The organism is Flammeovirga sp. AWQ4_249 (assembly GCF_056161045.1).
Window position 1 is genome coordinate 1 of record NZ_JBSWYJ010000024.1, and the last position, 57,671, is coordinate 57,671.

48 protein-coding genes and 3 tRNA genes (1 of these 51 running past the window's edge) are annotated in these 57,671 nt (G+C 31.6%); 33 read left to right on the forward strand and 18 right to left on the reverse strand.

What is annotated here, in order from left to right; all coding sequences use genetic code 11:
• Window positions 1-2: 2 nt before the first annotated feature.
• The 4 genes from ACXAHM_RS16950 to ACXAHM_RS16965 all read left to right on the forward strand — a co-directional run bounded on the left by ACXAHM_RS16950 (window position 3) and on the right by ACXAHM_RS16965 (window position 3,079).
• Window positions 3-76 (forward strand) — tRNA-Met (locus tag ACXAHM_RS16950).
• A gap of 37 nt (window positions 77-113) precedes the next feature.
• A tRNA-Met gene (locus ACXAHM_RS16955) sits at window positions 114-187 on the forward strand.
• A 37-nt stretch (window positions 188-224) separates the two neighbouring features.
• Window positions 225-298 (forward strand) — tRNA-Met (locus ACXAHM_RS16960).
• A 135-nt stretch (window positions 299-433) separates the two neighbouring features.
• Window positions 434-3,079, forward strand: a complete 2,646-nt coding sequence (locus ACXAHM_RS16965) for a carboxypeptidase-like regulatory domain-containing protein (RefSeq protein ID WP_474962133.1) — start codon at window positions 434-436, stop codon at window positions 3,077-3,079.
• Between the two features lie 58 nt (window positions 3,080-3,137).
• Here the strand turns inward: ACXAHM_RS16965 and ACXAHM_RS16970 are convergent, their stop codons facing one another.
• The 3 genes from ACXAHM_RS16970 to ACXAHM_RS16980 form a co-directional block, all read right to left on the reverse strand.
• Entirely contained in the window at window positions 3,138-5,810 is a 2,673-nt protein-coding gene (locus ACXAHM_RS16970) for a SpoIIE family protein phosphatase (protein ID WP_474962135.1), read from the reverse strand.
• A gap of 103 nt (window positions 5,811-5,913) precedes the next feature.
• Window positions 5,914-6,978 (reverse strand): ABC transporter ATP-binding protein, encoded by a 1,065-nt coding sequence (locus tag ACXAHM_RS16975; protein ID WP_474962138.1) that lies wholly within the window; start codon window positions 6,976-6,978, stop codon window positions 5,914-5,916.
• Complete coding sequence (locus tag ACXAHM_RS16980; RefSeq protein WP_474962140.1) at window positions 6,978-8,003, reverse strand: FecCD family ABC transporter permease; 1,026 nt, start codon at window positions 8,001-8,003, stop codon at window positions 6,978-6,980. Before ACXAHM_RS16980 ends, ACXAHM_RS16975 begins: the two co-directional genes overlap by 1 nt.
• An 89-nt stretch (window positions 8,004-8,092) precedes the next feature.
• Here ACXAHM_RS16980 and ACXAHM_RS16985 point away from each other — a divergent pair, with 89 nt between their 5' ends.
• The 4 genes from ACXAHM_RS16985 to purB all read left to right on the forward strand — a co-directional run bounded on the left by ACXAHM_RS16985 (window position 8,093) and on the right by purB (window position 13,168).
• Window positions 8,093-8,737, forward strand: a complete 645-nt coding sequence (locus tag ACXAHM_RS16985) for an HAD hydrolase-like protein (RefSeq protein WP_474962142.1) — start codon at window positions 8,093-8,095, stop codon at window positions 8,735-8,737.
• Window positions 8,738-8,809: 72 nt separating this feature from the next.
• Entirely contained in the window at window positions 8,810-11,254 is a 2,445-nt protein-coding gene (locus tag ACXAHM_RS16990) for a penicillin acylase family protein (RefSeq protein WP_474962144.1), read from the forward strand.
• Window positions 11,251-11,643, forward strand: a complete 393-nt coding sequence (locus ACXAHM_RS16995) for a hypothetical protein (RefSeq protein WP_474962146.1) — start codon at window positions 11,251-11,253, stop codon at window positions 11,641-11,643. The genes ACXAHM_RS16990 and ACXAHM_RS16995 overlap by 4 nt, the downstream gene beginning before the upstream one ends.
• A 181-nt stretch (window positions 11,644-11,824) precedes the next feature.
• The gene (gene purB / locus ACXAHM_RS17000; protein ID WP_474962148.1) at window positions 11,825-13,168 is read left to right on the forward strand and encodes an adenylosuccinate lyase; all 1,344 of its coding nucleotides are present in this window, start codon (window positions 11,825-11,827) and stop codon (window positions 13,166-13,168) included.
• 56 nt (window positions 13,169-13,224) lie between these two features.
• Here purB and ACXAHM_RS17005 read toward each other — a convergent pair whose 3' ends face one another.
• Both ACXAHM_RS17005 and ACXAHM_RS17010 read right to left on the reverse strand, forming a co-directional pair.
• A complete protein-coding gene (locus ACXAHM_RS17005) occupies window positions 13,225-16,650 on the reverse strand; it encodes a two-component regulator propeller domain-containing protein (protein WP_474962150.1) in 3,426 nt (1,141 codons plus the stop codon).
• A 187-nt stretch (window positions 16,651-16,837) separates the two neighbouring features.
• A complete protein-coding gene (locus ACXAHM_RS17010; RefSeq protein ID WP_474962153.1) occupies window positions 16,838-18,682 on the reverse strand; it encodes a DUF349 domain-containing protein in 1,845 nt (614 codons plus the stop codon).
• Window positions 18,683-18,953: 271 nt separating this feature from the next.
• Between ACXAHM_RS17010 and ACXAHM_RS17015 the strand changes: the two genes are divergently transcribed.
• Window positions 18,954-20,174 carry an NADH-quinone oxidoreductase subunit D gene (locus ACXAHM_RS17015; protein ID WP_474962155.1) on the forward strand — a complete coding sequence of 407 codons (1,221 nt, stop codon included), beginning with the start codon at window positions 18,954-18,956 and terminating at the stop codon, window positions 20,172-20,174.
• 26 nt (window positions 20,175-20,200) lie between these two features.
• Window positions 20,201-21,469: a glycosyltransferase family 4 protein gene (locus tag ACXAHM_RS17020; RefSeq protein ID WP_474962157.1), complete on the forward strand. Its 1,269-nt coding sequence runs from the start codon at window positions 20,201-20,203 to the stop codon at window positions 21,467-21,469.
• Between the two features lie 2 nt (window positions 21,470-21,471).
• Here the strand turns inward: ACXAHM_RS17020 and ACXAHM_RS17025 are convergent, their stop codons facing one another.
• Window positions 21,472-22,212 carry an NAD-binding protein gene (locus ACXAHM_RS17025; RefSeq protein ID WP_474962159.1) on the reverse strand — a complete coding sequence of 247 codons (741 nt, stop codon included), beginning with the start codon at window positions 22,210-22,212 and terminating at the stop codon, window positions 21,472-21,474.
• A gap of 1 nt (window position 22,213) precedes the next feature.
• A complete protein-coding gene (locus tag ACXAHM_RS17030) occupies window positions 22,214-24,019 on the reverse strand; it encodes a TrkH family potassium uptake protein (RefSeq protein WP_474962162.1) in 1,806 nt (601 codons plus the stop codon).
• A 127-nt stretch (window positions 24,020-24,146) separates the two neighbouring features.
• On the opposite strand from ACXAHM_RS17030, the gene ACXAHM_RS17035 reads away from it, so the two are divergent.
• On the forward strand, window positions 24,147-24,365 hold the full coding sequence (locus tag ACXAHM_RS17035; RefSeq protein ID WP_474962164.1) for a hypothetical protein: 219 nt from the start codon (window positions 24,147-24,149) through the stop codon (window positions 24,363-24,365).
• 2 nt (window positions 24,366-24,367) lie between these two features.
• On the opposite strand, the gene hemH is transcribed toward ACXAHM_RS17035, so the two are convergent.
• The 4 genes from hemH to ychF form a co-directional block, all read right to left on the reverse strand.
• On the reverse strand, window positions 24,368-25,414 hold the full coding sequence (gene hemH, locus ACXAHM_RS17040) for a ferrochelatase (protein ID WP_474962166.1): 1,047 nt from the start codon (window positions 25,412-25,414) through the stop codon (window positions 24,368-24,370).
• Between the two features lie 135 nt (window positions 25,415-25,549).
• On the reverse strand, window positions 25,550-26,755 hold the full coding sequence (locus ACXAHM_RS17045) for an ATP-binding protein (protein WP_474962168.1): 1,206 nt from the start codon (window positions 26,753-26,755) through the stop codon (window positions 25,550-25,552).
• Window positions 26,756-26,844: 89 nt separating this feature from the next.
• Window positions 26,845-27,561 (reverse strand): glycoside hydrolase family 25 protein, encoded by a 717-nt coding sequence (locus tag ACXAHM_RS17050; protein ID WP_474962170.1) that lies wholly within the window; start codon window positions 27,559-27,561, stop codon window positions 26,845-26,847.
• Window positions 27,562-27,673: 112 nt separating this feature from the next.
• A complete protein-coding gene (ychF, locus tag ACXAHM_RS17055) occupies window positions 27,674-28,774 on the reverse strand; it encodes a redox-regulated ATPase YchF (RefSeq protein ID WP_474962172.1) in 1,101 nt (366 codons plus the stop codon).
• Window positions 28,775-28,891: 117 nt separating this feature from the next.
• On the opposite strand from ychF, the gene ACXAHM_RS17060 reads away from it, so the two are divergent.
• Both ACXAHM_RS17060 and ACXAHM_RS17065 read left to right on the forward strand, forming a co-directional pair.
• Window positions 28,892-29,677 (forward strand): O-methyltransferase, encoded by a 786-nt coding sequence (locus ACXAHM_RS17060; RefSeq protein ID WP_474962175.1) that lies wholly within the window; start codon window positions 28,892-28,894, stop codon window positions 29,675-29,677.
• Window positions 29,670-30,062, forward strand: coding sequence for a phosphoribosyl-AMP cyclohydrolase (locus ACXAHM_RS17065; RefSeq protein ID WP_474962178.1), 393 nt, complete (start codon window positions 29,670-29,672; stop codon window positions 30,060-30,062). Before ACXAHM_RS17060 ends, ACXAHM_RS17065 begins: the two co-directional genes overlap by 8 nt.
• Here the strand turns inward: ACXAHM_RS17065 and ACXAHM_RS17070 are convergent, their stop codons facing one another.
• The gene (locus ACXAHM_RS17070) at window positions 30,063-30,779 is read right to left on the reverse strand and encodes an outer membrane beta-barrel protein (protein ID WP_474962181.1); all 717 of its coding nucleotides are present in this window, start codon (window positions 30,777-30,779) and stop codon (window positions 30,063-30,065) included.
• Window positions 30,780-31,233: 454 nt separating this feature from the next.
• Here ACXAHM_RS17070 and ACXAHM_RS17075 point away from each other — a divergent pair, with 454 nt between their 5' ends.
• The 15 genes from ACXAHM_RS17075 (at window position 31,234) to ACXAHM_RS17145 (ending at window position 45,609) form a co-directional block, all read left to right on the forward strand.
• Window positions 31,234-31,839, forward strand: coding sequence for a hypothetical protein (locus ACXAHM_RS17075; protein WP_474962184.1), 606 nt, complete (start codon window positions 31,234-31,236; stop codon window positions 31,837-31,839).
• Window positions 31,820-32,170 (forward strand): MGMT family protein, encoded by a 351-nt coding sequence (locus ACXAHM_RS17080; RefSeq protein WP_474962186.1) that lies wholly within the window; start codon window positions 31,820-31,822, stop codon window positions 32,168-32,170. The genes ACXAHM_RS17075 and ACXAHM_RS17080 overlap by 20 nt, the downstream gene beginning before the upstream one ends.
• A 129-nt stretch (window positions 32,171-32,299) precedes the next feature.
• The gene (locus tag ACXAHM_RS17085; protein ID WP_474962189.1) at window positions 32,300-32,884 is read left to right on the forward strand and encodes a TetR/AcrR family transcriptional regulator; all 585 of its coding nucleotides are present in this window, start codon (window positions 32,300-32,302) and stop codon (window positions 32,882-32,884) included.
• Window positions 32,885-32,887: 3 nt separating this feature from the next.
• Entirely contained in the window at window positions 32,888-34,162 is a 1,275-nt protein-coding gene (locus ACXAHM_RS17090; RefSeq protein WP_474962193.1) for a TolC family protein, read from the forward strand.
• 17 nt (window positions 34,163-34,179) lie between these two features.
• Complete coding sequence (locus tag ACXAHM_RS17095; protein ID WP_474962196.1) at window positions 34,180-35,106, forward strand: HlyD family secretion protein; 927 nt, start codon at window positions 34,180-34,182, stop codon at window positions 35,104-35,106.
• A gap of 7 nt (window positions 35,107-35,113) precedes the next feature.
• On the forward strand, window positions 35,114-36,031 hold the full coding sequence (locus ACXAHM_RS17100; protein WP_474962198.1) for an ABC transporter ATP-binding protein: 918 nt from the start codon (window positions 35,114-35,116) through the stop codon (window positions 36,029-36,031).
• Window position 36,032: 1 nt separating this feature from the next.
• The gene (locus ACXAHM_RS17105) at window positions 36,033-36,779 is read left to right on the forward strand and encodes an ABC transporter ATP-binding protein (RefSeq protein ID WP_474962203.1); all 747 of its coding nucleotides are present in this window, start codon (window positions 36,033-36,035) and stop codon (window positions 36,777-36,779) included.
• A gap of 2 nt (window positions 36,780-36,781) precedes the next feature.
• On the forward strand, window positions 36,782-37,900 hold the full coding sequence (locus ACXAHM_RS17110) for an ABC transporter permease (RefSeq protein WP_474962205.1): 1,119 nt from the start codon (window positions 36,782-36,784) through the stop codon (window positions 37,898-37,900).
• Between the two features lie 50 nt (window positions 37,901-37,950).
• A complete protein-coding gene (locus ACXAHM_RS17115) occupies window positions 37,951-39,075 on the forward strand; it encodes an ABC transporter permease (protein ID WP_474962207.1) in 1,125 nt (374 codons plus the stop codon).
• 6 nt (window positions 39,076-39,081) lie between these two features.
• Window positions 39,082-40,656 carry a DUF8201 family protein gene (locus ACXAHM_RS17120; protein WP_474962211.1) on the forward strand — a complete coding sequence of 525 codons (1,575 nt, stop codon included), beginning with the start codon at window positions 39,082-39,084 and terminating at the stop codon, window positions 40,654-40,656.
• A 26-nt stretch (window positions 40,657-40,682) separates the two neighbouring features.
• Window positions 40,683-41,207: a DUF7935 family protein gene (locus ACXAHM_RS17125; protein WP_474962213.1), complete on the forward strand. Its 525-nt coding sequence runs from the start codon at window positions 40,683-40,685 to the stop codon at window positions 41,205-41,207.
• Window positions 41,208-42,216: 1,009 nt separating this feature from the next.
• On the forward strand, window positions 42,217-42,843 hold the full coding sequence (locus ACXAHM_RS17130) for a sigma-70 family RNA polymerase sigma factor (protein WP_474962216.1): 627 nt from the start codon (window positions 42,217-42,219) through the stop codon (window positions 42,841-42,843).
• A gap of 350 nt (window positions 42,844-43,193) precedes the next feature.
• A complete protein-coding gene (gene gap, locus ACXAHM_RS17135; protein ID WP_474962294.1) occupies window positions 43,194-44,189 on the forward strand; it encodes a type I glyceraldehyde-3-phosphate dehydrogenase in 996 nt (331 codons plus the stop codon).
• Window positions 44,190-44,291: 102 nt separating this feature from the next.
• Window positions 44,292-44,963, forward strand: coding sequence for a M15 family metallopeptidase (locus ACXAHM_RS17140; RefSeq protein ID WP_474962218.1), 672 nt, complete (start codon window positions 44,292-44,294; stop codon window positions 44,961-44,963).
• Window positions 44,964-44,997: 34 nt separating this feature from the next.
• Complete coding sequence (locus ACXAHM_RS17145) at window positions 44,998-45,609, forward strand: PH domain-containing protein (protein WP_474962221.1); 612 nt, start codon at window positions 44,998-45,000, stop codon at window positions 45,607-45,609.
• A gap of 43 nt (window positions 45,610-45,652) precedes the next feature.
• Here ACXAHM_RS17145 and ACXAHM_RS17150 read toward each other — a convergent pair whose 3' ends face one another.
• The 3 genes from ACXAHM_RS17150 to ACXAHM_RS17160 form a co-directional block, all read right to left on the reverse strand.
• Window positions 45,653-46,774 (reverse strand): GNAT family N-acetyltransferase, encoded by a 1,122-nt coding sequence (locus ACXAHM_RS17150; RefSeq protein WP_474962223.1) that lies wholly within the window; start codon window positions 46,772-46,774, stop codon window positions 45,653-45,655.
• A gap of 211 nt (window positions 46,775-46,985) precedes the next feature.
• The gene (locus tag ACXAHM_RS17155) at window positions 46,986-49,112 is read right to left on the reverse strand and encodes a carboxy terminal-processing peptidase (RefSeq protein ID WP_474962225.1); all 2,127 of its coding nucleotides are present in this window, start codon (window positions 49,110-49,112) and stop codon (window positions 46,986-46,988) included.
• Between the two features lie 59 nt (window positions 49,113-49,171).
• Window positions 49,172-49,627: a thioredoxin family protein gene (locus ACXAHM_RS17160; protein WP_474962227.1), complete on the reverse strand. Its 456-nt coding sequence runs from the start codon at window positions 49,625-49,627 to the stop codon at window positions 49,172-49,174.
• A gap of 136 nt (window positions 49,628-49,763) precedes the next feature.
• Between ACXAHM_RS17160 and ACXAHM_RS17165 the strand changes: the two genes are divergently transcribed.
• Entirely contained in the window at window positions 49,764-50,690 is a 927-nt protein-coding gene (locus tag ACXAHM_RS17165; protein WP_474962230.1) for a DUF3078 domain-containing protein, read from the forward strand.
• Window positions 50,691-50,941: 251 nt separating this feature from the next.
• Here ACXAHM_RS17165 and ACXAHM_RS17170 read toward each other — a convergent pair whose 3' ends face one another.
• The gene (locus ACXAHM_RS17170) at window positions 50,942-51,871 is read right to left on the reverse strand and encodes a hypothetical protein (RefSeq protein ID WP_474962232.1); all 930 of its coding nucleotides are present in this window, start codon (window positions 51,869-51,871) and stop codon (window positions 50,942-50,944) included.
• A gap of 418 nt (window positions 51,872-52,289) precedes the next feature.
• Between ACXAHM_RS17170 and ACXAHM_RS17175 the strand changes: the two genes are divergently transcribed.
• Window positions 52,290-52,637: a 4Fe-4S dicluster domain-containing protein gene (locus ACXAHM_RS17175; RefSeq protein ID WP_474962234.1), complete on the forward strand. Its 348-nt coding sequence runs from the start codon at window positions 52,290-52,292 to the stop codon at window positions 52,635-52,637.
• Between the two features lie 53 nt (window positions 52,638-52,690).
• Here the strand turns inward: ACXAHM_RS17175 and ACXAHM_RS17180 are convergent, their stop codons facing one another.
• Window positions 52,691-53,209 (reverse strand): gamma carbonic anhydrase family protein, encoded by a 519-nt coding sequence (locus ACXAHM_RS17180; protein ID WP_474962236.1) that lies wholly within the window; start codon window positions 53,207-53,209, stop codon window positions 52,691-52,693.
• A gap of 172 nt (window positions 53,210-53,381) precedes the next feature.
• Here ACXAHM_RS17180 and trpS point away from each other — a divergent pair, with 172 nt between their 5' ends.
• Window positions 53,382-54,350, forward strand: coding sequence for a tryptophan--tRNA ligase (trpS, locus tag ACXAHM_RS17185; protein ID WP_474962238.1), 969 nt, complete (start codon window positions 53,382-53,384; stop codon window positions 54,348-54,350).
• 18 nt (window positions 54,351-54,368) lie between these two features.
• Window positions 54,369-55,499 carry a DNA polymerase III subunit beta gene (gene dnaN, locus ACXAHM_RS17190; RefSeq protein ID WP_474962240.1) on the forward strand — a complete coding sequence of 377 codons (1,131 nt, stop codon included), beginning with the start codon at window positions 54,369-54,371 and terminating at the stop codon, window positions 55,497-55,499.
• Window positions 55,500-55,572: 73 nt separating this feature from the next.
• Here dnaN and mtaB read toward each other — a convergent pair whose 3' ends face one another.
• Window positions 55,573-56,892: a tRNA (N(6)-L-threonylcarbamoyladenosine(37)-C(2))-methylthiotransferase MtaB gene (gene mtaB / locus ACXAHM_RS17195; RefSeq protein WP_474962297.1), complete on the reverse strand. Its 1,320-nt coding sequence runs from the start codon at window positions 56,890-56,892 to the stop codon at window positions 55,573-55,575.
• Window positions 56,893-57,114: 222 nt separating this feature from the next.
• On the opposite strand from mtaB, the gene ACXAHM_RS17200 reads away from it, so the two are divergent.
• A protein-coding gene (locus ACXAHM_RS17200; RefSeq protein WP_474962243.1) for a M61 family metallopeptidase crosses the window boundary here: on the forward strand, window positions 57,115-57,671 show its start. Its footprint extends 1,279 nt past the window's final position; the window shows 557 of its 1,836 coding nt (coding positions 1-557); the start codon lies at window positions 57,115-57,117; its stop codon lies beyond the right edge, outside the window.

Sequence of the window (57,671 nt, forward strand, 5' to 3'; positions counted from 1 at the left end):
CTGGCGAGGTAGCTCAGTTGGTTAGAGCGTCGGATTCATAACCCGGAGGTCACGAGTTCAACTCTCGTTCTCGCTACAAACAAACCCGTAAGCATTGTCCGCTTACAAACTCTGGCGAGGTAGCTCAGTTGGTTAGAGCGTCGGATTCATAACCCGGAGGTCACGAGTTCAACTCTCGTTCTCGCTACAAACAAACCCGTAAGCATTGTCCGCTTACAAACTCTGGCGAGGTAGCTCAGTTGGTTAGAGCGTCGGATTCATAACCCGGAGGTCACGAGTTCAACTCTCGTTCTCGCTACTAAAATTAAGCTCAAGATGAAAGTCTTGGGCTTTTTTGTTTCCATGCTATTTTATTAATAACACCTTTTATTAACTTTGTCATACTAGGTGCACTATCTAAGCAACTATTACTTACTTCAAAAACTAAATGAAAATGAAAAAAATCAATCTATCACTTCTATTACTATTGGTATGTTTTTTAAGTCATGCCCAAAACTCACTTAAAGGGCATTTACGCAACGCTGAGACAAAAGAAGTCATCCCCTACGCTAACATTGTGATTAAAGGGAAAACTATTGGAGGAACTACAAATACTGAGGGTTATTTCAGCATCCCAATCTCCTCTTCTCACTTATCAGATACTGTAGCAATTTCTTCCATTGGCTATTCCAAACTTGAAGTTCCTATTAAACAGCTTTCAAAGTTTCTTAATAACAAGTTGGAGTTACTGCCTGCTGTGGAAGAGTTGGATATGTTAACCATTAAATCCAAAATGCCTACTCTTAAAGAAATCGTTAAGGAAAGTGTCAAAAGCTTCAAAAATAATTTTAGAAAAAAACAATACCTTGGTGAGTTCTATTATGCTGAAGCAAAATATACCAATAATGAATTTCAAGGAGGAATGGAATCTACTGGTGAAATTTATTTTGATAGCTATGATCAAATAAAAGCTAAAGAAGCACACTATCGGGCAAGGCATATTTTAATGTTCGATCAAATCAAACGCAACAAGGATTATGACTGGAATTATATAAATTGGAACTATAAACCAGAGAAAAGTGAACTAAAATGGATCAATAAAGATTATGGTGGTTTTAACTATTATGAAAGGAACCTTCAACAAATCAATTTTATGGAAAATGGAAACATCTTTCATTATCAACAAGCATTTATCAAAAATGGGCCTCTAGTTAACCCTTCTAATTATACTTTCGATCTTCATGAAATGTTAGTTAGAGATGACCAATTAGTATATGTATTAAAGTTTACTGATAATGATTCTAAAGGTGGAGAAGGCTTCTTATACCTAACAGAAAATTATGATCTACTAAAAGTAAGTTCTTCCAATTTTAGACCACTTAGAGATTATCCTAACTTAACTCATTTCCAAAAGCCAAGTTTTACACATCGTTTAACTTCCAAAGGTGAAATCACATTTACAAAGGTTGGCAATCAAATCTATACAGATCATATTGATTTTGAAATGATATATAAAGATACAATTGATCAAGTGAAATTTGTAGGAAAATTAGATGTTCCAAACTTTAGTACAGTAGCTTGTTTTGAACTTAGAAATGCAACTATGTTCAGATGGACAGATCGCTTACCAATTGTTAGATTTGAAGAAACACCAAATATTATATACAATGGTGCGTATTGGAATGCTCAAACTTTATATGTTAATCAATTCTCAAAATTGATTGATACTAAAGCATTAATGTCTCAAACAATTTATGATAAAGTAGAAGAAATTAGATCAAAATATGAACACTATGGTAATAAAAAGATAAGAGAAGAAAATTTTACAACAGAAATGAGAAAACAGCAGTTTGATAAACTTACTTTTGATTACTACACCACTAGAAATCTTCTTCATAGAAGTGCTTATGATGATCTAATCATAGAAGACGATAGAGGGAATAAAAATGTATTGAAAGAGGAATTCAATGCTATGACTAAACTATCTAATTTTGATCCTACGAAAGTAACAGAATCTATCATTGACAGCTTAAAATATAACTATTCGTTCTTTTCGACTCTTGATTTAGTCATCTATGAATATAATGATAAAATACATGAGTTACCTTTTGAGGAAGTTAAAAAGCTTCAAATGGAGTATACACAAAATATGATTGACACCTTAATGGTACATAAACCAAAGTTGTCTAATGAATATGCTAAATCAATGAAAGGCAATATTATTGGCTTATGGTTAAGTTTGAATACAATATATGCTGAAGCCTATCCTGATTCTATTAAAATACATGAGCCAAACTACCTACTAAATGCACTTGTTACTTTTGATTTAGATGACCCTGAAATGAATAACAGCGACTTAGATTATTTGGTGGCTGAACATATCGATACACAATTAAACTTCATAGAAGATGAAAATAGACTTTTCTTAAATGACTCTCCTTTTGGCACTAAAGGAAATACAATAGAACGTTTTCAAGAAATAACGCATCAATATGTAAAAAATGATGCATTAAGAGAAAGAGTAAACCATAAATACCTCACAGAATTCTTCTATTATAATGATAGTGTTCAAAATGAGACATTTAAACAGGCTGTTGCTTCTTTTAACGAAAAATACCCCAATTCTGATTATCAAAATGATTTAGAAAAATTAGTTGCTCATCGTAAAGGCTTTGATAAAAAACAGAAAATTAAATTAATAAAAGGTATTGATCAGAATCTCAGCCCTAAAGAGATTGACTTATCAGAAGGTATACATATTATAGATATTTGGGCTTCGTGGTGTGGACCATGTGTTGTTTCTATTAAAAATAAATACCCAAAAGTAATTCAAAAATACGCTAAGGATAATATTCAATTTCATTTTATCTCAATAGACCAAGGAAATAATAAATGGCTTGAATCCATCAAAAAGTTTGCTCCAGATTTTACCGATCTTCATATCAAAATTGAAGATGAAAAGATCAATACTTTTAAACGTGAAAATGCGGTTCAAGGAATACCACTTGTATTGATCATTAAAGATGGAAAACTGATAAAAAGAATGACAGGCTTTCAAGAAAATGTTTTAAAAATAGAGCTTGATAAGCTAAAACAATAAATGAAAAAAGGCAATCTCAATCAAATGAGATTACCTTTTTTATACTTAATAAAATCAATTAAACTCTTACACCAACCACTGTAATATCATCTCTTTGATCCACTCCTCCTACTTGATGTTGATCCAGTATTTCTTCTAAAGCTTCTTCTTGATCTGACATACTCATAGTTGCATTTGAGGCAATTATATCCTTCAATTTTAATGAGCCAATCTTCTCCCTATTTGCATTATTCTGATCTACATAACCATCTGTTGTTAAGTAAATAGTATCACCTTTTTGTAGAGATAACTTATGATCCGTGAAGATCTTATTTTTTCTACTAGAATAACCAATAGATTTGATATCTCCTTGTACAACCTCTAATTCTGCTTTATTTTGGTTAAATACATAAATTGGACGTTTGGCACCTGAGAACTGAACATCAATGGCATTTTCTTTCTCTTCAATTGCAATTAATGCAACATCCATCCCGTCATCATTCATTGAATTTTCTTGTTGCAATGACTCTCTTACACCTTCATTTAATGCATTTAAAATGGCTACTGTATCTGTAATACCTTTTACATTAACAATATCGTTCAATAAAGTATTACCGATCATCGACATAAAAGCTCCAGGAACTCCATGACCTGTACAATCGACCACAGCCATAAATTTCATTACTTTCCCATCAACTTCCTTACGCTTAAACCAATAAAAATCTCCTGACACAATCTCTTTTGAACGATATAAGATAAAGTGTTCATCAAAGTTTTCTTTTAAGACAGTTTCTGAAGGAAGGATAGCACTTTGAATTGTTTTTGCATAACGCATACTATCTGTAATACTCTTATTCTTCTCATGAAGCTCCTTGTAAGAAATATGATTAGAAACAGCAATTGAAGCATATGACGCTAATGCCTTTAAGTTAGAGATATTAATCTCTTTGTATTGATCTTTCTCACGTGTTTGCATAGTGATGACACCAAGTACATTTGTCTCAACTATCAATGGCATATAAATGATTGATTGGTTTGTCACCTCAATATTTTTATTCCCTTGAGGAACATACAATAAACTTTCCTCATCATAATTATTGATGATCAATTCTACTTCATTGTTGAAACACCAAGCTGCTAGACTGTATCCATCATTAATACTTACAGAATAATAATTTTCTAATCCAGCATCAGATACTTGATTTTTGAAGTCTAACCTCTTTTCATATTTATTATATACTCCAATACCAAAAGTTGTAGCAGGTACTAGTTCTGAAACACTTTCTTGTAATTCATGCATATGTTTCTCAAAATCAAGTGTAGCGGTAAACTTTTGACCGATATCTTTTACAGAGAGCATTTCTTCGTGCGATTTCACAACTTCATTATTTGCATTTTCAAGTCTCTCTGTAATTTCTCTAAGATCGTCTCTTTGTTCTTTAAGTTTTTGAGAGTTTTTATAGAACACAAAAATCAATATTAAAGAGATTGCAGCAACAACAAAATATAGCATTCTTTCTGTCTCCACTTCCTCTTTTTCTTCCTCAATCTGCGTAATTGTTGTTTCTTGATTCGTAATTTGGTTACGCATACGTTCTAGCATTTGAGAAGTTTTGTACTGCGCCTCTTCATAGCGTAACTCGTTATTAATCAACTCTTCCGTAAGTCTCTCTAGATACGTCTCTAAAGATTTTTTACTTTTTTTACTTGCATCTTTTTCTAACTTTTCAGTGATTTTCTGGATCTCTTTTCTGATGTTAGAACCATTTTCTTGAAGTAATTGCTTTTCCGCTTCTAGAGAATTAAAAACAGCTTGAAAATTCTCAGAATATTCCATGTTTGTTTCGCTTTTTACAGCATTTTCATCTTCACTAGATATATAAACAAACATATAATTATCTTCATAATCATATTTCGTTTTAATAATTGAATAATCATCAATCTGGAAGTTTGTTTCACTTAAAGAATCTGCATAAACTTCAAATTCACCATTTTTATCAGTGATAAATGTTTTTTCATTAATTTTTACATTTAATGAATCAGCTGGCGATATATCTTCTTCATAAACGACTACAACTAAAATAGGATCAATAAAAATTTCTTCTTCTTCAATTTTATCTTCCTTTTCAGCTTCATTTTTTGTCGATACAGAAAGTTTAGGTGTATTCGTTTTTGCAACTACTTCTTTTACTTCTTTTTGTTTTCCTGGTAGCGTTAAAGTGACTTTATTTAACTGAGGGTTATAATATGTGTTTTTCTTATCTACTGGATCTCCATCTACAAGAAATATAGTAGCGTTTCTCACCTTATAATTACGGTCAATTTTCAGCTGGAAGTTACCTTTTTTGTCTGTTTTAACCGCTTGAAATTTTTGACCACTTATTTTTACAAATTTATCGACTAATGGTTGCTTTCCCTCGTAAACTACGCCATCAATATATACAGGTGCAAAACTCAATAAGACTTTAATAGAATTAGCTCCTTCTAAAGCCCATGTTTGCATCTTGAAACCTCTTTTGATGACATTCAAGTTTCTTATTTTACTTGAATTAGAAGTTGAAAATGTAAATTGTCCATCCGAGTTTGTTGTTGCTACTTGTTGTCCATCTAAATAGACGATTGCATTATAAACAGGCTGTTGGTCTTCATCTATTACTTGACCTTTTACTACTTTTTCTTGAGCAAACAAAGTAATGGCTGTAGTTAAAAGTAATAGAAGAGTAGTTATGTAAATTTTGTGTATATGCTTCATCGAGTCTGAGCAGGATTATAAAAAAATTTGACTTACTGTCAACTGTAATTATAATCAAATATAAACGAAAAGGGAACAATTCTACAACAAAAGAGAAATATAATTATTGAATGTTGGAATATAACTTTACTAACTCGTCAAAAAGGTTAATTTCATCCACATTAAGTGTAATTTCTTTATCATTATGAATTACACGCCATTGCAACTGATTTACTTCTTTTTTCCAAACTAATTTAATGTAAAAAGCACCATTTTCTCTTTTTAATGCTCCTTCTGAAACCAGCTTTTTTTCTTCCCAAAACACTCTTAATGGTAAATCTGTTTCACCTTGATAGTCCTCTGTTGAATCATCCAATTCTATTGAAAAAGAAAACATTTTTTGGTTTGGGCAAAAATTAAATACTCCAGTAGATGGATTAAAGGCTATATTTTTAGATGAGAATACTTTATTTATAATGTTATCAGAAACTATTTCTGCTGGTGTGCCTTGAGAAATCAAATCATCATGTAAAATCCATAATCGATCTGCCATCTGAAGAGACATTTCAATTTCATGGGTAGATAGCAAAATCACTTTCTTTCGAAGCCTCGCAATTTTTTTAAGCAATTGAAAAACTTCAATTCTATTAATTAAATCTAAATGAGCAGAAGGTTCATCTAAAAAAATGATTGCCGTATCTTGAGCTATTGCCCTTGCAATCATTACTTTTTGCCTTTCACCATCGCTTAAAGTAGTTACTATTCTATCCTTTATATGCTCTGCCCCAACATCTAATAGTGCTTGATAGGCGATTTGATGATCTTTTTCTTTCATCTTTCCCCACCAATTTAGGTAAGGATATCTACCCATCAGCACCGTTTCTATGACCGTTAATTTACCTACAATATTGTTATTAGAATAAACAAAACTCAACCATAAAGATTTTTCAGATATCGACATTTCTAGTATATCTTGATCACTTATATACACCTCGCCTTTTAATGGTCTAATATCTGCTGATAAAGTTTTCAGTAAAGTAGATTTCCCTACTCCATTTTTTCCTATTAAAACACAAAAGTCACCTTCCAATAAGGACAGTTGATTGTAATTGCCTATTACTTTCTCGTTGCCTTCTTTTTCTAGATAGCCAGTAACTAAATTGTTAGTTCTTAATACTTCTTTTCTCATTATTTCCTCCCTTTTAGCATGGCAAGTATGACAATTGGTGCACCTATTAAAGAAGTAATTGAATTAATAGGAATAACGACTCCTGAATTGCTCCAATGAGAAATAGTATCACATATTAGCATTCCTACAGCACCAATTACAGCACTGTAAGGTAATAATCGAAAATGATCAGAAGATTTTGCTACTACTCTTGCAATATGAGGTGCAGCAATGCCTACAAAACCTATGGGTCCACAAAATCCAGTAACAGCTCCACTTAAAATACTAGCTGACAGAATACTAACCAGTCTATATTTTTGAATTGAAAGTCCCATACTTTTTGCATAATTCTCTCCTAATAACATCAAGTTCATCGATCTACAGAGTGTTAAGGAGATAACAAAACCTACAATTACAAAGGCAATTAAGATAAATATTTGTTCATAAACGATACCACCTAAACTACCGAATGTCCATAATATATATTCTTGAAGTTGATCAGGGTGACTAAAATATTGTGCAATTCCTACTAATGAAGATGTCAAAGCAGCCAGCATAATTCCAACGATCAATAATGCTACATTATCATTTACCTTGTGAGCAACAAAAAGTATAATTAGCATTACTAGTGCTGCTCCTGAAGAAGAGGCAATGACCGTCAACCAAATTCCATAACTTTCTAGATACGATAAACTATTAATTCCCAATCCAATCCCAGAAGAAAGGGATACCAAAGCCACTCCTAATGATGCTCCAGAATTGATCCCTAAAACAGAAGGCCCTGCCATTGGATTCCTAAATAATGCTTGCATCAAGAGTCCACTTACCGACAAAGCAATACCCACTAATACTGCTACCAATGCCTTTGGAATTCGAATCAACCATAATATTGTAGATATGCTGTCTGATTCATTATTTTGGAAGATACTCGTAAATATATTTTTAATTGAAATATGTGTAGATCCCACACTGATATCCAATACAAAAAGAGGAAATATCAATAACAGAAGGCCATACAACTTTAAATCAATACTTTTATTACCCATGAAAATATTCTGTACTATAATTTATTATTCGCAATATGGTCACATTAAATGATTTTTATATTAATTTAAATCATTCTTTTTTTATGAATATGATTGGACAAAAAATCTTACTTTTTGATTTCGATGGCACTCTTGTAGATAGTTTGAGTATTGTCGAGAAAATAATTACTAAAATCTCGTCTAGATATCAGCTTGACCTGACGGAAACTAATTTGAATGTATATAGAAGTTTAACAGCTTCTGAGATCATTAAGAAAATAAAATTAAAACCGTGGCTACTCCCCTTTTTTGTTTTAGAAATTAAAATAAGAATGTATTTCAAACGTACGGAATTAAAACTTTTCCCTAACGTCAAAAAGGAAGTGATAGAATTATGGAAAGAAGGTTATGAATTACAGATTTTAAGTTCGAACTCAAAAACTACTATCCAAGACTTTCTTAAAAGGAATAATATTGAAAGGTATTTTTCTAAAGTACATTCATCCTCTAAACTATTTTCTAAAAACGTAAAAATTAATCAGATTAAGCAAAATTCGACAAATGAAATTCTATATATAGGTGATGAAGTAAGAGATGTTAAGGCTTGTAATAAAGCTGAAATTCCTATTCTTGTTGTTAGTTGGGGTTATAATGCAAAAGTTATATTAGAAAAAACAAATTGTATTTCTGTTGTTGATCATCCTGAAGATTTAAAAAATAGAATAGACTCATATTTTTTTCATAAGAAAGAATAAACTTCTTGTTTGAATGATCATAGGGATTATGTAATTTTAAGCTCATTTTTTATATAATACTAATACTAAGCTATGAGATCCTCAATCGCAGGCATTATTTCAGCTTTTACTTTTTTTTGTGTAGTAGCCCTTGACTCTAAAATAAATAATATACCTCCTTTAGGTCGTTTTTTAGATCCCTTTCAAGGTTTTTGGCAAAATGAAGTTAAAAATGAAAAGCTTCCAGAAGTCATACAACTTGAAGAAATGATTTCTGAAGGCACTATTTTTTATGATTCTTTGCTTATCCCTCATATTTATGCAGAAAACGAGCATGACCTTTACTATTTACAAGGGTATATAACAGCTAGACATCGTCTTTGGCAAATGGATTTTCAAGCGATGGCCGCAGCAGGTAGATTGTCAGAAGTATTTGGTGATTTAACGATTCAGTACGATCGAAATATGAGAAGACAAGGTCTTCAATTTGGTGCTGAAGCTTTCATTAAAAGTCTAAAGACTGACAAAAAGATGATCTCTATATTAAATGCTTATACCAACGGTGTAAATGCTTATATAGATCAATTGAATTATGCTGACTACCCCGTTGAATATAAGTTTTTTAAATACAAGCCAGAGCATTGGACCCCACTAAAAACGGCTTTAATTTTTAAATTTATTCAATACTCTTTAAGTGGACCTGACAATGATTTTGAAAATACCAATGCATTACAACTTTTAGGGAAGAAAAATTTCGATATTCTTTTCCCTGAAATATTACCTTTTCAAGAGCCTATAGCTAACAACGATTCGGTATGGAGATCTTGGAATGTAACACCAATTAAACCTCCTAAAAATTATTCAATATTAAGTGGACTAAGAAAACATGCCGTTGAAAAAGAAGACCCTGATAATGGGAGTAACAACTGGGCTGTTAGTGGTTTAAAAACAAAAAGTGGCAATCCTATCTTATGTAATGATCCTCATTTAAACCTAACAATGCCATCAATATGGTTTTCGATACAATTGACACATCCAAAAGGAAACACAATGGGTATGTCAATCCCTGGAGTACCATGTATTGTCGTTGGTTTTAATGAAAAAATCGCATGGGGTGTTACTAGTGCAAGAAGAGATGATAGAGATTGGTATAAAATATTATTCCAAGATAAATCAAGAACTCATTATTTGATTGATAATTATTGGTCCAAAGCCGACCTAAGAGTTGAGGAAATAAAAATTCGTGATAAAGATCCTATTATGGATACGGTAAGATATTCTAGATGGGGTCCTATCGTGTATGATAAAACGTTTGGTGATGCCAAACAAGAAGCAGGATATGCATTACGTTGGAAAGGGCATGATGCAAGTAGAGAATTAAGGTCAATTTATATGATCAATCACTCTAAAGATTATGAGGATTTTACAAACGCAATTCAATATTTTCATGGTCCCGCTTTGAACTTTGCATTTATAGCAAGTGATAATACTATCGCCATGAATATCCAAGGAAATTTCCCAAATCGATGGAAAGAACAAGGTAAATTTGTCATGGATGGTACTCGATTAGATACAAAATGGCAAGGGTTTATACCTTTTGAGCATAATATTAAAATTGTAAATCCATCCTCAGGGTATGTAAGTTCTGCCAATGAACATCCTGCTGGAAAAGAGTATCCATATTATCATTATGGTCAGTATTATGAATACTACAGAAATAGAAGAATTCATGATTTATTGGACAGTGCGAAAGACCTAACTGTAGGTGATCTGTCAGAAATGATGAATGACAATTATAGTTTATTTGCCGAAGAAAATTTAGAATTCATGCTCAATGAACTGAATATAAAACAATTTTCTGATACTAATAAAGCTATTGTAGACAGTTTAAAAACATGGGATTTCTTTTATTCTCCAGAAAATGTCTCATCAATCTATTTTGAAGAATGGGCTAAGGAAGTTCAAAGTATTGTTTGGGATGAATTTCATAATCACCCTTCAAAAGAATACGCTATTCCCACTAGGGCAAATACATTTTATCTTCTAAAAAACAGACCTGATCTTCCTTATTTTGATGAATTAGAGACTGTAGAAAGAGAATCTATAAGTGAAATTATTACAGAAGCATTCATAAATTCTGTATTGAAAGTAGATAAATGGAAAAAAAGCCATGCTGATGAAAAATTAAATTGGGCAAACTATAAAAATACAATGTTTCAGCACCTTGGTAGATTACCAGGATTTAGTGTTGAAAATGTTCAAAATGGTGGTTATAGAGGTATTGTCAATGCTACAAAAGAAAAACATGGACCTAGTTTCAGACTTTTGGTGGAAATGACTCCTAATGGACCACTCGCCTATCAAGTAATTCCGGGCGGACAATCAGGAAATGCAGGAAGTCCATTTTATGACAACATGGTTAAAGCATATGAAAAAGGTCAATTATATAAAGTTGAATTCTTCCATAAAGGGGATTATTTGAATACTTCTTTTGAAGAAAAATTACTTAAATCGGAAAGAATAAATAAAAAGCAATGAATAGAAATTATATAATATATGGTGCAACAGTTGCTTTGTGTGCTAGTCTACTTCAATTGATCTTTCCTTGGTGGATCATGACGATTCCATGTTTTGCATTAGGAGTTGCGAAGCAAAAGCAAAATTTCTTACTCATTTTCCTTACAGGATTTATTAGTATTGCTTTGCTGTGGGGTGCCTATGCTGCATTTATTCAATTGTATACAGGTTCTGAATTGAGCTATAGAATTGCCACAATGTTCAAACTACCTTCCAATGATTTTGTTGGAATAATAGGAGCATTAATTGGTGGTTTTGTTGGAGGATTATCTGCTTTATGTGGTGCATTAATTAAATGGGCCTCAAAAGATCTGAAACCTGTTGTGAAAGAAAATAATGAGGATTATTAATTCATACCTCCTCCCAAAAAGAAAAAGAGCTTAGAAATAACTTATTATTTTAAGCTCTTTTTTTTGCATAATAAATAGTTAAAAATATTCGTCAATGTTTTTCAATTTAAAGTTTTGATTCATTTATCATCATCTTATATTTGCCACTTGAAATGTTTTTTACAAAATTCCAATAACTAAAATGGAGCTAAATGAACTAAGTGCAGTATCTCCTATTGATGGCAGATACAGAAGTAAAACCTCAGCTTTATCAAATTATTTTTCGGAACATGCTTTGATAAGATATAGAGTTTGGGTAGAAATTGAATATTTCATTGCTTTATGCGAGTCACCACTTCCACAACTTGAAGATTTTGACAAATCTTTATATGCTCCAATTAGAAAAATCTACCAAGAATTTTCTCTTGAAGACGCTCAAAAAGTAAAGGAGTTTGAAAAAGTTACAAATCATGATGTAAAATCTGTAGAGTACTTTATCAAGGAAAAATTTGATGCATTAGGAATCAATGAACACAAAGAATTTGTTCACTTTGGTCTTACTTCACAAGATGTAAACAATACAGCTATTCCTTTGTCATTAAAAAAGGCAAACGAAGAAGTTGTTATTCCAATGCTTGAAGAAGTGATTTCTATGATTGATGTTCTAGCTAATGAATGGGAAAAACAACCTATTCTAGCCCTAACACATGGTCAGCCTGCTTCACCTTCTCGTTTAGGAAAAGAATTTAAAGTATTTAGCTATAGAGCTAAAAAACAATTAAACGCTTTAAAAGAAGTTCCTTATTCAGCAAAATTTGGTGGTGCTACAGGTAATTTTAATGCTCATCACGTTGCCTATCCATCAATCGATTGGGTTGCTTTTGGTAATGATTTTGTCAATGAACAATTAGGTTTAGATCGTTCTCAATTCACTACACAAATTGAGAATTATGATAACTTAGCGGCACTATTTGATGCTTTCAAGAGAATCAATACAATATTAATTGACTTATCGAGAGATGTTTGGCAGTATGTTTCTATGCGTTATTTCAAACAAAAGATTAATAAAAATGAAGTAGGTTCTTCTGCTATGCCTCATAAAGTTAATCCAATTGATTTTGAAAATGCTGAAGGTAACTTGGGTATTGCATCTGCAATTTTAGAGCACCTTGCTGCAAAATTACCGATTTCAAGATTACAAAGAGATCTTACTGATTCTACAGTATTAAGAAACATTGGTGTTCCTTTAGGACATATCCTAATTGCACTTCAATCTTTACAAAAGGGATTGAATAAATTAGAATTAAATGCTGATCAATTACAAGCTGATTTAGAAGATAACTGGGCTGTAGTTGCAGAAGCTATTCAAACGATTCTAAGAAGAGAAGGTATTCCTAATCCATATGAAATGCTTAAGGATCTTACTAGAAAAAATGAGAAAATTACAGCGGAAAGTATTGCTACTTTCATTGCTGAACTAGAAGTTTCTGAAGCTATTAAAGATGAATTAAAAGTAATTACTCCTTATAATTACACAGGTATGTAATTCTTTTCATATACATATAAAAAGGCGATCTAATAAGTGCTAGATCGCCTTTCTTGTTAAGAAATTATTGCCATAATTGTGATATCATCTCGCTGCTCTTCTTCTTCTTGGTGAAGTGATAGAAGACGTTCTAATTGTTCTTTTTGAACATCTAAAGACAATCGACCAATACCCTTTAAAACACTTTCAAACATTGTTTTACCAATCTTCTTACGTTGTTGGTTATTTTGATCCATGTAACCATCTGTAGTAAGGTAGATGACAGTGTCTTTTTTAAGAATTAAGCTATTATTTTCAAAAGACCTATTTTTTCTTTGTGGACCACCAATGGCCTTTTTACTACCATTGACATGATTGAGACCTAATACTTTATCAAAATAATATAGTGGTCTTTTTGCACCGGCAAATACTACTTCATTATTTTCATCATCAATTGGTGTTATTTTACACAAACAGATATCCATTCCATCTGTATTATTTGACGTTTCCTGTTTAAGTGCCTTTTGAACTCTTTGATTGATTCTTTCCAAAATGTCTTTGGGGTCATCAATTTTTAATTCATTAATTATATAATTAAATGAGGCATTACCAATCATACTCATAAAAGCACCTGGAACTCCATGACCTGTACAATCTACAACAGCTACAAAAGTGCTTTTCTCATTTTGTCCAACCCAATAAAAATCTCCGGCAACAATATCTTTTGGCTTATAGATTAAAAAGAAATCTGTAAACACCTTGGATAAATAATTATCACCAGGTAATACTGCACTTTGAATAGTTTGAGCATAACGCACACTATTTGTGATATGATTGTGCTGCTCTTTTAATTTTACATTTTGATTTTGCAGTTGTAAATTCTTCTCCTCGATATAACTTCTTTGTGCTAAGATTTCTTCTTGTTGTTGAATAAGTTCCTCATTTTGAGTTGTAATTTCTCTTTTTTGCTCTTGTAAAGCATCATTTTGTTCAGAAATTGCTTTCTGTTGTTCATGTAGCTCTTCATTTTGAGCTACGACCTCTTCAGTTCTTTCTTGAACTATAAATTCTAATTTCCTTTGTTCCTTTTTTAATTGGAAAGTTCTATACTTATAATAACTGATAAAAAGTCCAATGATGGTGAAAGTAAATAATAACCTAAACCAAATTGTTTTCCACCACGGAGGCAGCACTTTAATTTCTATACTATCTCCTACTTCATTCCATACATTATGATTATTTGATCCAATTACTTGAAAAGTATATGTCCCAGGATCAAGGTTTGTATAAGTAGCAGTTCTTCTACTTCCATCTCTCCAAGTTTTATCGAAACCTTCTAATCTATATTTATACTTATTTTTATCAGTATGATAGTAGTTTAACGCTGCAAAATCTATTGAAAAAACAGACTGTTTATAGTTTAATGTCAATTGATTTGTTTCTTCAATTACTTCAGTTAGTGGAGATGATTGATCCTCAAGACTTACTTCCTCATTGAATAACATAAATTTTGTAAACACCACTGGCGGAACCGTATTATTCTGTTTTGCATTTTTGGGATTGAATAATGTTACTCCTGAACTATTTCCAAAAATTATCTCTCCAGTTTGTAATTTTAATGCTGCACCCTTATTAAAAACACCTTCTTGAGAGAGATCTGAACTCATATAATTAATAAAAATCTCATTTTCTGGATCAAACCTAGCTATATTATTTTTGGCGGATATCCATAGATATCCATCATTATCTTCTGTAATGGAATTGACTTCATTATTTGCCAAACCTTGATCAATTCCATATGTTTTAAAAGTGCCTTTTTTCACATCAAATTTTGAAAGACCATTCGATGTACCAACCCAAATTCCTCCATCTTTTGCTTCAAAAACATGAGTACTAACTGTTCCCTGAAGAGATGTAGGATTTGTATCATCTGGAAGTAAAATCTGGATTTTCTTTGTATTTAAATCATATACGTAAAGGCCATAATATGTTGAAAAATATAAATGTTGTGTACTACTTTCAAAGAAGTTAAACGAACTATTGATGGACTCTTTTTTACCTAATGGTAAGATACTTTTAGAGACTTCTTCTGTTGCTGGATCAAACATAAAAACACCTATGTCATGAGCAACAATCCAAAAATTGCCTTTAGAATCTTCATAGCCTTTCCATATATTATTATTAGGTAGAGATTTTGCTTTATTTGGGTTGTGTTTAAATTTTTTAAAAGTCTCTTTATTTGGGTCAAAATAATTTAATCCCCCTCCCCATGTACCTAACCAAAAGTTACCTTCTGTTGTCTTAGTAATACTTAATATTGCATTTGAACCAATAGAATTTTCATCATCAGAGTTATGCTGAAAAACTTTTATTGTTTTCGTTTTTTTGTTGAATACATTCAAACCACCGCCATCAGTACCAAGATAAATATTCTCTTCATCTTCATTCATACTGATAACATTATTATGACTTATAATTTCCAAACCTCCTCTATTATTTGAAATCAAGTTGAATGCATTCGTTTTAGAATTCCAATAATTCAGTCCCTTACGAAATCCTCCTAACCAAAGGTTATTTGAATTATCCTTATAAAATCGAAGAATGTGATCTTCTGAAATACTTTTTGTATCATTTACTTTATTTTGAATAAAATCAAAATGATTTGTATTGGTGTTTAAAACAACCACACCATGATCTGCTGTACCAATCCACAGTTTATCATTCACCTCAATAATATCCCAAACCACTTTTGTAGGAATATTAATATGCTTGAATTGATTTAGGTTTTCATTGAATTCATATAAACCTCCTCCTTCAGTTCCAATACGAATTACACCATTTTTATCTTGATGAATAGCTTCAATATTATTATTTACAGTACTATTATTTTCATCAAAATATTTTTGGATTACACCTTTTTGGTTTGTTAAATACAATCCATTTGATTTTGTGCCAATCCAAAAGTCTCCATTTTTACTTATGAGAAATTTATTTATACTTTTTCCAGAGACATTTTTTAATATCTTCTGTTCTTGCGTATCGAATAGAAATAAACCATTTTGACAACCTACCCACATCTGATGATTCTCAATGGGCTTTAAAACTTTTACACCTACAAACTCAGGCATAAATATTCTAATAAAATTGTCTTGTTCTCTGTTATAGAGATTTAAACCACCTGCATCTCCAACCCACATATTATCATATTGGTCTTCCACGATACAATGAATGTAATCGGAAATAATAGTACTAGAATCTTTAGTAGCGTTTTTATAAACTCTAAAGTTATACCCATCATAACGATTAAGACCCATCACAGTCCCAAACCACATAAAGCCTTTCCTATCTTGATAAATTGAGTTGACGGTTACATGTGATAAACCATCTTGAATACTAAGTCTATCAAATTTATAAGCAGTATTTTCAGGAAATTGAGCAAATCCATTGATAGAAAAAATTAATAGCAAGGTAGTTATGATCTTCGTTAGTTTTAAAGATTTCATAGCCAATTAGAATTTAAATAAATCAGTTAATAGAAAGAAAGAGTTGTTGTACACTTAATACATTAAAGTGTTTTAGCTACACGTAATATAGAGTTAATACTTTGAATAAACCAATTATTCCAAAATAAAATACAAAAAAAGGGAAGCTTGACGAGCAAACTTCCCTTAATATAGATATAAAACTTAATTAAGCATCTAAGCTTCTGATCACTTTTAATTGATCTTTTAACTTATTCACCTCAACTTTAGCTTCATCGATTTTCACATTATATTCTTCTAATAACTTACTAGCAGTCTTAGAGTTAGAGAAGAATGCTAAGTTATTTTGCCAAAGAGCAATATCGTCTTCAAGGTTTTTGATTCTTGTTCTAATATTTTGTTCTTGGTTTCTGAAGCGATTTCCACCACCTGGTAAATGGTTGAATACAGATGCTAAAGCTTGTAATTTACCTTTTTCATCTAAATCTTCTGACATACCAACATACTCTTCAACTACTGCTACAAATTTGTCAACAATAGCATCTTTTTCTTTTCTTGGAACGAATCCAATTGCGAAAAATGCTTCAGCTTTTTCATCAAGAACTTTTTGATCGAAAGTCGCTTTATCTGCAACTAATTTTGAAATTTCTAAGCAGATTTCTTCTTTCTTCTTTAAGTTCTCTAAGAATTCTTTTGACTCTTCTTGACGCTTATTTCTTTTTCTTTCGAAGAAGGCATCACAAGCAGCTTTAAATTCAGCGTAGATAGAGTCTCTGAATTTTTCGGGAACTGGACCAATACCCTTCCACTCTTTTTGTAAGCCGATCAAAGCATCAGAAGTGGCATTCCAATCAGAAGATTCTTTTAATTCTTCTGCTTTTGCTACTAACGCTTTTTTCTTTTCTAAGTTAACTCCTCTTTGCTCTTCTAACACTTCAAAGAATTTATTCTTATTTGTGAAGAATTGCTTGAAGTTTGCCCAGAATTGTTTATTAATACCGTTCGCTACTTCTCTTGGAACTGGACCAACAGCTTCCCATTCTTTTTGAACTTCAAGAAGTTTTTTAGTTTCATCATTCCAAGCTTTGATACGGTCTGTGTCAAAAGTAGAGAATGGTTCAACTTTTAAACATAAAGCTTGTTTCAACTTCATATTCTCTTCTAAAACCTTCTTAAACTCTTCTGCATGCTTTCTTTTAGCATCGTAGATTTTATCTGAGATTTCTTTGAAAGCATTCCAAATATTGTCTTTCTCTTCTTTTGGAACTGGACCAATATTTCTAAATTCTTCATGTAGTAAATTCAATGAAGTAACTGCTTCATTAACATTTTCTACTTCTAGTAATTTACCAGCTCTTTCGATAAGACCTAATTTTGCTTTTAGGTTTTTCTTTCTATCAAGTTCTTTTAATTCAAACTCAATGCTCATTTGATCATAGAATCTGTCTAAAAGAGCTCCATACGTTTTGTATATCTCTTCAGCGAATTGTTGAGGAACCGCACCAATTGTTTTCCATTGTGCCTGTAATTCCTTCACTTTAGTCATTACACCTTTGTCATCAGTTGTTTCAATCAACTCTTTTACTTGGGCAATGATTGCACGCTTTTTCTTTAGGTTGTCATCTCTCATTTTTTGCATTTGCTCAAAATGCTGACGACGATCTGTTCTAATTCTGTTAAATGCTTCAAAAAATGCTTTTGCATCAGTATCAGCGTATTCAAAACCTTCTACATCACCATTTGTAGCTTTGAATTGCTCACGTGCTTCATTTTCTTCCTCTCTTCTGATCGGATCAAAAGAATCTTTGATTTTTTTGGCAATTCTTTCGGCCTTCACTACATCTGAATTTCCAACAAGATTTTGGATCTCTTTTAATAATTCTGATTTCGAATGATTAGAGAAATCTACATCTTCTTGTAATTCTTCTTCTACTGACTGAGATGATTCATCGTCTCCGAAATCAGCTACATCTTCTAATTGAGAAGTTGTGTTTTCGACAACAGCTGCCTCTTGGATTTCGTTTGTCTGCGTTTCTTCTTGTGGAGTACCCATCTTAAAAAGCGGTTAAAAGTGCATCAATATATACTACTGACCATTCAAAAAATTAAAATTCCAGAATGGACCATTTGCGATTATCTCTTATCAAACGAAGAGATAATTTTCATGGACAAAAATAAACATTTTTGGGGTTTATTATAACTATTCCTACAAATAGATCTTTTTTTTCTCTTTTATTAGACAATTAAATAAAAGCCTTTGCTTTTTTTCTTGAATTTTTAAAATGAATCCATCAATTTTGATTTTCTGAGGAACAAACACTTTTATGGAAAAAAGACAAATTCAATATCAGTTCGAGGAAGATCATTTGATCAATTCATCAAAAAACGTTTTTGACCCTTCCAAACTAAAAATGGAAGAAATGGTGATCAACCTTGGTCCTCACCACCCTTCTACACATGGAGTATTACGACTTGAAGTATTAACCGATGGTGAATACGTAGTGGATTTGGTCCCTCACCTAGGATATTTACATCGTTGTTTTGAAAAGCATGCCGAAAATTTAAATTTTCAGCAAATCATTCCTTACGTTGATCGTATGGATTATATGGCTGCGATGAATTCTGAACATGCTTTTGCAATGGGTGTTGAGAAAATGTTAGGTATTGAAGAGAAAATCCCAAAAAGAGTGGAATATATCAGGGTTTTAATTGCTGAATTAAATCGCCTTGCCTCACACTTTATTGCAATAGGTACTTATGGTCTAGATATTGGTGCTACAACTCCATTCTTATGGATGATGAGAGACAGAGAGCATATTCTTCGTTTATTAGAATGGGTTTCTGGCGCTCGAATGTTGTATAATTATATATGGATTGGTGGACTCTATTATGATCTACCTTTAGGTTTTGAAGAAAGATGTGCTGAATTCATTCAATATTTCGAACCAAAACTTCAAGAATTAAAGGAGTTAGTAATTGATAATAAGATTTTTATTGAAAGAACAGCTAATGTAGGTGTTTTACCTTTAGATGTTGCTATTAATTACGGAACATCTGGTCCTGTTTTACGAGGTTCGGGTCTAGCTCATGATTTAAGAAGAGTAGATGGTTATTCTGTTTACCCCGAATTAGATTTTGATATCCCTGTTGGTCAAGGTACTATGGGTACTGTTGGTGATTGTTGGGATAGAACATATGTTCGCGTGTTAGAATGTTGGGAATCATTGAAGATCATGAAACAATGTGTTACTCAACTTACTACTACTTATAAAAGAGATCGTACATTTGACCCTCAAGAATTAGTTCCTAAAAAATGTAGACCAAAGGCAATGGACTTTTACAGTAGAGCTGAAAATCCAAAAGGTGAATTAGGTTTCTTTTTTAGAACAAACGGTAAATCAGATATACCTGAAAGGTTAAAAGCAAGAGCTTGTTCCTTCTGTAATCTTTCTGTTTTGCCAGAAATATCAAGAGGTGTGTTATTATCAGACTTGATTGCAATAATTGGCTCAATTGATGTAGTAATGGGAGAAGTGGACCGTTAATTTATAAGGTTCAAGGTTGAAAGAATATGATATTACATTCAGGGAAGTATAAAAATATTGAGGAATATATAAGTAATAATACAGATTTAAATATTTGTATCATTACACACTGTTACCCGCCAGATTTTGGTGCGGCACCTCATCAATACGCCCATATGGCTGAAAGTTTTGCGAAAAAAGGCCATAATGTGACTGTTCTAACTTCACATCCTTATTATCCAACAGGGAAATTATCACCAAGAAATTATTTTAGACTTCGTGAAAAGAAGCAATTAAATGGCGTTGATGTCATCAGACATTGGTTAATTCCTTCTCAAAAGAATAGTATTTTCTTTCGTTTACTTAGCATGACTACTATGCTAATAAGCATGTTATTCTCGGTAAGAACATTACGAAAGAAAAAAACTGATATCGTTATTGTACAAACTCCTCCTATTACTTTGCCTCTTCTAGGTATTTACCTTAAAAAGGTGCAAAAAATAAAACTTGTACTTAATGTTTCTGATTTATGGCCTCAAGCAATGGTTGATCTTGGAAGTATAAAGAAGAACTCATTCGCTTATAATTTTCTACATAAATTAGAAAAGTTCTATTACAACAAGGCTGACTATATTATTACTCAATCATTAGAGACTAAAGATTATATAGAAGATCTAGGCCACACTAATACTTTTCTTTACAGAATTGGTGCTGATACAGAGGTGTTTTCATTAAAAAAATCATCAAGAGATAATGGACCTCTACGTATAGTTTACACGGGTGTTTTAGGCATGGCTCATGGTATATATGAATTAATCAAAACTATTCCATTTCATGAATTAAATGCTGAATTACATATTTATGGTGATGGAATTGAAGCAAACAAAATAGCTAATTATATACATGTAAACGATTTATCAGCCGTTACTTTACACCCAAAAGTTGATTATGCTGATATTCCAGCAATTGTTCAACAATATGATGTTGCATTAATTTCACAAAAAAATTATGTAATGGGTACATTACCCGCTAAACTGTATGAAAGTATGAGTTTAGGTATGCCTGTTTTGTTTAATGGACAAGGTGAAGGTGAAATGTTGGTTGAAAGGCACCTTTGTGGTTTAACATCTAGGCCAGAACACCCAGAACAGCTAATTTCTAATATAAGTACATTACAGAAACTTTCTGTAAATGAACTGAATGCATTTTCTAATAATGCCCGTAAAGCTGCAGTCAACCTTTATGACAGAGACAAACAATTTAATCGTTTTTATGAAACCATGAAGAAGATTACACTAAGCTTAATCAAGGCCTAGGTCTACTTATCTACTAAATCTGTTACTTGTTTCAATCTTTCTTTAGCTCCTGCAAGAACAAGAGTATGGCTTTCATTTAATGTAATATCTCTAAAATCTTGAATAAACACTTTTTCTTTCTTTTCTTCTCCTCCTATTGATGATGTTGGATGTGAATTTTCCTTCAAGCAAATAACAGAAACATGGTATTGGTCTCTAAATCTTAATTTTCGAACACTTTTACCATAAAAGACAGAGGGAACATCCATTTCGATGATAAATACCCCTGGAGCAACTTCATCCATGGCTTTTACCTTTTTATTCATTAGTTCCAATGCAAATCGTTTCCCTTCCTGTTTTTCAGGGAAAATGACTCTAGAAATACCCATTTTGCCAAGTACTTTCGCATGCATATCTCTTGTTGCTCTAGCATAAATCTCTTCTACTCCAATCTCTTTTAAAGCTTCAATTGTCAATAATTTAGTTTCAAAGTTTTTACCATGAGAAAGAATTACTGTATCAGATTTTTTAATATGCTTTTTTAAAGCTAAAGGATTCGTAGTATCAGTCTCATAAAGGTATTCAAACCCCATTTCTCTTAACCTTTTAAGTGTAATGAAACTATCTTTAGATTCTCTAACAGACTCAAAATCATTATGCAAAATAATAAGAACGTCTTCTTTACTATTTCTTAATGTACGAGCGACTTCTATACCGAACGCCCCCATACCAATTAAAACAAATCTTTTATCTACTTTTTTCATATTAACCTACTAAAATAGAGCTCTCAGGATATCTATATTTAAAGTTGTCATGGTTTTCACCTAATAAAGATATTAAAGTGAATAACCCTATTTTACCTGCAAACATTATAAATGATATAATTACTTTTCCCACTTCAGTCAAATCTGCTGTGATTCCTCTTGATAAACCTGCAGTACCTAAAGCTGAGAAAAATTCAAAGAATAAATCTTCTGTTTCTATATTAGGTTCTACGATTGCCAATACAAAAAGTCCAAAGAAAGAAAGTAATATTGACATCATAAATACGATCACTGCTCTTCTAATGGTCGATTCTTGTATTGTATTCCAACCAATATGCACATGATTGTGACCTGTTATCTGTGCCCAAAGGTATTTAATTAAAATATATACTGTGGTAACTTTTATACCTCCAGCCGTAGAGTTTGGTGCTCCACCGATATACATTAATAAAATCATCATCATTACACTTGCTACAGATAAATCTCCAATTTCAACAACAGAGAACCCTGCTGTTCTACAGGTCACACTTGTGAATAGAGTTTGGAACAGTGAATCTGAAAAGCTTTGTTGAGCCCAACGATCAAAATCAGTAATATATAAACCAATTGTTCCAAAAATTATCAGGAATAAAGTAACTCTTAAAGATATTCTAGTTTGTAAACAGAATACTTTTTTATACTTCTCTTTTCTTTTTATGATCTCATTGTAAGTTTTAAAACCTATACCTCCAACAATGATCAATATCATGACAATTGAACCCGAAAACCAATCCGTTGCAAAATCTGCACCTTGAAGTCCTTCTGGGAAATTTGAAAACCCTGCATTACAGAAAGCTGAAACTGAATGAAAAATAGAAACAAAAATTCTATCTCCAGTTGAAAGCCCTAAGTCACCCCAAGCAAGATATAATAATAATGCTCCTATAAATTCAATCGTAAATGTGATGTAAAAGATTTTTTTGAGGATATCCGAAGAGGAAGCAATGTTATCTGCTTCTACCATATCTTGTATGATAAATTCTTCTCTAATTTTCACTCCTTTTTGTATGGTTAATGCGATAAACGTAGTTAGTGAAACAATCCCAAGACCTCCGATTTGGAACAAGAACATTAATATCAATTGTCCTTTAAAAGTAAAAACTTCACTTACATTAAAGGGTGCTAAACCTGTTACACATACAGCTGAGGTTGAAGTAAATATTGCATCTATCCATGTAATAGGCCTTGTTGTAGATTCAGGAAGCATCAGTAAACCTGCTCCAGTTAGTATGATAAACAAAAGTGATCCCACAATCATGGAAGTACTATTTGCAGTAAAGAAAAGCCAATAGGATCGATTATTAGCTAATGAAACAAGGCTTGCAACAATCATTGTAACCTGTACTACTATGATATAAACAGGCCAACCCCAATGATCTCCCTCTTTTCTGTAATGTTCCATTAAAAAGACTCTTACAAAGAGTATGGATATTATTATAAATAAGAAGAAAAGATCTACGGCATTTTCTTTATTTAAAATCTTCTTATCTCTAAATACTCCTAGTTTTATAATTATTACAACTGCAAAACTTGTTGCAATCCACCTATCATATTTAACAAGTTCAATTAATTCGATCTTACTCAAATTAAATCCTTGCGTATAAATAAGCGCTAATAAAGCAAGTATTCCCAAAATCAATTCAAATTGAGGAATACGTCTTTCTAACCAACGTTGAAGCTTACCTAACCATTCTTTCCTATCTTTTACTACATCTTGGTAAAGCGTCAAAAGGAGTTTTAGCCATTTTATCTTTTGCTTATCAGGCATTTAATTGGTCTTCTTAAAACTTTTTAACTGTCTATTCACTAAATATAATTGTCATAATTAAACAGAGTTCAATAATCCCCGTATAAACTCAAGATTAACTAGAAAAAATTATAAAAGAAATTTTATTATGACACAATTAGTGGTTTCTGTAAAGGACAATAAAAACGCATCAATTATCAAAGAGTTGCTTAAGGATTTATCTTTTGTTGAAAAAATTGAAGAAATAGACTCGGACGATGCAACGCTGACATCTGAAGAGAAATTAGAGAATGTAAAAAAACATATCCTCATGCTCAAGGAAGAACACAAGGATATGTCTGTAAAAGTTGATTGGACAGAAGAATAATTTTACTCTAATTCAGGAACATGAGCTTCATTACCTTTCACAAGATCTTCTAAGCATTTAATCCACATAGGATGATCATTTAGGCTTTCTACTAATTGCCAATGTTCACCACCATTTTCTTCAAAGATCTCTTTGTATTCTTCACCTACTTCAACAGTTGTCTCTAAACAATCGGCAACAAATGCTGGTGAGAAAGCAAGAACTCTTTTCTTCCCTTTTTTCGTTAGATTAATAATTGTATCTTCTGTATATGGCTGAATCCATGGGTCTTTTCCTAATCTAGATTGGAAACAAACACTATACATATTGTCAGCTAAGCCTAATTCTTTTGCGATTAGATCTGCAGTCTCAAAACAAGCAGAACGATAACAGAATGTATTTCTACTATATGCCTTTCTGTTACAAGTACCTCCTTCTCCACGAAGCTTACAACAAGTTTTTACATCTGCTTTGATAATTTGTCTTTCTGGTAAACCATGGAAAGAAAAAATAACATGATCAAAGTTTTCAGACCTCAAGTATTTATTACCGATATCTGCAAAAGTTTTGATATATAAAGGATGTCTATGATAATGTTGTACATAACTAACATCTGGAATCACTTGCCATTTCTTTGTCAATTCCATTACTTTTTGTGCCACAGATCCAGTAGTTGCGGATGCATATTGTGGGAATAACGGAACGACTACTATTTCGGATACATCATGCTTTCTCAATTCAATCAAAGCACTTTCAATAGAAGGACTTTGATATCTCATTCCTAATGCTACATGATAGCCTTCACCTAGTCTTTCCTGAAGAAGTTTTTGACATTCTAATCCATAATACAATAAAGGAGAGCCATTTTCTGTCCATACTTTTTTGTATTCTGCTGCTGATTTGGGAGCTCTAAATGGTGCAATAATAAGGTTAACCAATGGCCATCTTTTATAAAATGGAATATCAATCACCCTTTCATCCATTAAAAATTCACGTAGATATTTTCTAACATCACCTGTATTTGGGCTATCAGGGGTACCCAAATTAACTAGTAAGACTCCTTTCTTCATTTTATTATTTATTAAAAAGCACTTAAAATAAGTGTTTCTGAAGTTTCATTCAAAAAAATGAATCTTTACCAAAACTAAAATTTCAGTAAAGATTCGATAGATATTATAGTTAAATAACTTTAGGGTAAAATTGTTTTAAGCTTTTTCAACTTTATCAAAAGTTACAATAAAATCTGCTCCTTCACCAAAGACTGATTCACACTTTACTTGACCGTTCATATCTTCAACCATTTTTTTAACGATTGACAGACCTAAGCCAGTACTATGTTCTCCACCTGTTGGTCTAGCTGATAATTTTTGGAATCGACCAAAAAGTTTTTTCATATCATTTTCATTTAAGCCCGGCCCTTCATCTTTTATATGTAAATGAAGTTTACCATCTTCTTCTTTGATAAAAATTGATATTTTTTTATTTACAGGACTAAATTTAATAGCGTTTGAAACTAAATTTTGAAGAATTTGTCCAAAATATGTAGCATCAATATTAGCGTGATAATCTTCTCCTGCATTGACTTCTAAAGTTATGTTTTTCTTTTGTGCAGTCAATTCAAATCTCTCAATTCCCTCTTTTACTAATTGGGAAATATTGAGAGAAGTTATCGATAAGTTAGATGTTTTTGATTCTAAAGCATTTAAGTCAAGTATCTGAGTAATCAGTTCTTCTTGTTTCTTGATAGAATCCTGAATCATTTTGATATATTCTTTTTGCTCTTCTGTAAAAGTTTCCATATCAAATTTCATCAACTCGATAAGACCATCAATTTGGCTTAAAGGACTTTTCAAATCATGAGCAACAATACCAATTAGATGATTCTTTTCACCATCCAATTCCAAAAGTTCTTCGTTCTGAACTTGTAATGCTTTCGTTCTATTTTTTACTTTTTCTTCAAGTTTTTCATTTGCTTCTTGAAGTGAACTGAATAAACTACGGTTTTCAACTTTAAGATTGTATGCTTCAATTGCATTATCAATCGTTACCATTAGTTCATCTCTGTTCCATGGTTTAGTGATATATCGATATACTTCACCTTTACTAATGGCATTAATAATATCTTGAACATCGCTATATCCTGTTAAGACAATACGCATAATGTCTGGATATTGCTCTCTTACTTTTTCGAAGAGTTCAACACCTGTCATTTTGGGCATTCTCTGATCAGAAATAACGACACTGACATTTTCGTGTTCTTCTTTCAAGATATCCAAAGCTTCATCACCACTATTGGCGATAAGTACTTTATAGACTTTTCTAAATCCTGCTCTAAAAGAAACTAAGTTTTGTTGTTCATCATCTACATAGAGTACTGTAGGTTTACTCTTACCTGCTTGAACATTATCCATATATATAGGTTCTATCTTATCTCAACTTTCGAAATATAAAATTACGAAGTAAATAGATGTAAATCGAATAATTTATACATTTTTTACATCTAAACCCCGACTTTTGGCAATGATTGAGGAATATTAATTTTCAATTCTTCAACTTTAAATTTCCCTGGAATACACATTCTTTTCAATTCATCAATACTACCATGAAAAACATTTAAATCTACATCCCCTTGTATTCCTTTTGAACTTCCGCTATCCGTATATTGCCAAATACTCCATTTTTTTGATTTATGTTTAATTTTGGGCTCAAAAACACGACCATATGCAGCAATCCAAACAGGGTATTTTTCAAAGACCTTTCGATCTAAAAAAACATCGTGATAAAAAGAATAATTAGTATAGAGAATAGGTCTAATATTGTATCTTTTTTCAATTAGATTTAACCAAATACTTACTCTTTCTCTAAGAATAGGAATGGAAACCCCATCATAAGTTTCCACATCTAAAACGGGTGGTAAATCCCCAGGCAATAATTTTACATTTTTAACAAACCAATCAGCTTGAGCATAAGGATCAACATCTGCCCGAAAAAAATGATATGCAGATTTAATTATCTCTACATTATGTGCAGCCTTCCAGTTTTCATCAAAGTTGGCATCTTTGATTCTATTACCTTCTGTCGCTTTTATGAAAACAAATGAAAATCCGTCTTTTGTTACTTTTTGAAAATCAACTTTTTCTTGATAATAAGAAATATCCAAACCATGTACAGTATAACCAACTCTTTTTCTTGCATTAAGAAAAAAATAAAGAGTCAAAAGAAAACATGATATGATAGTAATTAGAATAAATTTGCTTTTCACGGGACAAAAAAATAATCCCATTGCCTTTTTAAAATAAGCAATGGGATTGAATAGTATATATCTTAAATTATACGTTGAATCTGAAGTGCATTACATCACCATCTTCTACAACATACTCTTTTCCCTCCACTTGAAGTTTACCAGCCTCTTTACAAGCTAATTCTGATTTGTATTCAACATAATCAGCATAATGGATAACTTCCGCTCTAATAAAACCTTTTTCAAAGTCAGTATGAATTACACCTGCTGCTTGTGGTGCTTTCCATCCTTCACGAATTGTCCAAGCTCTTACTTCTTTTTCACCTGCTGTAAAGTAAGTAATCAAATTTAATAAAGCATAAGAAGCTCTAATCAAACGATCAAGACCAGATTCAGTTAAGCCATACTCATCTAAGAACATTGCTTTTTCATCATCATCATCTAAACCAGCAATTTGTTCTTCAATTGCAGCACAGACCTTGATTAACTGAGCGTTTTCTTTCTCTGCAATTGCTTTCATGTTATTCACAAGATCATTGTCTTTATGAATTCCATCTTCATCTACATTTGCCAGATATATTACAGGCTTTGCTGTCAATAACATTAAGTCTGCTACTACTTCCCATTCTTCCTCTGTAGCATCAATAGAACGAGCATTTTCACCACTTTCTAAATGCGCTTGGAATTTTTCTAAAGCAGCAACAATCTTTTTGGCTTCAGCATTACCTGTTTTCGCCATTTTTGTATTTTTCTGTAATTTCTTCTCTACAGACTCCAAATCTTTCAATTGAAGTTCCATATCGATTACAGCTTTATCTTCTTCTGGATCTACTTTACCAGCTACGTGAACAATATTTGGATCATCAAAACATCTTACTACGTGAATAATCGCGTCTACTTCACGGATATTCGCTAAGAATTTGTTTCCTAAACCTTCACCTTTACTAGCACCTTTTACCAAACCTGCAATATCTACGAATTCAATTACTGTTGGTAAAGTTTTTTGAGGGTTTACTAACTCCTCAAGAACTTTGATTCTTGGATCAGGAACGACAACAACACCTACGTTAGGGTCAATTGTACAGAAAGGAAAATTTGCTGATTCAGCATTTTCAGCGCTTGTTAAAGCATTAAAAAGAGTTGATTTTCCAACGTTAGGTAAACCAACGATACCACATTTTAATCCCATGGATATGTATTCTTATTTCAGAAGATTAATTCTTTATCTATTTTTGCATGCAAATAGCATGAATTCCGCGCAAAGATAAGGTAAACTGCGGAATATTTAACTATAACTGACAGGTATATGCAAGTTTTAGACTTCATAAAATATAAATTTAAAGCAGGAAACGCTCATGGATTGCATTCTCCATTTGTGTATGAGCTTTACACTCAAGTAATTGCCCCTAAAAAAGAGTATTACATTTTTGAGAAAATAGAGGAATGTAGAAAACAATTATTAGCAAATTCAACGGTTATTGAAGTGAATGATTTAGGAGCTGGCTCTAAAGTCACTTCTTCTTTAAAAAGAAAAATTTCTAAAATTGCTTCCTCATCATTATTAAGCCCAAGGGAAGGTGCTTTCTTATTCGAATTGGTTGCAAAATATCGATATAAAAACATTTTAGAATTAGGTACTTCACTTGGCATAAGTACCTTATACTTATCTAGTTACAGCAATGAATCGACTGTAATATCTCTTGAAGGAAGTTCTTCTATTGCTAAAATTGCAAAGGAGAATTTTAAAGCATTTGAGAAAAATAATATTACCGTTATTGAAGGTGATATCAATGAAACTCTTGAAAAAGGTTTAGAAACTTTAAAGAAAGTTGATCTTGTCTATTTTGATGCGAATCATAAATATGAACCGACTATGGATTACTTCAAAAGATGTCTTCCTTATGTACATGAAAATACACTTTTCATCTTTGATGATATATATTGGTCTAAAGAAATGAAAAAAGCATGGCTAGAAATTTCCAACCATGAAAAAGTAGGGATTTCAGTAGATCTTTTTGATCTTGGATTAATTTATTTCAGACAAAAACAACCTAAACAATTTTTTACATTACAATTTACTCCCAATGAATAAAAAAGAACTTGAAGAATCGAATAATATCAATATCCAATTTCAAAAAAGAGAAGGTTTAGTACCAGTCATTGTTCAAGATGTTGATAACATGGAAATTTTAATGCAAGGATGGGCGAATGAATTAGCATTAGAAACAACAATACAACTTAGAAAAGCAACTTTTTGGAGTACCTCTAGAAATGAATTATGGACAAAAGGGCTAACTTCAGGAGATTATCTTGAAATTGTTGAAATATTAACAGATTGTGATCAAGATGTACTTCTTTACAAAGTAAAAATGCAAGGAAAAGGGGCTTGTCACACCAAAAACAGTAAAGGTGAAACACGTAAGAGCTGTTTCTACAGAAAAGTAGACGGAGAAAGTCTTAAAAACCTAGATGAATAATTATTTCGTTTCTAAAGCTCTATCTAACCTTCCGTAAGTCAGTGGAATAAAACAAGATAAGTTAATTGACATTACATTATCATTTCCTTCAATATTTCCATAATCAGAGATATTGTCAAGATAATCTGTCAAAGGATTAATGAATGTTGCACTTGCTCCGAACCCAAAATTATTCTTAAAGTAATACGTAAATCCTACACGGGTAGGAAGTGAAAAGGCAAAATTGGAATAAGTTTCATCTTCATTTCTAGTTTCAAAAATACCATCATCTTCATCTTTGATATTTTCTATCAGCTCATTACCATTTTGATCATAGGGATTGTAATAAAATAAACCAATACCTTGATTTATATATAATCTAAAACGTTTTGAATTAATGATATTAAAACCTGCAGACAAACTAAAATTCAAGGTTTGTGATTCAAAGTAATCATTCGGGAAAGGTGGGTTTAATGGTGGCACATAATCACTATCTCTTAGTTTTTGACCTTGTAAATACAGGTATGTCATATCAAATCTGATATTCCATCTCTTCTGATTTTTAAAGAGAAAACCAATATTTGCTCCTCCATTTACCTTTGAATATTTTGAAGATAAATCACCTCTATAAGATCCCAATGCTAAGCCGACTTCCAATACAGTTTTTGGTCTTGGCAAAGGCTCTTGTGCGAATGAATGAATTGATATAAAGAGTAATAATAATGTAAGTAATCTCATGGTTGATGTTTTCGTGCCCATTGAATATATTTCATCAATTTATTATCAGAGAGAATTTTATCTTTTGTATTAAAATTCTTACCTAATTCTTTTTCAGAATAAGATTTATGAAGAAAGTTATGACATTTTCTGCAAACTTTTATACCACTATAAAGCATTTCTTCTTTGGTATAGTTCTTTTTAAACCATTTATTCTTGTGCGTACTTTTTGGTATTAAATGATGAAATGTTAAAGGATATTCTCCTTCACATAATTCACAAATTCCTACCTCTCCACCCCTAGGCATATAATAATAAGAATGAGTATGATAATAAGATGAATATAATGGTCAAATTTTTGATTATAAACTATAACCTTTATTTTTTTCTTTGAGAGTTCTATAAAATCTTTTTTTTCTGAAGATTAATACTCTCATAATTACATATAAACAGATTTCTAAAAATCATTTTGATTATGAAATTAAAATTATCTCTACATATATTATTTTTATTTATACCACTTTTACCCTACGCTCAAGATATTAGTTCAAAGGATCAAGTTATAGAAGCTTTAATGATTAATCCTAATGATACTCTTTTATGGGAGTGTTATATAGGTAAATCATGGAATTCAATGAATATCTATGAAAAAGAGCAATGCCAAGAATTATCTGTTCGATTCGGAAAAAATTTAAAAGAACAATTAGAAAAAGAAAAAATGTCTTGGGATCAATTAGAAACAGACTCTTTTGATTCTGATGTGGACTCTCTAGAAAGTACGGCTACTAAATTAGTTTCCAATGATTTTTTAAAAGAAGAAAAAAAACTAGAAAATGATGCAAAAACAGCTGCAGAAGCAAGTATTGCAGAATTAAAAGCTATGTCTCAAAATACCCAGAAAAACTTACCCCTCATTGAAGATTTTATTGAAAAAAAGACTTCTGAGTTGAATATTGAATATGTAAATCACAACTCAGAAAATGGTGAAGAAATTTTAGATTGGATAAAAATGTACGGGCAAAAAATTTATATTGAAACTTACAAAGAGATCATTGAGAGTCATGGCCAAACAGGAGAATAACGATAAGTCTTCATTCTTTCAAGATGTATGGGATGTCGCAAGACTTATCCCAGAAGGAAGAGTTACATCATACGGTGCAATTGGTGCTTATCTAGGGCGAAAAGGTAGTGCGAGAATGGTCGGATGGGCAATGAATGCCTCTCACGGAGATGATTCTGTCCCTGCTCATAGAGTCGTCAATAAACTAGGTTTACTTACAGGAAAACATCACTTTGATGTCAAAAATCCCATGCAAGTTCAATTAGAAGCAGAAGGAATTTCTGTAATTGATAATCAAATCCAAAATATGAATGAAATATTTTGGGATCCTTCCCTTGAATTAGAACTATAATTTTTCCATTAAATAATATCACTAAAAAAGAAATTTACGTCAGCTTTTAACTTTTTGATTAAAAAACAGTTGACTCAATTTAACTAAATAGTTAAATTAATTTTGTAATTAACCATTTAGTTAAATTATATGGATTCTAAAGAAAAAATATTAGAAGTCGCAAGAGATATTTTTCAAAAAAAAGGAAGTTCTGGAGCTAGAATGCAAGAAATTGCTGATGCTGCTGGAGTCAATAAAGCACTTCTCCATTATTATTTTAAAAATAAGGACGGCTTATTCAAAGCAGTGTTTGTCGATTTAATTCGGAAAATGCTACTTCCACTAAAAGAAGAACTCTTCAAAGCTAATCTTACACTAGAAGAAAGAATCTCAAATTTTGTAACTGCATATATTAATTCATTAAAAGAAAATCCTCTACTCCTATCATTTATCATGGGTGAATTGAGGACCAACAATCTTCCAATAATGCCACCTCCTGAAATAGCTGAAGGAGTTCAACAACTAGGTGAAGAATTAAAAACTACTCTAGAATTTAAAGACCTTAACCCTTTTCAGCTTACTACTACTATTTTAGGAAGCTGTGTTTTCCCATTTATAGCTCGACCTATGCTAGTTGGTTTAGGACTAGAAAACAATCAAACATTTGAGGAATTTCTCGAGGAGCGTAAAAAAGTACTTCCACAAATAATCCTATCAGGTATCAAGATAAAATAAGGTATGAAAAAAACGCTAATTTTATTATTTAGCCTTCTCAGTTATCAACTTATGGCACAAACAACCATTACATTTGAACAGGCTGAACAAGAGGCAATTGAAAAGCATCCCATTACTTCTCAAAGAGAAATGTACGAAAGGATGCACAAAATGGGTATTGAAACCATTGAAAAAGATAAACTTCCAAAATTTGACCTTCAAGGGAAATTAGGTTATTTCTCAGATGTCATCTCTCCTGAAGACCCCAATTCTCCAGCTGCTCAGGTATTTCCAGAAATACCTTATACACAATGGCAAGCCTATGGATCAATTGAATACAGTCTTTTTGATGGTGGAGTTAAAAAGAAAAGAATTGCTGATAAGAATGCCGAATATGGCGTTCAAATGCAAGAAAATACAGTAAGTCAATTCAAAATAAAAGAATCTGTTTCTCAGGTATACTTCGCTGCTTTAAGTTTTCAGGAACAGGAGATTTTAATAAAAGATGGGATTATCAAAGAAATAGAAAATCGTATCGAAGAAATGAAGAAACTTCAAAGCGGTGGTGTTGCTTTACCCAATAGTACGGATGCTTTGAAGGTGGAGTACCATAAAGCGAAACAAAAACTGCTATCTGTACAGGCTCAAAAAAACGGTGCTTTAAGAGTTTTATCTATCTGGTTAGAAAGGGAAAACGAATGGAATGAATTAATACTTACAAGACCCAATATTGTAAATGAAAACACTACTGAAATATTAAGACCCGAGTTAAAAATGTTTTCGCTACAATCTCAAAAAATGGATGCCACTAGTGATCTAATTCAATCACAGAGAATGCCCAAAATTGGTTTGTTTGCACTTGGAGGGTATGGCACACCTAATCCATATAACTTTTTAGAGGTTGATGGTGATTTCTTTTATCAAGTTGGTTTTCAAATAAAGTGGTCACCATTTGATTATGGAAAAAACAAAAAAGAAAGACAAGTCACTCAAATTCAAAAAGAAGTCATCAATTCTGAATTAGAAACTTTCAATAAAAATATAACCATTCAAATTTCCCAAATCCAAGCACATATCAACCAACTTGAAGCGATGATTAAAGAAGATAATGAGATCATTTCAATTCAAGAAAATCGAGCTAAAAGAACAAAGGGTGCATTAGAAAATGGTGCTGCGACTACTTCTCAATATGTCACACACCTCAATGAATTAACTGATGCAAAGTTAAACTTATCGAATCACGAACTTGAACTCTTGCAAACTAGATATCAGCTTGCAATGACGAAAGGACTTCTTTAATTCTAAAAAATACTCCAATGAAAAATAGATCTAAAAATAGAATACAAGCATTAAAATATACTTTGTTGATTGGCTTTGTCATTAATCTCATTAGCTGTAATAATGCGGAAGATAAATCTGATACTTATGGAAACTTTGAAGCTGTAGAAGTTATTGTATCCTCAGAAGGTCAAGGACAAATTATTGATTTAAAAATAGAAGAAGGTCAAAAAATAAAGCTTGATCAGAAAGTTGGTCAAATAGACACAATCCTTCTTGATTTACAGAAAAAAGAGGTAGAAGCCAATATAGAAGCACTTGGCTCAAGAGTTATGAGTATTCATGAACAAATTGCAGTGTATGAAGCTCAAAAGAAGAAATTGATGATTGATAAAAATCGTCTTGAAAAGTTATTTGCTAATGAAGCGGCCACTCAACAACAATTGGATGAGGTTAACTCTGCCTTAGCGATTAATGAAAAGCAATTACAAGCAACAAGGAGAAAAATATCAGATTCGAATAGAGCTACGATGAGTCAATATGGGCCTTTGAGTAAAAAGATTGATTTGATTAATGAACAGATTGATCGTTGTGAGATTATTTCTCCAGTCCAAGGAACAATTCTTCAAAAATATGCTGAAAAGGGAGAAATGACTTCTATGGGGCGTCCTCTTTATAAAATTGCAGATTTAAGTAGTTTAAAAGTGAAAGCATACGCTACGGCAACACAATTAGCCTCTGTTAAAATTGGTCAGAAAGTTACGGTTTTGACTGACGGAAAAGACGGTCAGTTAAATCAAACCCAAGGTACCATTGAATGGATTTCTGATAAAGCAGAATTTACACCGAAAACTATTCAGACAAGAGAAGAAAGAGTGAGTTTGATTTATGCTTTTAAAGTAAAAGTAAAGAACACTGATGGTCTTTTCAGAATTGGAATGCCTGCTGAGGTAAATTTTAAATAACAAGTCTATGTCAGTAATTCAAATCAAAGACCTTAGAAAAAATTATGCTGAAGTTGAGGCTTTAAAGGGTATTTCTTTTAATGTTGAACAGAATGAAATCTTTGGATTGATTGGCCCTGATGGAGCTGGAAAATCTACTTTAATTAGGATATTAAATTCTTTGATTTTAGCCGATAGTGGTGAAGTTTCAGTAATGGGAAAAGACCCAAATAAAGATTATCAATATATCAGAAATCACATCGGCTATATGCCTGGGCGTTTTTCTTTATATGAGGACCTTTCTGTAAAAGAAAACTTAGAATTTTTTGCTACCATATTTGGTACTACAATCAAGAAAAGTTATGATTTAATTAAAGAAATCTATCAACAGATAGAACCTTTTAATGATCGTCGTGCAGGTGCACTTTCTGGTGGAATGAAACAAAAATTAGCCTTGTGTGCAGCATTAATACATTATCCAAAAGTATTGTTTTTAGATGAACCAACGACAGGTGTTGATCCTGTTTCTAGAAAAGAATTTTGGCAGATCATAAAGGGATTAAATCAACATAATATTACCATAATTGTCTCCACTCCATATATGGACGAAGCTAATCTTTGTGATCGTGTTGCATTGATGAATGATGGTGAAATTTTACGTATTGACACTCCTAAAAATGTTGCATCTTCATTTGATAGATCTCTTTATGCAATTGAAACCACAGAAGGTAATTATCAGCTCATTAAAAAATTAAGGACTTATGAATTCCTTGACAGTGTTTTTCCTTTTGGGGAGAAATTACATTATACAGATAAAAGAGATCAAGATGTACAAAGTGATTTAATTTCATTTCTTGAAAAAGAAAATTTCAATAACATCTCAGTGGAGAAAATACAATCCAATACTGAAGATGTATTTATTCGCCTTATGAATAAACAAAAGTGATATGGAAGGAGAAAAAATAATCGAGACAAATAAGCTAACGAAAGCATTTGGCTCATTCAAAGCGGTTAATGAAATTACTTTTGATGTCAAAAAAGGAGAAATTTTCGGTTTTTTAGGTGCCAATGGTGCAGGGAAATCAACGGCTATGAAAATGTTGACTGGTCTTCTTTCTCCCACTTCAGGAGAGGCTCATGTTGCAGGTTATGATGTATTTACTCAACAAGAGGAAATCAAAAAAAACATTGGTTACATGAGTCAGAAATTTTCATTATATGATGATTTAAGTCTATTAGAAAATATCAAATTTTTCGGTGGAATTTATGGACTTACTCCTCAACAACTTGATGAAAGAGGAAATAGTATGATCGAGCGATTGGGTTTATCTGATGTCAGTCATAAGTTATTAAGAGAAGTTCCATTGGGTTGGAAACAGAAAATTGCATTCTCTGTTGCAACTCTGCATAAACCCAAAATCGTTTTTCTAGACGAACCAACAGGAGGTGTTGATCCAATTACAAGGCGTCAATTTTGGGAACTGATTTATGAAGCCGCAGATCAAGGCACAACTGTTTTTGTAACTACTCACTATATGGATGAAGCCGAATATTGTAACCGTATTTCGATGATGGTTGAAGGAAGAATAGCGGGCTATGGTTCTCCAAAGGAATTAAAAGCTCAATTTGATTCAGACAATATGGATGAAGTCTTCGTAAAAATTGCTCGTGGTGAAAATTATAAGCTCAAATAGTTATGTATGATAGATTAAAAGGCATTATAAAAAAAGAGTTCTATCACATCTTTAGAGATCGACGAACGCTATTGATTCTTTTTGGTATTCCCATAGTTCAAATCATTTTGTTTGGTTTTGCTATTTCCAATGAAATCAAAAATGTAAAAATTGCTGTTTTAGACTTAGCGAAAGATGAGCATAGCACAAAAGTTATTAATAAAGTTTTATCGACTTCTTATTTTACTTTAGACAAATATTTAGTTTCTGAAGATGATATTGATAAGACATTTAAAGAAGGAAAAATCAAAGCAACATTAGTTTTCCCTCCAAAATTTAGTGAAACACTTACAAAAGAAAATAAAGCGGATATTCAGATAATTTCTGATGCAACTGATCCAAATACAGGAACGCAAATTGGTGGATTTCTACAAATGCAAGTTCAACAGTATTTAATAGAAAATGAATTAAACACTGGGATGATGCCTCCTCCAGCTATGATCAATACAGAAGTTGAGATGCGTTACAATCCAGAATTGAAGTCTGTATATATGTTTGTACCTGGATTAATAACCATCATTTTGATGTTGGTCTGTACGATGATGACTTCAATAGCCATTACAAGAGAAAAAGAAACTGGTACGATGGAAGTTCTACTTGCCTCTCCAATGCATGCCTCCATCATTCTTTTAGGAAAAGTAATTCCCTATCTCCTACTTTCTTTTGTAAATGCATCGATAATAATTGGATTAGGACGCTTCATTTTTGACGTTCCAGTAGTCGGCAGTTATACTTTACTAATTGGTGAAATAATCTTGTATTGTTTAGTTGTTTTAGCGCTAGGAATATTTGTTTCAACTGTAGCTGAAACACAACAACTCGCCTTGATGATTTCATTATTTGCATTGTTCCTTCCAACCATGCTTCTATCAGGGTTTATTTTTCCTATAGAAAATATGCCATGGCCATTACAAATGGTTTCAAGAGTAGTCCCTGCCACCTATTTTAATATTATCATTAAGTCCATCATGCTGAAAGGAGTAACTATTGGTAATATTTTAAAGGAAACCCTCACTCTTGGAGGAATGTTTATCGTCCTTATGGTAGTTAGTATTAAACGATTTAAAATTAGACTGGAGTAATCTCATTTTTAGTCAGAAAATGATGTTCTACTTTACTGAAGAAATAGATTATGAGTGCATTAAAATTTATACTCCAAAAAGAATTTAAACAGATTTTCAGAGACAAGGGGATGTTACCTTTGATCTTTGCAATGCCTATCGTACAATTGTTGGTACTTTCCTTTGCGGCAACATTTGATGTAAAAAATATCCAACTTGAAATTATAGATAGAGATCATTCCCAAACCTCACAGGCTTTAATTGAAAAATATGAAGCTTCTAATTATTTCAAATTAGTGAGTTTCAGAAATGCCACTGATCCCAAAGGTGAGGCTTTACAGGAAGGATATGCAAATATTTCACTAGAGATACCTGATGATTTCGAAAAGGATCTATATAAAAATATCCCTGTAGATTTATCAGCGAAGGTAAATGCGATTGATGGCATGACAGCTGGCGTTTCGGCCTCCTATGCTCAAACGATCATTCAGGATTTTAGACAAGAATTTATTACTTCTCATATTGATGAATTCAGTCAATATACTTCTCCTTTTCAAATCAATTTTTCTATGCAAAATTGGTACAACAATACGTTAAACTATAAGTTTTTCATTGTTCCAGGACTTTTAGTAATCTTAGTCAGTATGATCGGTATGTTCTTAACCTCCATGAATATTGTAAAGGAAAAGGAAATTGGGACAATTGAACAACTTAATGTTACTCCTATCACTAAAACAGAGTTTTTATTGGGTAAAGTTCTTCCCTTCTGGTGTATCGGAATGTTTGTTCTAACTGTAGGATTAATTGTAGCAAAATTATTTTTCAGCATACCAATGAGAGGACCTATGTATCTAATTTTCCTATTTGCAATGGTCTATCTTTTAGTAGTTTTAGGATTAGGATTATTTATTTCTACTTTGGCTGATACACAACAGCAGTCAATGTTTATTGCATGGTTTTTTATGGTAGTATTTGTTCTTTTGAGTGGCATGTTTACACCAATTGAAAATATGCCTGAGTGGGCACAAAAGATCACTTATATTAATCCATTTCGTTATTTTATAGAGGTAATGCGGGGTGTATTACTTAAAGGAGCAACTTGGACAGACATCAAAGGCAATTTTTATATTATTGGAATCTATGCAATAATTATTAATACAATGTCTATTTTAGCATATCGTAAAACGAATGGCTAACAGGCAATGCTTATCACTTTATTACTTTTAATCCTTCTCCTTTTTCAAACTATTGGTGCTGGATTATTTTTTCTAAAAGCATTTAAAACTTCTAATGAATACGATATTATTTCTACTGCATTCATTGGAAGTTTTTTTATAATGATACAATTAGGTTTTATACATTTTTTACTACCAATTCAATGGTTGTCTGTAATAATTGTATCCATCCTATCATTAATAGGATTTATTACCTCTTATAAGAAGATAAAACGCCCTATTCTTGACAAAAAATCAATTGGATTACTTTTTCTAATATCCTTCTATTTTCTTACTAAGGGATCACTAACTCCTTCATGGGTTGACTCAGGTTTATATCATGCACAGGTCATTAAATGGTACAATAACTATCCTATTGTAAAAGGATTAGCAAATCTTTTCTGTGGATATGGATTAAACTCAAATTTTCATCTTTTTGCGAGCCTTTCTACATATCAATGGATGGGGACTAACTTTCCCAATATTGGAATAGTATTTTTTGAACTCTTATTTAGTTTTTATCTTATTCAAAAAGGAAAAGAAAAACCAATTCTTTACTTAATTTTAATTTGGTTTTTAGTCGCTTTTTGGGGTTGGGAATCTTCTCCTTCTCCCGATATCATCATTACTATTTTAATAGTTCTAATTGGTTTGTTAATTATAAAGCAAAATACAACTATTGAAGAAAATATTCTACTCGCCTTATGTTGTATTTATTCTGTAACTATAAAACAGTCGTCCTTTATATTTGTGTTCTTAATTCCATTTATCTTTATACAGAAAAATTTAAATAAGAGAACTATTCTTCTACTTCTTACCACAGGCAGTGTCGTTTTTCTGATTTGGGTGATTAGGAACTACACCTTAACTGGGTATTTACTGTACCCTATTACTTCATTGGATTTATTTAATCCTAAACATCAAGTTCCTAAAAATATTATACATCATTGGTTACAACAAGTAACATTGTTTGCAAAACTACCTACAGAGAACTTTATTAATGTACAAGGACAAAATTTTTATAATTGGATACCAACATGGTTTAATCTTCACCGAAAAACAGATCAATTGTTGATATTGGTAACACTTGTGAATCTCTTCCTTGCTATTTTTAAACAGAAAAAAGAGAACAGAGTTTTATTCATTACGATAATTATAAGTTTAACTTTTTGGCTGTTTAAAACTCCAACGATTCGATTTGCTTATGGGTATATGTTTTTATTAATCATCATCAATTTTAGTGACCTGTTTCTGAAGATACAGAAAAAAGTACTCTCTATCGTATTAAGTATTTTTTTACTTATCAGTACATTTTATTCCATCAGTTATAAAAAGTTCAATAACTTGATTTCCCCTCAAGATTACGATGCAAATTCATTAAGCAAGATAATTTTTAATGGAAATACTTTCTATATACCGAATGGAGGAAATTGCAAGAACTCACCTTTACCTTGTCTATATAGAGATCCAAATGAAGGCATAAAGATGTTTTCTGATAAAATAAATGATGGTTTTTATCAAACTGTGCCATCAAAAATTGATATAGACAAAAGAGGTTACTAATATTGCATGAAATTTTTTGATATTATATGACAACTGAAATAACAGATTTATTAAAAATCACTATCCCTGCAGGTATTGTTCTTTACGGTGCCTTTGCTATGGTTAAAATGTTCTTACAAAAAGAATATGATACTATATCGATCAAAATGAAAAGTAGTCAGATCGAACAAACTTTACCATTAAGATTACAAGCTTATGAAAGGTTAGCTTTATTCTTAGAGCGTATAACCTATAGAGAATTATTAGATAGAATCAATTATGATGATATCTCAGCACTTTTATTCCAACAAAGTCTGATCATTACAATAAGAGATGAATTTAACCACAATTTGTCTCAACAAATTTATGTAAGTCCAGAACTTTGGGAAATGATTCGTGGAGCGAAAGAAGAGAGTATCTCATTTATCAATAACATTGCAAAACAGTTACCAGAAAATGCAAGTGGTTTTGACTTAGCAAAAGCTATTCTAGAGAATAGTATTACCGAAGAAGCATCCCCTCTTGACGTCTCACTTATGAAGTTAAAAGAAGAGGTTAGCACACTGTTTTAAAGCTATTTACACTCATTAATTAGTGTTACCTTTTGTTTACTAGAATATTGAAACGGTTGTATTTACTTTGCGTTATAATAATTACAAAAAGAAAACAACATCTTACTTCCGGGTAAGATTTAAGATATTTAAGATTAAGAGTAATAGTTAGTTTTTGGGTTATGAAAAAGAGTTGGAAGTTTCTTCTAACTCTTTTTTTCGTTTTAGTAAATCCATCATTTATAATTAAATAAAGAATTTAAAATTATCTTAAATATCATTCACAATGATACTGTAACACGTCTGATAATAAAGTCGTTAAATAGATTATAAAATGAAAATAATTTTCAGGTCTCGACTTGAAATAAAGATATAAAGATTAAGAGTAATAGTTAGTTTTTGGGTTATGAAAGAGTTAGGAGTTTCTTCTAACTCTTTTTTTATAACAAATTACACAACAACACCTCTTATTAATGATTGTTTACACAAATAAAGAGACAGTGAATGATCATTCACCGTTATATAAATTGTAATTAAAGTATTAAACATCTCATTCTCAATTGAGAATAGATTAAAAATATAAAGATTAAGAGTAATAGTTAGTTTTTGGGTTATGAAAGAGTTGGAAGTTTCTTCTAACTCTTTTTTTTTAACTAAACACACAATAATATTCCCCATTAATAATTGTTTGCACAAATAAAGAAACAATGAATGACCATTCACCGTTATTAATATTGTAATTAACGTCTTAAACACCTCATTTTCAATCGAAAATAGGTTAAAAATATAAAGATTAAGAGTAATAGTTAGTTTTTGGGTTATGATAAAGAGTTGGAAGTTTCTTCTAACTCTTTTTTTATACATAAATGACTAATTATTCATTAATTAATAAAGTTTAGAAATTGTATTTTTAATCTAAAATAATTACCAAAAGCTGAATTTATTTTACTATTTTGCGATGAAATAAGATATAATGAAGATTATTGAACCAAATCAGTAATCAATTTTAAATTCATAGAAGTAACCAACTATGTCAGCCGAACAAGCAATTACAGAATATCGTCCACTATTGTATGCTGTTGCCTACAGGATACTTGGTGTAGCCAGTGATGCTGAAGATATGGTGCAAGACACTTTTATTAAAATTTTAAGAGTGGACTTGACAAAGATTTCTGACATAAAAAACTATTTGATTAAAACGATTACAAATACTTGTCTTAATCACTTAGAATCTTTGAAAAGAAAGAAAGAACAATTAGTTGATAATTGGTCGAATATCACACATAACTTTCATTTTGATCCGATAGAGCATTTTTCATCAGATAAAGCTGCAGAAATCTCTGAAGGCTTAAAAAACATGATGAAAAAATTAAATGATACAGAATTAGGTGTATATCTAATGAAGGAAGCATTTAATCTAAATTATAACGAGATCACAGAGATCGCACGAAAGAAGGCAGATCACTGTCGTCAATTATTCCATCGTTCTAAACAAAAACTAGAAGAGGGTAAAGATAAATTTAGTGTAGATCCAGATCGTCACTTCCAAATTTTCAAGAAGTTCCAACAAGCCAATAAAGATGGCGAAGTTAGAAACCTTGTTGATTTTATCTTTGGAAATAAAAAAAACGCAGAGAAAAAGGAAAAATATAGTTAATAAGTATCATTTGTTAGAGAATACAAACTACTCGTTTAACTCCTAACTAAAAAAATATATTTAGACTTGTCTCAAAAGCATCACATTCATAATAAGGAGATTACAGAATTTAGATTTTGTAATCTCCTTCTTTTTTATTGTAATCTACTGAAATAAAGGTTTTTAATACACTTAAATTTGGTACATCTTTGGGTAAAATTGCCAATAAATAATGATATTTGTCATTCCTCAATACAATCAATAAAAGTATGTTTGCATTGTAGTTATTAAAGAGGAAAGCTAAATAAGAATTCTTCTGAGTAACTCTCAATTTTTGAAGAATTATTTATTCAATTTAATATTTAAATAAAATTATGGCAATTAAAGTAGGTATCAACGGTTTTGGCCGTATCGGACGTTTCGTATTTCGTGCATCAGTAGAAAGAAATGATATCGAAGTTGTAGGTATTAACGACCTTATCGACGTAGATTACATGGCATACATGTTAAAATATGATTCAACTCACGGACGTTTCAACGGTACAGTTGAAGTTGTTGACGGTAACTTAGTTGTTAACGGTAAAACTGTTCGTGTAACTGCTGAGCGTAACCCAGCTGATTTAAAGTGGGATGCTATCGGTGCTGAAGTTGTTGTTGAGTCAACTGGTTTATTCTTAACTGATGAGACTGCTCGTAAGCACATCGAAGCTGGGGCTAAGAAAGTAGTTATGTCTGCACCTTCTAAAGATGCTACTCCAATGTTCGTTATGGGTGTTAACCATGACACTTATGCTGGTCAAGAAATCGTTTCTAACGCATCTTGTACTACTAACTGTTTAGCACCTATCGCTAAGGTATTAAACGATAAGTGGGGTATCACTGATGGTTTAATGACTACAGTTCACGCTACAACTGCAACTCAAAAAACTGTTGACGGTCCTTCAATGAAAGACTGGAGAGGTGGCCGTGGTGCTGGACAAAACATCATCCCTTCATCTACAGGTGCAGCTAAAGCAGTAGGTAAAGTAATTCCTGAATTAAATGGTAAATTAACTGGTATGTCTTTCCGTGTTCCTACACCAGACGTATCTGTAGTTGATTTAACTGTAAACTTAGCGAAGCCTGCTACATATGCTGAGATCTGTGCAGCTATGAAAGAAGCTTCTGAAGGTGATTTAAAAGGAGTTCTTGGTTACACTGAAGATATGGTTGTTTCTAACGACTTCGTTGGTGAAACTCAAACTTCAGTATTTGATGCTAACGCTGGTATCGCGTTAACTGACACTTTCGTTAAAGTTGTATCTTGGTATGACAACGAAATTGGATACTCTAACAAAGTATTAGACTTAGTAGCTCACATCAGCTAATTAGCTGTTACAGTTATTAATTAAAATATTAAAAGGGTAGATCTTCGGATTTACCCTTTTTTTTTGCACATTTGTAATACACATTTTTTATTATTATTTCAAATGTCTAAATATTTTTTCCTTTTCCCTTTTCTATTTATTCATACGTTATATGCTCAGGATTGCACTGATAGTATTTTAAAGAAAAATTGGAAATACAGAGTTAATTTAAGCACTTATATAAGTCAAAAAGAAGGAATTGATATTAACCCCAAAAAAATATATTATGATTTTATGAGGATGCCTATTGGTGTTCCTTTTAATTATGTTGATTTTATTCAAATAAAAAATCAAGAATATAAAGAAATAGAAAATCAACAATTACTCCTCCCCGTTTATATTGAATTTCAAAAAATGAGAACGGATGCTCTTTCGAAGAATATCCATATTAATATAAGATCATCTTACAGAAATAAGCATACTCAAGAAATAGTTTACAGAAAACATGGCCCTTCAATTGCTGAAAAGCCTGGTTATTCTGAACATCACCTACTTACAACAATAGATATTCGCTATTGTGGTGAAAACACTAAATTGTTTCTTTGGCTCTTAAATTATGGACATGAATACGGTTGGATTCCTACTTATTTTTTTAGAATAGAAAAAAATATCCGTCAAGAATCGTGGCATTGGAGGTATGTGGGTTATGAAGCAGCAAATTGGTTTCGCTGTACCTGGAAACAAGAATACTCAAAAGAAATAAATCGTTTATCAGATTCTTTTGGCAGAATTTGATAATCAAAATCAATCTATATAAATTTTATTACTTATGTTCAAAAAACTAGCATCAGATATGATGGGTTTAAGTGATATTGGAAAAATCATTGACCCAGTAGACTATGATAAAGTAGATTCAGATGACTATATCATGCATGAAGAAAATGAGAAAATTTTCTTCTTAATTAAATCAAAAACTGATGAATATTGCTTCACAAATACAGCTTTTATACATCTTGATGGTACCTCTGCAGTTAGTACAAAGAGAGTATTGTATAGATATCCCTACAAAAAGTACTTCTTTTCTAGTGTAAAGCTAGAAACCGCTGGAAATATTGATCTTGACGTTGAAATAAAATTCAACTTAGGAGATATGAATTTCAGTATTGATGTTGACAGGAAGCAAATTGAGAGACTGAAAGATTTATACAAGTCTTTGATCAAAATTGCTTCTCTTCAAGATAGTAACCTTAATGCATTTAGAACTGCAAATGAAAGTGTTGATAATGCTCTTCATGCTTTCAAAGGTACTTTTGGAAGTAATACTACTGCTCAAGAATTTTCGTCTTTAAATGAATATATCTTTAATTTCAGAACTGAAAAATATAAGGAATTTCATAAAGAAGACTTTAGTGAAGTTTTTGAGTTATTTATCAATAACTAATAAAAAGGCCATTGAAAGTGAATCAATGGCCTTTTGTTTTATATTATAATGCTTTTGAAAAGCATCTTTTTCTCTTATGTTGAATGTGATCGTAGTTTTTCCAGTTTTGAATTGCTTTTTGATTTGTCTCAAACATACCAGTAGTTTCTAGATATTTGATGCCATTTTCTTTCATCGTTTTTTGCAATTCACCAACCAACATAACTCCACCTCCAAGTCTTTGTAATTTTGGATGTACAGCTGTTAATAACATATCACAAGTATCATTCTTCTTTAAAGCTTTATAGATATGATACCAACCGAAAGGCCAAATGCTACCGTTAGCTTTTTGAAGTGCTTTAGAAAGTGATGGCATACCAATTACAAAACCCATCATTTCCTCATCTTCTTCAGTTACTAAAACTTTGACATATTTAGGTGACAACAACTTTAAGAATTTCTTCTTATAGTATTCTATCATTTCTTTATCAAAAGCAATAACACTATATAATTCTTTAAAAGCTTCTCCTAATAAATTAAAGATATCATCAGCATATTTTACTAATTCATCTGATGAATCAAAAGAGATAATTTTTGTTTTCGTTCTCTTCATTAATAAAGTAGCACCCTTCATTCCTTTTTCAACAATGCCATCATCCATTGTTAGTCTGAATTCAATCCAATCTACTAATTTATCATATCCTAATGCCTCTAAATGTTCTTTATAATAAGGTAAGTGATATTCTGAAGCAACAGAAGGTAAATAATCATGACCTTCAATCATCATTCCCTGATGGTCCAAATTAGTAAATCCTAAAGGTCCAACAATTCCTGTCATCCCCTTATCTTTACCCCATTTTTCAGCAGTTTCTAATAATGCTTTAACAACTTCACGATCATCAGTAAATTCTAATCTTGTAAAACGAACATTTTTCTCATCTGCTTTTTCATTATACTTAGCATTGATTATTGCTCCAATTCTGCCGACGCATTTTCCATTTTTAAACGCTAACCAATAGGAAGTTTCACAAAATTTTTCGAACGGGTTATCAGCATCAAAAATTGAGAGTTCATCCTTTTTAATTGGAGGCACCCAATATTTATTACTTTTATATAATTCAAACTGAATATCTACAAATTGCTTTTGATCTTTTTTACTAACTACTGGACGGATCTCAATACTCATGATCTATATTTATTCTAATAGAATTTTATTCTTTTTTCAAGATGCAATTTAAAACCAAATTATTTATTGGACTAAAATTGATGCATAAAAGTTATTCATTCAAGTTAAATAACAGTTAAAAAAATTGAATCTTTATACTCTTAAAAAATTTATATAAAAAAAGCTACGATATCACTATCGTAGCTTTCCATTATTCTAGATAAATCGAATATTATTGAACCATCATATCAGATAAGATCAATGACACCTCTTTGATGTATTCATCTTTTTTGATTGATTCAGCCCACTTCTCTGCAGATTTATTGATTACTGAATCTGGCTTAGTAGTAGGGTAATGATCTTTCATTACTGTAATATTAAATTCATCATGAGTTTTATTTGCTTCACGTAATTTTTTAGACTCTTCATCTAAACGTTTTTGTTCCACTTTAAACTCTTCAAGATTTAATGTATAATATTTTTTCTCATCTTGTTTTTTCAATCTCAATGCATTCTCTTCTACCATATTGAACACTTCATTATCCGCAACTCTTTGTTCAGATTTAGCTTTTAAGTCTGCAATTGGTAATTGTTGAGGCCACATTGAATATTTAGAAGGTTGGATTTCATCCCATGGTAAAACATATGGAAGGTCTTCTTCTCCTACTTCCAAGTAAGCATATGTATCAGGCAATTTAATGTCGGGACTTACACCTCTCACTTGAGTTGCTCCACCATTAATTCTATAGAACTTTTGAATCGTTAATTTCAACGATCCTAATGGTTTAAAATCATCTAAGCGTGACATTCTATCTAAATCTATAAAACGCTGAACTGTACCTTTACCAAATGAATTAGAACCAACGATTACAGCTCTACCATGATCTTGTAAAGCAGCAGAAACAATCTCAGAGGCAGATGCACTCATTCTATTGATCATTACTACTAATGGACCATCATATTCAATATTGTTGTATTCAGGTTTTAAAGTTTTAGAACCTGACACTTTACTTTTCACTTGAACAACTGGACTCTTTCCAACAAAGTGACCTACCATTTCAACAGCATCACCAAGTGAACCGCCACCATTGTTTCTTAAGTCTAGAACGATACCATCAACATTTTGACCTTTTAATTTCAAAATCTCTTGATAAACATCCTTTCCACTTGATCTACCATTTCTATCAGAGAAGTCTACATAGAAACTCGGTAAATGAATTAAACCTATTTTCTTACCTGTATCTTTGTCCTCAATAACAGCTGATTTAGCATAAGACTCTTCTATTACAACAACATCTCTTATAATTGGAATCACTACAATTCTTCCATCAGGTTTTCTTACTGTTAAACGAACTTCAGTACCTTTTGGGCCTTTAATCAATTTGATTGAATTCTTCAATGACATTCCTGAAATATCCACTGGATCATCTTCTCCCTGAGCTACTTTTAAAATAAAGTCATTGGCCTCTAAATCGCCTTGTCTCCATGAAGCACTACCAGTTATGATATTTACTACTTTTACTTCACCACCAGTTTGTTGTAATCTCGCTCCAATACCTTCAAAATGACCTGAAATTTCAGTGTCAAATTGCTCTTTTCTTTCTGGGGGAAAATATTCTGTATGAGGTCCATAAATTGCGATCATTGAATTGATATATAAAGCATAATGATCTTCTTCATCTTGTTTTTTCATGTAATCAAAAACATCCTTATAGTTAGTAAGTACATTCTTTCTTACTTCAGCCTCAATTTCATCATAAGATTTTGGCTTATAATCTTCTCCTTTTTCCTTTGCATCTTTTTTCTTAGTTTCTTCAGCTTTTAATTTTGAATTCATTCTAAGAAGAGCTGCATATTTTAGAGATTTTCTCCATCTGTCATACCTTTCCTTTTCATTTTTAGGAAATTTCATTTCATCTCTATCAAAAAGAATTTCTTCTTTTTTAGTAAAATCAAATGACTTAGATAATATCTCTTCTGTAATTGCTTCCACTTCTTCTCTTCTTTGATTAAAAGTAGAAACAGATAAAGCATATAAATCTGTAGTTTGGTTATTTCTTATTTCCTCGTCTAATTTATCCTTAGACTTACTAAATTTATTAATATCGCTTTTTAAGAAATATCTTTTATTAGGATCTAAATTTTTTAAATATTCATTGTATGCATTTTCACTAAATTCATCATCTATTTCTACAGTATTGTAATGCATTTGTTTTAATGCTGTAAACAGTAGACTTCTTTTAATTGCATCTTTATTACTATCCTCTGGTGCTTCTATTCTTGCTAATAATGAAAAGCCAAATAACCCTAAACCAACTAAGAGAATTGGTAAAATGAGTGCTTTTTTTGTTTTATTCATTCTTTAAAAATCGTTTTTATTGTTCTAAAATGGGCTGTAATTTTTTACAAACTATAAATCTAATCAACTTGACGTTTATATTTCTTTAAAATTTCTAAAAAACTGTCAGTATCTCTATATCCAACATATACTTTATCCTTTCCATCAGGATGTATAACTACTATTGCAGGGTAACTGTTTATATCATGCGTCGTTGCAAAGGATTCATTGGTATACTTTTTACCTTTGAATTCAAAAGATCCATCTTTTTCAGGATTCAATTTCACAGCATGATAATTTTGTGTGACATAATCAACAACATCACTATTCTTAAAAGTTTTCTTATCTAATATTTTACACCACCCACACCAATCTGTGTAAACATCAATAAATATTGGTTTACCATCATTTTTTGAATTTTCGATTGCATTATCAATACTTTTCCACTCTATCTCTTGATTGATATTCAATAGATTAAAAGAAGAACATAGTATTCCAGTAGTGATTATTAAAAAATATAATGATATCTTGTTCATGTTAATTAACTGAGATGATTATGAAATATATGAAGAATTTCTTAGACAACATTAATTTTTATTTATTTCTTTATATTGTTTTAGTTTAAAAGGATATTTATACCTCTTTATTTTTTTATAAACAGACAAATTTCTAATGCAATCTAGAATTAAACTTATCTTTCTATTTGTCCTAACATGTCACTTATCTAATAATTTAACTGCCCAAGATACAACTGCTGTAGATTCTACTTCTACCCTTTGGAAACACAGTGGACAATTTGGTGTAAACTTTTCTAATGTTGGACTTGTCAATTGGTCTGGTGGTGGAGAAAGTTCATACTCTTTTGGTGGAATAATTAATTACAAAGGAGTTCATGAATCAGTTAAAGCAATAACAAGAGTATATACTAATTTAGCCTATGGCTTAATACATCAAGACAATAGCCCGTATGCATTTAAGAAAACAGATGATCAATTAAATTTAGGAGCTGACTACAGCTATAAGTTAAACCAAAAATTTCTTATCACTGCAGCAGGTGATTTCAGATCTCAATTTGACAAAGGTTATGAATATTCTTTAGATGATTCTACGAGTGTGGAAATGGAAACACAAATTTCAGAATTCCTCGCTCCAGGCTATTTAAATATCAATGTCGGTATTACCTATAAACCTACAGATTATGCTTTCTTGACAGTATCACCTTTTGGCAATCGTATGACTTTCGTAAGAGATACTATATTTTCTGAAAAATATGGTTTAGACCCTGGCCAGCAGTTTCGAGATGAAAATGGTTTGAACATAAAACTAGGTTTTGACAAAGAAGTAGTTAAAAATGTTACAATAAAAACGATCTACAATATGTTTGCACCTTATAACAGATTGAGTGAGTGGGTTGTAAACTGGGATTTTGCTTTAGATATGAAAATCAATAAATATTTGAATTGTAATTTTACAACACAATTAATTTATGATCCAGATGTAATGGTCGAAAGGAGCGACAATACAGTTGGCCAAGCTGTTCAATTTAAACATGCCTTAAATATTGGTTTAGTATATAAGTTTGGTGAAGAAGAAAAATAAAAAAAGGCTACTCATTAACAGTGAGTAGCCTTTTTTGTGCCTTATTCATTTTTCACATCATTTATTTCAGACACTATATTTTGAGAGTCTTTGGGACCACTCATCATAAAATATAATAATCCTGACGCGAATAATATAGGCATTGAAATTAGGATAATGCCAATAAATAATTCCATAGTAGTAATTATGACAGTCTAGGTGTTTGCTGTAATTATAATACTTATTTACATACCTAACAAACACTCTTACCACTAATTACAATTTGTATAAGCAAATTGTTGGTTAATATTATAATCAATACCATTCTGCGTAAATGGAGGAATTCCTCCAGAAACAGGATAGCCTTTGTCATTTGTAGTGTAAGTAAACTGATCTTCATACACAATGTTAGATCCATACACTCCATCAAGTTGTCTTGAATATAGAATCACTCTACCACTAAGATATTCCTCAAATGCTTCAAATTCACCTGTGTGATTCAACAAGAAAACATTTTGCCCATAGATAGATGAGAATAAATAATTTTCAATTAATGAAACTGCATAGAAATTTAAACCATGGTAAGGGTTTTTCACATTTTCATTAAAGCTAAATTCTAAATAATCATATTTATCATCACCATAATATGATTCTACTTGAGACAAAATACCATTCTCATAATTTAATGTAACAGCATATTCAACTCCAGATTCAATATCATTAGAAGTCAATGCAGCTACATTTCCATTTCCATCATAAGAAAACGTAAAAGTAGCATCTGTATTATCAGCATAATGAATTGTTAAAGCATGTGCTCTCCCATCAACATTTTGAAGAGAAATAACTTCTTCATCACCTAAATTTACGGAGCTTAGTAAACCGTCTGAATACAAGAAGCTGAATTGAAATCCTAACTCACCCATTGTGGTACTCCTACCAAGAGTATCTGTGTAAACGTCTCTAAACATAAATGTGTATGAGTTCATTTCACCAGCATCATTGTATGTATATGTTTTACTTTCCGTTGAAACTCTTGCTTCTAACGACCCATCAATAGATAATTGCTGAGTATATACATCAGATTCCAAAGAGCATGAAGCTAGAATTGGACTTGTAGATGGCATATTAATGCTTTCATCTTCAGAACAGGCAATGAATGCTAGGAAAGGAATCAAAAGAAATAGTGTTTTAAGTTTAATCATGAGGCTTAATAAAAATATGTTATTAGTAATAATCTTCGTAACTAATATTAACAATAAAATTAGATTTTTTAAATCTTTGTTATAGGATTAGTTTCATAATGAGTTTATTTCACAATTGAGACTTCGAAAAATTATATTTAGAGTTGTACTTGAAGAAGAAAAAACTTTTTTTGTGTTTTATAACTTTTTGTTATAGAATTATAATAATTGATAATAACACCCCATATTTTAATAGATTTTTTATCGTTGATGACCTATACCTATTGTTTTTTGAAATAATAACATACAAATTTGTAAAACATATCACTCAAGTAGGAGTTGGTATATTATTATGTAAACAAACAAAAGCGTCAACTCAATCATTTTGATGTTAGAGAACCGCTAACCGATTGACTCTTTTTTTAAAATAGAAAACAATATGGCAATTATTATCACAGACGAGTGTATCAACTGTGGAGCATGTGAACCAGAATGCCCAAATACAGCAATCTATGAAGGTGGTGTGAATTGGTCATGGGGTGAAGGTACCGAACTTAAATCTGTAGAATTAGAAGACGGTACTTCTATTGACGGTGCAGAAGAACAAGAACCTGTATCTGACGAGTTTTACTATATCGTTCCAGACAAGTGTACAGAATGTATTGGTTTCCATGAAGAGCCACAATGTGCTGCTGTTTGTCCAGTTGATTGTTGTGTAGATGATCCTGATTACAGAGAAACGGACGACGAATTATTAGCAAAAAAAGAATGGTTACACGATGAGTAAACCATTTTAAATATAAAAAAGGCGATGTATGAATATATATCGCCTTTATTGTTTTATTCCTCTTCTTCAAACCAACTGCTATACATCACATAATTATTAGCCGTTCTTTCAAAAACAGCTTTTAATTTATCATCTAATGGTTTAATCTTTTTAGCTGGAATACCTGCATACAAATATCCAGACTCAAGTCTTGTATTTTGAAGAACAACTGCACCTGCTGCAATCAAGACATTTTCTTCTACTAATGCATCATCCATCACAATTGCTCCCATACCAACAAGTACATTGTCATGAATGGTACAACCATGAACCAAAGCATTATGACCAATCGAAACATTATTACCTAATGTTGTCGCGGAAGTTTGATAAGTAGCATGAATAACTGCTCCATCCTGAATATTACATTTATTCCCTATTGTAATTTTATTCACATCCCCCCTTACAACTGCACTAAACCAAACACTACACTCTTCTCCCATTGTCACATCACCTACAATAGTTGAGTTTTCAGCCAGAAAACAACTTTCTGGAATAACTGGATGTACTCCTTTTACTTTTTTTATTAATGCCATATTTTTTTATTTCAAAGTTAATGGGCTATGATTTCATGTTCAATGTTCAAAGTCACTCTTTTTTTATAAGAAAGATAAAATGTTGTGAGTTATTTAGTTTTTAGTGGTTTATTTTTTTGTTATTTTCGCACATTAAATCAAAGCAAAAATCAGATAATTCAGACATTTAAATATGGCAAGAATTCTAACAGGAGTACAAAGCTCTGGAAGACAACATTTAGGAAATGTTTTAGGTGCGATCTCACCAGCAATTGAACAAGCAAATGCGAATTCAGGTGAAGATTTTTTATTTATCGCTGATCTTCACTCGATGACAACGGTAAAAGATGCTGAAGAACGAAAGTATAATGTTTATGCAACAGCAGCTGTTTGGCTCTCATTAGGTCTTAACACTAACGAAAACATCTTTTATAGACAATCACAAATTCCAGAAGTTTGTGAATTAACATGGTATTTAAGTTGTTTAACGCCATACCCTATGTTGGCTAATGCTCATTCATTTAAAGATAAAGCAGACAAATTATCAGATGTAAATGCTGGTTTATTTACTTACCCTGTATTAATGGCTGCTGATATCATTTTATATGATGCAGAAAAAGTACCTGTAGGAAAAGATCAGAGACAACACCTTGAAATCACAAGAGATATTAGCTCTGCTTTTAATAGACAATATGGTGAAACATTCGTTATGCCTGAGGCTGTTATTAATGAGCAAATCATGACAATTCCTGGTACAGATGGCAGTAAAATGAGTAAGTCATATGGAAATATCATTGATATCTTCTTACCTAAAAAGGAATTGAAGAAACAAGTGATGAAAATTCAGACAGATTCATTACCATTAGAGGCTCCTAAAGACCCTGATACTTGTAATGTATTTGCCTTATACAAATTATTAGGCTCTGCAGAACAAATTCAGCAAATGAGAGACAACTACACAGGGGGGAATTATGGTTATGGTCATGCAAAAACTGCTCTTCTTGATTTAATCTTAGAAAAATATGCTGAGCCTAGAGAGAAGTTTGATTATTACATGGCTAACCTTGATGAACTTGAAAAAGAACTTCAAAAAGGAGAAGAAAAAGCGAGAGTAATTGCTAGAAAGAAGTTAGCAGAGGTTCGTCAAAAAATAGGTTACTAAAAAATTAATAAACAGATAATGAAATTTATTGCATCAACATCGACTATTCTGAAGCAAATTCAGATGTTGAACGGTGTTATTCCAAACAATCCTTCAATGCCAATCCTTGAAAATTTCTTATTTGAAATTCAAGGCGGCACATTAAGAATTACTGCTTCTGATATGCAGACAACGATCATTTCAGAGGTAAGTGTTGAAGCTAATTCTGATGGTAATGTAGCTATCCCTGCGAAAATGCTTACGGATACATTAAAGAACTTACCTGAACAGCCAGTAACATTCACTATTGATTTTGAAACATATACTATCGAAATCAGCTCGGATAATGGTCGTTACAAATTAGCGGGTGAAAATGCTGAGGATTATCCTACAAACCCTGATCTTCAAATGTCAAATACATTATCAATGACAAGTGAAGTATTAGGTGACGCAATTGGATATACATTATTTGCGACAAGTAATGATGACATGAAGCCAAATATGAATGGTGTATTCTTCAATTTATCTGAAGAACATTCTGACTTTGTAGCTACTGACTCTCATAGACTTGTTAGATATAGAAGAACTGATATTGCGGTAAATGGCTCAATGTCCCCTATTATCATGGGTAAAAAAGCTTTAACGCAGTTGAAAAACATCTTACCTTCTGAATCTACTGATGTAACTTTAGAATTTAATGAGCAATATGCCGTTTTTGCTTTTGGTAGCATGAAATTAATTGCACGTTTAATCGATGAGCGTTTCCCTGATTATGAAAACGTTATACCGTTAAATAATTCTAACCACATTACATTAGATCGTCAAGCTTTATTAGGTTGTTTAAAACGTATTGTTATTTATGCAAACAAAACAACTAACCAAGTGAGATTTAAGATTCAAGATAATGAATTATTTGTTTCTGCAGAAGATCTTGATTTCTCAAATGAAGCAAAAGAACGTTTATTCTGTGAGCACGATGGTGAAGATTTAGAAATTGGTTTTAATGCTAAATTCTTAATTGAAATCTTAAACAACATTCCATCAGATAGAATTACTTTACAATTATCTGAACCAGGAATGGCTGGCTTAATTGTTCCAGAAGATCAAGTTGAAAACGAAAATATTTTAATGTTAGTAATGCCAATTATGTTGCATAATTTCTCTTACTAGAAAATAAATATTAGAGATAAAAAAATCCCTCAACCTTTTAAAGATTGAGGGATTTTTTATTTTAAGAAACAAATTAATGTTTCTCATATATCACTTCTGGTTCTTTAATTTCAACGATAGTTTCATCATTTACTTTTACCAGTTCAACTTCTTTTAATTCGTTGACTAAGGCTGGATCATACTTCGCTTCTACTCTAACATAATTTTCTGTAAAACCGAACATTTTCCCACCTTCTATATCATGCTCAAATAAAACAGTTCTTGTTGTTCCAAGTTGGGATTCATAGAATGCTCTTTTCTTTTTATCTGAAAGTATACGAAGCATTTTAGATCTTTTTGCTCTTTCTTGTTTTGGCACAACACCATCCATATGAACAGCATCAGTATTTGGTCTTTCCGAATAAGTAAACACGTGTAAGTATGCAACATCTAGCTCATTCAAGAAATTATAAGTATCTAAGAAATCTTCTTCCGTTTCTCCAGGGAAACCTATGATAACATCTACACCAATACAAGCATCTGGCATCAAACGTTTAATTTCAGTAATTCTAGACTTATAAAGATCCGTCCTATATCTTCTTCTCATTAATTCCAACATCTTATCAGAACCTGATTGTAATGGAATATGGAAGTGAGGGACAAATTTATCTGACTCAGTACAGAAAGCAATAATTTCTTCATCTAAAAGGTTTGGTTCAATAGATGAAATACGGAACCTTTCGATTCCTTCCACTTTATCCAATTCTTTTAAAAGATCAATTAATCGTTCTTGTCTTTTACCATCAATAATACCAAAATCACCAATATTTACACCTGTCAATACTACTTCTTTTGTATCCGTTGCAGCAATCTCCTTTGCATTCTGGATAATATCAGCAATGGTTGCACTTCTTGATTTACCTCTAGCTAAAGGAATTGTACAGAATGAACATTTATAATTACATCCGTCTTGTACTTTTAAGAAAGTTCTTGTTCTGTCATTCATAGAATAGCCAGATACAAATTCTTTCGTTTCTTTAATTTCTTTCGCTAAAACTTTCGGTGTCTCTTCTTTTACAAAACCATCTAAAAGATCTAACAGCCTGAACTTTTCTGCTGCACCTAAAACGGCATCAACGCCTTCCAATTCAGAAATTTCTTTTGGTTTTAATTGTGCATAACAACCAATGATTGCTACATATGAATTTGGAGCAATTTTTTTTGCTTCACGCACAATCTTCTGACACTTTTTATCTGCGTTATCAGTAACAGAACAAGTGTTGATTATATAAATATCCGGTGTATCGGAAAATTCTACTTTTTTATATCCTCTTTCTTCAAACTGTCTACCAATTGTAGATGTTTCAGAAAAATTAAGCTTGCAACCAAGCGTATAGAATGCAACTTTTCTCATCATTATCAGACGGTTACTCTTCTTTGTTCATAAAAGGAGTACAAAAATACGGAGAATGTTATTGAATAGAAAATATATAGGCGAACGTATGTTAATTCAAATTAAAATAATTCAAATACAAGATATTAACAACAACTTTTACAATTGTAAAGAATACTTCTACCAATTAACCAAAAGAGTTTATTAACTTTATCTTCCTAATTGTTCTACAATGTAACTTTAATGAAGAATTTTCTACTCATATTTACCTATATTTTGATTTCAATATCTTCAATAAACGCACAACAAAAAGCGTTTATGTATGATTATTACATTGATCTTAATAAAGTTGATAATGATCAGATTACTGTAGAATTAACATTAGAAACACCCCCAAATACTCCCCTTTTTCAATTCCCTGCAATTGTTCCTGGAACGTATAAAGTTTATGATTTCGGAAGATTTATTTCAGCATTAAAAGTTTACGATAGTTTAGACCAAGAACTAGCAGTGGAACAAGTAAACACTAATCAATGGAGTATAAATGAATTCAAAAGAATAAAAAAAATAAAATATAAAGTTGATGACACTTGGGACACAAAACTTCCTATCAAAGTATTTGAACCTGCTGGAACAAACATTGATAAGGATAACGTGTTTGTTATTAACAACCATGGCTTTTTTGGTTATTTCAAAGGACTTGAAACAGAAAGATTTGAAATAGAAATTAAGAAGCCTGAACACCTATTTGGAGGTACTTCCCTTCCGAAAAAAGCACTTAATGACAGTATAGATCAATA

Excerpts from the sequence above, each read along its gene's own strand:
- ACXAHM_RS17065 (WP_474962178.1), top strand. The coding sequence starts at position 29,670 with ATGAATAAAAAAGAACTTGAAGAATCGAATAATATCAATATCCAATTT.
- ACXAHM_RS16985 (WP_474962142.1), top strand. The coding sequence starts at position 8,093 with ATGATTGGACAAAAAATCTTACTTTTTGATTTCGATGGCACTCTTGTA.
- ACXAHM_RS17145 (WP_474962221.1), top strand. The coding sequence starts at position 44,998 with ATGTTCAAAAAACTAGCATCAGATATGATGGGTTTAAGTGATATTGGA.
- ACXAHM_RS17015 (WP_474962155.1), top strand. The coding sequence starts at position 18,954 with ATGGAAAAAAGACAAATTCAATATCAGTTCGAGGAAGATCATTTGATC.
- ACXAHM_RS17060 (WP_474962175.1), top strand. The coding sequence starts at position 28,892 with ATGCAAGTTTTAGACTTCATAAAATATAAATTTAAAGCAGGAAACGCT.
- ACXAHM_RS17025 (WP_474962159.1), bottom strand. The coding sequence starts at position 22,212 with ATGAAAAAAGTAGATAAAAGATTTGTTTTAATTGGTATGGGGGCGTTC.
- ACXAHM_RS17175 (WP_474962234.1), top strand. The coding sequence starts at position 52,290 with ATGGCAATTATTATCACAGACGAGTGTATCAACTGTGGAGCATGTGAA.
- ACXAHM_RS17150 (WP_474962223.1), bottom strand. The coding sequence starts at position 46,774 with ATGAGTATTGAGATCCGTCCAGTAGTTAGTAAAAAAGATCAAAAGCAA.
- ACXAHM_RS17155 (WP_474962225.1), bottom strand. The coding sequence starts at position 49,112 with ATGAATAAAACAAAAAAAGCACTCATTTTACCAATTCTCTTAGTTGGT.
- ychF (WP_474962172.1), bottom strand. The coding sequence starts at position 28,774 with ATGGGATTAAAATGTGGTATCGTTGGTTTACCTAACGTTGGAAAATCA.
- ACXAHM_RS17120 (WP_474962211.1), top strand. The coding sequence starts at position 39,082 with ATGCTTATCACTTTATTACTTTTAATCCTTCTCCTTTTTCAAACTATT.
- ACXAHM_RS17020 (WP_474962157.1), top strand. The coding sequence starts at position 20,201 with ATGATATTACATTCAGGGAAGTATAAAAATATTGAGGAATATATAAGT.
- trpS (WP_474962238.1), top strand. The coding sequence starts at position 53,382 with ATGGCAAGAATTCTAACAGGAGTACAAAGCTCTGGAAGACAACATTTA.
- dnaN (WP_474962240.1), top strand. The coding sequence starts at position 54,369 with ATGAAATTTATTGCATCAACATCGACTATTCTGAAGCAAATTCAGATG.
- ACXAHM_RS17180 (WP_474962236.1), bottom strand. The coding sequence starts at position 53,209 with ATGGCATTAATAAAAAAAGTAAAAGGAGTACATCCAGTTATTCCAGAA.
- ACXAHM_RS17160 (WP_474962227.1), bottom strand. The coding sequence starts at position 49,627 with ATGAACAAGATATCATTATATTTTTTAATAATCACTACTGGAATACTA.
- ACXAHM_RS17045 (WP_474962168.1), bottom strand. The coding sequence starts at position 26,755 with ATGGATAATGTTCAAGCAGGTAAGAGTAAACCTACAGTACTCTATGTA.
- ACXAHM_RS17140 (WP_474962218.1), top strand. The coding sequence starts at position 44,292 with ATGTCTAAATATTTTTTCCTTTTCCCTTTTCTATTTATTCATACGTTA.
- ACXAHM_RS17125 (WP_474962213.1), top strand. The coding sequence starts at position 40,683 with ATGACAACTGAAATAACAGATTTATTAAAAATCACTATCCCTGCAGGT.
- ACXAHM_RS17030 (WP_474962162.1), bottom strand. The coding sequence starts at position 24,019 with ATGCCTGATAAGCAAAAGATAAAATGGCTAAAACTCCTTTTGACGCTT.
- ACXAHM_RS17105 (WP_474962203.1), top strand. The coding sequence starts at position 36,033 with ATGGAAGGAGAAAAAATAATCGAGACAAATAAGCTAACGAAAGCATTT.
- ACXAHM_RS17130 (WP_474962216.1), top strand. The coding sequence starts at position 42,217 with ATGTCAGCCGAACAAGCAATTACAGAATATCGTCCACTATTGTATGCT.
- purB (WP_474962148.1), top strand. The coding sequence starts at position 11,825 with ATGGAGCTAAATGAACTAAGTGCAGTATCTCCTATTGATGGCAGATAC.
- ACXAHM_RS16995 (WP_474962146.1), top strand. The coding sequence starts at position 11,251 with ATGAATAGAAATTATATAATATATGGTGCAACAGTTGCTTTGTGTGCT.
- ACXAHM_RS17075 (WP_474962184.1), top strand. The coding sequence starts at position 31,234 with ATGAAATTAAAATTATCTCTACATATATTATTTTTATTTATACCACTT.
- hemH (WP_474962166.1), bottom strand. The coding sequence starts at position 25,414 with ATGAAGAAAGGAGTCTTACTAGTTAATTTGGGTACCCCTGATAGCCCA.
- ACXAHM_RS17070 (WP_474962181.1), bottom strand. The coding sequence starts at position 30,779 with ATGAGATTACTTACATTATTATTACTCTTTATATCAATTCATTCATTC.
- ACXAHM_RS17165 (WP_474962230.1), top strand. The coding sequence starts at position 49,764 with ATGCAATCTAGAATTAAACTTATCTTTCTATTTGTCCTAACATGTCAC.
- ACXAHM_RS17095 (WP_474962196.1), top strand. The coding sequence starts at position 34,180 with ATGAAAAATAGATCTAAAAATAGAATACAAGCATTAAAATATACTTTG.
- ACXAHM_RS17110 (WP_474962205.1), top strand. The coding sequence starts at position 36,782 with ATGTATGATAGATTAAAAGGCATTATAAAAAAAGAGTTCTATCACATC.
- mtaB (WP_474962297.1), bottom strand. The coding sequence starts at position 56,892 with ATGAGAAAAGTTGCATTCTATACGCTTGGTTGCAAGCTTAATTTTTCT.
- ACXAHM_RS17100 (WP_474962198.1), top strand. The coding sequence starts at position 35,114 with ATGTCAGTAATTCAAATCAAAGACCTTAGAAAAAATTATGCTGAAGTT.
- ACXAHM_RS17085 (WP_474962189.1), top strand. The coding sequence starts at position 32,300 with ATGGATTCTAAAGAAAAAATATTAGAAGTCGCAAGAGATATTTTTCAA.
- ACXAHM_RS16965 (WP_474962133.1), top strand. The coding sequence starts at position 434 with ATGAAAAAAATCAATCTATCACTTCTATTACTATTGGTATGTTTTTTA.
- ACXAHM_RS17080 (WP_474962186.1), top strand. The coding sequence starts at position 31,820 with ATGGCCAAACAGGAGAATAACGATAAGTCTTCATTCTTTCAAGATGTA.
- ACXAHM_RS17090 (WP_474962193.1), top strand. The coding sequence starts at position 32,888 with ATGAAAAAAACGCTAATTTTATTATTTAGCCTTCTCAGTTATCAACTT.
- ACXAHM_RS16980 (WP_474962140.1), bottom strand. The coding sequence starts at position 8,003 with ATGGGTAATAAAAGTATTGATTTAAAGTTGTATGGCCTTCTGTTATTG.
- ACXAHM_RS17035 (WP_474962164.1), top strand. The coding sequence starts at position 24,147 with ATGACACAATTAGTGGTTTCTGTAAAGGACAATAAAAACGCATCAATT.
- ACXAHM_RS16975 (WP_474962138.1), bottom strand. The coding sequence starts at position 6,978 with ATGAGAAAAGAAGTATTAAGAACTAACAATTTAGTTACTGGCTATCTA.
- ACXAHM_RS17010 (WP_474962153.1), bottom strand. The coding sequence starts at position 18,682 with ATGGGTACTCCACAAGAAGAAACGCAGACAAACGAAATCCAAGAGGCA.
- ACXAHM_RS17005 (WP_474962150.1), bottom strand. The coding sequence starts at position 16,650 with ATGAAATCTTTAAAACTAACGAAGATCATAACTACCTTGCTATTAATT.
- ACXAHM_RS16990 (WP_474962144.1), top strand. The coding sequence starts at position 8,810 with ATGAGATCCTCAATCGCAGGCATTATTTCAGCTTTTACTTTTTTTTGT.
- ACXAHM_RS17170 (WP_474962232.1), bottom strand. The coding sequence starts at position 51,871 with ATGATTAAACTTAAAACACTATTTCTTTTGATTCCTTTCCTAGCATTC.
- ACXAHM_RS17115 (WP_474962207.1), top strand. The coding sequence starts at position 37,951 with ATGAGTGCATTAAAATTTATACTCCAAAAAGAATTTAAACAGATTTTC.
- ACXAHM_RS16970 (WP_474962135.1), bottom strand. The coding sequence starts at position 5,810 with ATGAAGCATATACACAAAATTTACATAACTACTCTTCTATTACTTTTA.